This is a genomic window from Streptomyces colonosanans (assembly GCF_001866645.1).
GTDB lineage: Bacteria > Actinomycetota > Actinomycetes > Streptomycetales > Streptomycetaceae > Streptomyces > Streptomyces colonosanans.
The window spans coordinates 1-54,840 of record NZ_MLYP01000096.1; the positions used below are offsets into that span (position 1 = coordinate 1).

48 protein-coding genes and 2 pseudogenes are annotated in these 54,840 nt (G+C 68.1%); 27 read left to right on the top strand and 23 right to left on the bottom strand.

Annotated elements, in window-relative coordinates; genetic code table 11:
- Both BIV24_RS28940 and BIV24_RS28945 read right to left on the bottom strand, forming a co-directional pair.
- A partial coding sequence (locus tag BIV24_RS28940) for a transposase (protein WP_245766989.1) occupies nucleotides 1-310 on the bottom strand: 310 nt, incomplete at its 3' end.
- 53 nt (nucleotides 311-363) lie between these two features.
- On the bottom strand, nucleotides 364-1,395 hold the full coding sequence (locus BIV24_RS28945; RefSeq protein ID WP_071369467.1) for a DUF5937 family protein: 1,032 nt from the start codon (nucleotides 1,393-1,395) through the stop codon (nucleotides 364-366).
- Between the two features lie 61 nt (nucleotides 1,396-1,456).
- Here BIV24_RS28945 and BIV24_RS28950 point away from each other — a divergent pair, with 61 nt between their 5' ends.
- On the top strand, nucleotides 1,457-2,689 hold the full coding sequence (locus tag BIV24_RS28950; RefSeq protein WP_071369468.1) for an MFS transporter: 1,233 nt from the start codon (nucleotides 1,457-1,459) through the stop codon (nucleotides 2,687-2,689).
- A gap of 153 nt (nucleotides 2,690-2,842) precedes the next feature.
- On the opposite strand, the gene BIV24_RS34680 is transcribed toward BIV24_RS28950, so the two are convergent.
- Together BIV24_RS34680 and BIV24_RS28960 are read right to left on the bottom strand one after the other, a co-directional pair.
- Nucleotides 2,843-3,322 (bottom strand): hypothetical protein, encoded by a 480-nt coding sequence (locus BIV24_RS34680; protein ID WP_177198857.1) that lies wholly within the window; start codon nucleotides 3,320-3,322, stop codon nucleotides 2,843-2,845.
- A gap of 418 nt (nucleotides 3,323-3,740) precedes the next feature.
- Entirely contained in the window at nucleotides 3,741-5,390 is a 1,650-nt protein-coding gene (locus tag BIV24_RS28960) for a hypothetical protein (RefSeq protein ID WP_143064690.1), read from the bottom strand.
- A 1,145-nt stretch (nucleotides 5,391-6,535) separates the two neighbouring features.
- On the opposite strand from BIV24_RS28960, the pseudogene BIV24_RS32715 reads away from it, so the two are divergent.
- Nucleotides 6,536-7,027 (top strand): annotated as a pseudogene (locus tag BIV24_RS32715) (dihydrofolate reductase family protein); the annotation flags it as partial.
- Here the strand turns inward: BIV24_RS32715 and BIV24_RS28965 are convergent.
- From BIV24_RS28965 to BIV24_RS28980, 3 genes are all read right to left on the bottom strand, one after another.
- Entirely contained in the window at nucleotides 7,010-8,839 is a 1,830-nt protein-coding gene (locus tag BIV24_RS28965; protein ID WP_107459789.1) for a cholesterol oxidase substrate-binding domain-containing protein, read from the bottom strand. The pseudogene BIV24_RS32715 and the gene BIV24_RS28965 sit on opposite strands and share 18 nt — an antisense overlap.
- A 386-nt stretch (nucleotides 8,840-9,225) precedes the next feature.
- Nucleotides 9,226-10,320: an IS630 family transposase gene (locus BIV24_RS28970; RefSeq protein WP_071369434.1), complete on the bottom strand. Its 1,095-nt coding sequence runs from the start codon at nucleotides 10,318-10,320 to the stop codon at nucleotides 9,226-9,228.
- A 389-nt stretch (nucleotides 10,321-10,709) separates the two neighbouring features.
- Nucleotides 10,710-11,435 carry a HEAT repeat domain-containing protein gene (locus BIV24_RS28980; RefSeq protein WP_071369435.1) on the bottom strand — a complete coding sequence of 242 codons (726 nt, stop codon included), beginning with the start codon at nucleotides 11,433-11,435 and terminating at the stop codon, nucleotides 10,710-10,712.
- Nucleotides 11,436-12,089: 654 nt separating this feature from the next.
- On the opposite strand from BIV24_RS28980, the gene BIV24_RS28985 reads away from it, so the two are divergent.
- Nucleotides 12,090-12,497: a hypothetical protein gene (locus BIV24_RS28985; RefSeq protein ID WP_177198858.1), complete on the top strand. Its 408-nt coding sequence runs from the start codon at nucleotides 12,090-12,092 to the stop codon at nucleotides 12,495-12,497.
- 52 nt (nucleotides 12,498-12,549) lie between these two features.
- Here BIV24_RS28985 and BIV24_RS28990 read toward each other — a convergent pair whose 3' ends face one another.
- Entirely contained in the window at nucleotides 12,550-12,735 is a 186-nt protein-coding gene (locus BIV24_RS28990) for a hypothetical protein (protein WP_071369437.1), read from the bottom strand.
- A gap of 134 nt (nucleotides 12,736-12,869) precedes the next feature.
- Here BIV24_RS28990 and BIV24_RS28995 point away from each other — a divergent pair, with 134 nt between their 5' ends.
- Together BIV24_RS28995 and BIV24_RS29000 are read left to right on the top strand one after the other, a co-directional pair.
- Entirely contained in the window at nucleotides 12,870-13,097 is a 228-nt protein-coding gene (locus BIV24_RS28995; protein ID WP_143064692.1) for a hypothetical protein, read from the top strand.
- 263 nt (nucleotides 13,098-13,360) lie between these two features.
- Nucleotides 13,361-13,891 (top strand): RICIN domain-containing protein, encoded by a 531-nt coding sequence (locus BIV24_RS29000; RefSeq protein WP_071369439.1) that lies wholly within the window; start codon nucleotides 13,361-13,363, stop codon nucleotides 13,889-13,891.
- A 436-nt stretch (nucleotides 13,892-14,327) separates the two neighbouring features.
- Here the strand turns inward: BIV24_RS29000 and BIV24_RS32720 are convergent, their stop codons facing one another.
- On the bottom strand, nucleotides 14,328-14,870 hold the full coding sequence (locus BIV24_RS32720) for an SUKH-4 family immunity protein (protein ID WP_079168621.1): 543 nt from the start codon (nucleotides 14,868-14,870) through the stop codon (nucleotides 14,328-14,330).
- An 85-nt stretch (nucleotides 14,871-14,955) separates the two neighbouring features.
- On the opposite strand from BIV24_RS32720, the gene BIV24_RS29010 reads away from it, so the two are divergent.
- The gene (locus BIV24_RS29010; protein WP_071369440.1) at nucleotides 14,956-16,059 is read left to right on the top strand and encodes a TniQ family protein; all 1,104 of its coding nucleotides are present in this window, start codon (nucleotides 14,956-14,958) and stop codon (nucleotides 16,057-16,059) included.
- 66 nt (nucleotides 16,060-16,125) lie between these two features.
- Here BIV24_RS29010 and BIV24_RS29015 read toward each other — a convergent pair whose 3' ends face one another.
- Genes BIV24_RS29015 through BIV24_RS29025 form a run of 3 tightly spaced genes read right to left on the bottom strand, consistent with a single transcriptional unit; the run spans nucleotide 16,126 to nucleotide 18,052 of the window.
- A complete protein-coding gene (locus BIV24_RS29015; protein ID WP_071369441.1) occupies nucleotides 16,126-16,443 on the bottom strand; it encodes an EthD family reductase in 318 nt (105 codons plus the stop codon).
- Nucleotides 16,440-16,997: a dihydrofolate reductase family protein gene (locus BIV24_RS29020; RefSeq protein WP_079168622.1), complete on the bottom strand. Its 558-nt coding sequence runs from the start codon at nucleotides 16,995-16,997 to the stop codon at nucleotides 16,440-16,442. The genes BIV24_RS29015 and BIV24_RS29020 overlap by 4 nt, the downstream gene beginning before the upstream one ends.
- Nucleotides 16,998-17,053: 56 nt before the next feature.
- On the bottom strand, nucleotides 17,054-18,052 hold the full coding sequence (locus BIV24_RS29025) for an RNA polymerase subunit sigma-70 (protein ID WP_281247781.1): 999 nt from the start codon (nucleotides 18,050-18,052) through the stop codon (nucleotides 17,054-17,056).
- A gap of 475 nt (nucleotides 18,053-18,527) precedes the next feature.
- Here BIV24_RS29025 and BIV24_RS29030 point away from each other — a divergent pair, with 475 nt between their 5' ends.
- The 5 genes from BIV24_RS29030 to BIV24_RS29050 all read left to right on the top strand — a co-directional run bounded on the left by BIV24_RS29030 (nucleotide 18,528) and on the right by BIV24_RS29050 (nucleotide 21,945).
- Entirely contained in the window at nucleotides 18,528-18,854 is a 327-nt protein-coding gene (locus BIV24_RS29030; RefSeq protein WP_071369444.1) for a PadR family transcriptional regulator, read from the top strand.
- Nucleotides 18,851-19,207 (top strand): DUF1048 domain-containing protein, encoded by a 357-nt coding sequence (locus BIV24_RS29035; RefSeq protein WP_071369445.1) that lies wholly within the window; start codon nucleotides 18,851-18,853, stop codon nucleotides 19,205-19,207. Before BIV24_RS29030 ends, BIV24_RS29035 begins: the two co-directional genes overlap by 4 nt.
- 1 nt (nucleotide 19,208) lies before the next feature.
- Nucleotides 19,209-19,535 (top strand): DUF1048 domain-containing protein, encoded by a 327-nt coding sequence (locus tag BIV24_RS29040; RefSeq protein WP_071369446.1) that lies wholly within the window; start codon nucleotides 19,209-19,211, stop codon nucleotides 19,533-19,535.
- 306 nt (nucleotides 19,536-19,841) lie between these two features.
- Nucleotides 19,842-21,017, top strand: coding sequence for a DUF4158 domain-containing protein (locus BIV24_RS29045; RefSeq protein ID WP_071369447.1), 1,176 nt, complete (start codon nucleotides 19,842-19,844; stop codon nucleotides 21,015-21,017).
- 235 nt (nucleotides 21,018-21,252) lie between these two features.
- The gene (locus tag BIV24_RS29050; RefSeq protein ID WP_071369448.1) at nucleotides 21,253-21,945 is read left to right on the top strand and encodes a hypothetical protein; all 693 of its coding nucleotides are present in this window, start codon (nucleotides 21,253-21,255) and stop codon (nucleotides 21,943-21,945) included.
- Between the two features lie 312 nt (nucleotides 21,946-22,257).
- On the opposite strand, the gene BIV24_RS29055 is transcribed toward BIV24_RS29050, so the two are convergent.
- A complete protein-coding gene (locus tag BIV24_RS29055; protein ID WP_071369449.1) occupies nucleotides 22,258-23,892 on the bottom strand; it encodes a hypothetical protein in 1,635 nt (544 codons plus the stop codon).
- 224 nt (nucleotides 23,893-24,116) lie between these two features.
- Here BIV24_RS29055 and BIV24_RS36610 point away from each other — a divergent pair, with 224 nt between their 5' ends.
- The 9 genes from BIV24_RS36610 to BIV24_RS29095 all read left to right on the top strand — a co-directional run bounded on the left by BIV24_RS36610 (nucleotide 24,117) and on the right by BIV24_RS29095 (nucleotide 33,170).
- On the top strand, nucleotides 24,117-24,383 hold the full coding sequence (locus tag BIV24_RS36610; protein ID WP_425442603.1) for a recombinase family protein: 267 nt from the start codon (nucleotides 24,117-24,119) through the stop codon (nucleotides 24,381-24,383).
- Nucleotides 24,384-24,444: 61 nt separating this feature from the next.
- A complete protein-coding gene (locus BIV24_RS29065; protein WP_071369451.1) occupies nucleotides 24,445-25,068 on the top strand; it encodes a histidine phosphatase family protein in 624 nt (207 codons plus the stop codon).
- 117 nt (nucleotides 25,069-25,185) lie between these two features.
- Nucleotides 25,186-26,247 carry a hypothetical protein gene (locus BIV24_RS29070; RefSeq protein WP_245766984.1) on the top strand — a complete coding sequence of 354 codons (1,062 nt, stop codon included), beginning with the start codon at nucleotides 25,186-25,188 and terminating at the stop codon, nucleotides 26,245-26,247.
- Nucleotides 26,248-26,261: 14 nt separating this feature from the next.
- Nucleotides 26,262-26,459, top strand: a complete 198-nt coding sequence (locus BIV24_RS29075) for a hypothetical protein (protein WP_071369452.1) — start codon at nucleotides 26,262-26,264, stop codon at nucleotides 26,457-26,459.
- A 505-nt stretch (nucleotides 26,460-26,964) separates the two neighbouring features.
- Nucleotides 26,965-28,026: a replication-relaxation family protein gene (locus tag BIV24_RS29080; protein ID WP_245766985.1), complete on the top strand. Its 1,062-nt coding sequence runs from the start codon at nucleotides 26,965-26,967 to the stop codon at nucleotides 28,024-28,026.
- A 96-nt stretch (nucleotides 28,027-28,122) separates the two neighbouring features.
- Nucleotides 28,123-28,323: a hypothetical protein gene (locus tag BIV24_RS35815; RefSeq protein ID WP_245766986.1), complete on the top strand. Its 201-nt coding sequence runs from the start codon at nucleotides 28,123-28,125 to the stop codon at nucleotides 28,321-28,323.
- A gap of 91 nt (nucleotides 28,324-28,414) precedes the next feature.
- Nucleotides 28,415-28,711 carry a hypothetical protein gene (locus tag BIV24_RS29085; RefSeq protein ID WP_071369453.1) on the top strand — a complete coding sequence of 99 codons (297 nt, stop codon included), beginning with the start codon at nucleotides 28,415-28,417 and terminating at the stop codon, nucleotides 28,709-28,711.
- A gap of 434 nt (nucleotides 28,712-29,145) precedes the next feature.
- Nucleotides 29,146-32,745: a DNA polymerase III subunit alpha gene (gene dnaE, locus BIV24_RS29090; RefSeq protein ID WP_071369454.1), complete on the top strand. Its 3,600-nt coding sequence runs from the start codon at nucleotides 29,146-29,148 to the stop codon at nucleotides 32,743-32,745.
- The gene (locus tag BIV24_RS29095; protein ID WP_071369455.1) at nucleotides 32,742-33,170 is read left to right on the top strand and encodes a DUF6300 family protein; all 429 of its coding nucleotides are present in this window, start codon (nucleotides 32,742-32,744) and stop codon (nucleotides 33,168-33,170) included. Before dnaE ends, BIV24_RS29095 begins: the two co-directional genes overlap by 4 nt.
- A 152-nt stretch (nucleotides 33,171-33,322) precedes the next feature.
- On the opposite strand, the gene BIV24_RS34685 is transcribed toward BIV24_RS29095, so the two are convergent.
- Nucleotides 33,323-33,496 carry a hypothetical protein gene (locus BIV24_RS34685; RefSeq protein WP_177198859.1) on the bottom strand — a complete coding sequence of 58 codons (174 nt, stop codon included), beginning with the start codon at nucleotides 33,494-33,496 and terminating at the stop codon, nucleotides 33,323-33,325.
- Here BIV24_RS34685 and BIV24_RS34035 point away from each other — a divergent pair.
- Nucleotides 33,489-35,504 (top strand): phosphoketolase family protein, encoded by a 2,016-nt coding sequence (locus BIV24_RS34035; RefSeq protein ID WP_218149346.1) that lies wholly within the window; start codon nucleotides 33,489-33,491, stop codon nucleotides 35,502-35,504. The genes BIV24_RS34685 and BIV24_RS34035 overlap by 8 nt on opposite strands.
- Nucleotides 35,505-36,229: 725 nt before the next feature.
- Here the strand turns inward: BIV24_RS34035 and BIV24_RS33710 are convergent.
- Entirely contained in the window at nucleotides 36,230-37,099 is an 870-nt protein-coding gene (locus tag BIV24_RS33710; RefSeq protein WP_071369456.1) for a helix-turn-helix domain-containing protein, read from the bottom strand.
- A complete protein-coding gene (locus BIV24_RS29110; protein WP_071369457.1) occupies nucleotides 37,096-37,905 on the bottom strand; it encodes a peptidoglycan-binding protein in 810 nt (269 codons plus the stop codon). Before BIV24_RS29110 ends, BIV24_RS33710 begins: the two co-directional genes overlap by 4 nt.
- Nucleotides 37,906-38,191: 286 nt before the next feature.
- Here BIV24_RS29110 and BIV24_RS29115 point away from each other — a divergent pair, with 286 nt between their 5' ends.
- Entirely contained in the window at nucleotides 38,192-38,821 is a 630-nt protein-coding gene (locus tag BIV24_RS29115) for a L,D-transpeptidase (RefSeq protein WP_071369458.1), read from the top strand.
- A 138-nt stretch (nucleotides 38,822-38,959) separates the two neighbouring features.
- Here BIV24_RS29115 and BIV24_RS34040 read toward each other — a convergent pair whose 3' ends face one another.
- Nucleotides 38,960-39,421: a hypothetical protein gene (locus BIV24_RS34040; RefSeq protein ID WP_143064693.1), complete on the bottom strand. Its 462-nt coding sequence runs from the start codon at nucleotides 39,419-39,421 to the stop codon at nucleotides 38,960-38,962.
- A 334-nt stretch (nucleotides 39,422-39,755) separates the two neighbouring features.
- On the opposite strand from BIV24_RS34040, the pseudogene BIV24_RS32745 reads away from it, so the two are divergent.
- Nucleotides 39,756-41,336, top strand: a pseudogene (locus BIV24_RS32745) (ISL3 family transposase).
- A 15-nt stretch (nucleotides 41,337-41,351) separates the two neighbouring features.
- Here the strand turns inward: BIV24_RS32745 and BIV24_RS29130 are convergent.
- Nucleotides 41,352-41,936, bottom strand: a complete 585-nt coding sequence (locus tag BIV24_RS29130; RefSeq protein ID WP_177198860.1) for a GNAT family N-acetyltransferase — start codon at nucleotides 41,934-41,936, stop codon at nucleotides 41,352-41,354.
- 465 nt (nucleotides 41,937-42,401) lie between these two features.
- On the opposite strand from BIV24_RS29130, the gene BIV24_RS29135 reads away from it, so the two are divergent.
- From BIV24_RS29135 to BIV24_RS32750, 3 genes are all read left to right on the top strand, one after another.
- A complete protein-coding gene (locus BIV24_RS29135; RefSeq protein ID WP_071369461.1) occupies nucleotides 42,402-43,154 on the top strand; it encodes an alpha/beta hydrolase in 753 nt (250 codons plus the stop codon).
- A 308-nt stretch (nucleotides 43,155-43,462) separates the two neighbouring features.
- The gene (locus BIV24_RS35825; RefSeq protein WP_245766987.1) at nucleotides 43,463-43,612 is read left to right on the top strand and encodes a hypothetical protein; all 150 of its coding nucleotides are present in this window, start codon (nucleotides 43,463-43,465) and stop codon (nucleotides 43,610-43,612) included.
- A gap of 279 nt (nucleotides 43,613-43,891) precedes the next feature.
- Nucleotides 43,892-45,082: an ISL3 family transposase gene (locus BIV24_RS32750; protein ID WP_281247782.1), complete on the top strand. Its 1,191-nt coding sequence runs from the start codon at nucleotides 43,892-43,894 to the stop codon at nucleotides 45,080-45,082.
- Nucleotides 45,083-45,090: 8 nt separating this feature from the next.
- Here BIV24_RS32750 and BIV24_RS29145 read toward each other — a convergent pair whose 3' ends face one another.
- The 5 genes from BIV24_RS29145 to BIV24_RS35830 form a co-directional block, all read right to left on the bottom strand.
- Nucleotides 45,091-45,366 carry a hypothetical protein gene (locus tag BIV24_RS29145; RefSeq protein WP_079168629.1) on the bottom strand — a complete coding sequence of 92 codons (276 nt, stop codon included), beginning with the start codon at nucleotides 45,364-45,366 and terminating at the stop codon, nucleotides 45,091-45,093.
- Nucleotides 45,367-45,709: 343 nt separating this feature from the next.
- On the bottom strand, nucleotides 45,710-47,881 hold the full coding sequence (locus BIV24_RS29150) for a CHAT domain-containing protein (protein WP_143064694.1): 2,172 nt from the start codon (nucleotides 47,879-47,881) through the stop codon (nucleotides 45,710-45,712).
- Between the two features lie 424 nt (nucleotides 47,882-48,305).
- Nucleotides 48,306-49,712, bottom strand: coding sequence for a hypothetical protein (locus tag BIV24_RS29155; protein ID WP_143064695.1), 1,407 nt, complete (start codon nucleotides 49,710-49,712; stop codon nucleotides 48,306-48,308).
- A 699-nt stretch (nucleotides 49,713-50,411) separates the two neighbouring features.
- The gene (locus BIV24_RS29160) at nucleotides 50,412-52,886 is read right to left on the bottom strand and encodes a preprotein translocase subunit SecA (RefSeq protein ID WP_245766988.1); all 2,475 of its coding nucleotides are present in this window, start codon (nucleotides 52,884-52,886) and stop codon (nucleotides 50,412-50,414) included.
- A gap of 266 nt (nucleotides 52,887-53,152) precedes the next feature.
- Nucleotides 53,153-54,184: a hypothetical protein gene (locus BIV24_RS35830; RefSeq protein ID WP_071369466.1), complete on the bottom strand. Its 1,032-nt coding sequence runs from the start codon at nucleotides 54,182-54,184 to the stop codon at nucleotides 53,153-53,155.
- Between the two features lie 177 nt (nucleotides 54,185-54,361).
- On the opposite strand from BIV24_RS35830, the gene BIV24_RS29170 reads away from it, so the two are divergent.
- Nucleotides 54,362-54,625, top strand: coding sequence for a helix-turn-helix transcriptional regulator (locus tag BIV24_RS29170; protein ID WP_037775690.1), 264 nt, complete (start codon nucleotides 54,362-54,364; stop codon nucleotides 54,623-54,625).
- The last annotated feature ends 215 nt before the right edge of the window (nucleotides 54,626-54,840 follow it).

Below are 54,840 nucleotides of genomic sequence, written 5' to 3' on the forward strand. Positions count from 1 at the left end.
GCCGGCGCTGCCGCTTCTTGACGATCTGCGGTTCGAAGCTGCCCGTCCGGTCCCGGGGGACCTCGATCTCGACCGGCCCGACCTCGGTCACCACGGTCTTCGAACGAGTGCCGTTGCGGGTGTTGCCGTCGGCGGCCCTCTCATGCTTCTCGTGGCTGAGATGATCGGTGATCTCACCCTCGAGAGCGGACTCCAAGAGCCTCTTCGTCAGCTGCTGCAGCAGCCCGCCCTCACCGGTCAACTTGATCCCGCCAGCCTTCGCGCGGTCCACCAGCTGCCCGATCAACTGGTCGTCCAGGGCCTCCGGCATCCCGGCGGGCTGCACTTCCTCGACGGCCTCAGCCGAGACGATCACATCTGTCATCAGGTGTCACTTCCTGTTCGAAGATCCACCGTTGACCGTACAGACCCGTGCAGGGCTTCGCCTCTGGCTGTTCTGGCGTAGAGCACGATTCGTCCTGTTCGGTGGGGTACGACGAGGCCGGCTTGGGTGAGCTTGTGCAGCTGTGCGGATACACCGCCAGGGGCCAGTCCGGTTCGGTTGGCGAGCTCCAGGGTGCTGGCTGGGGTTTCGAGGAGGTTGAGGAGCATGGCTCGGGTGGCGCCGAGCGCTGGGGCCAAGTCGGCGGTGTCGGCGCGTGATTCCCACAGGGTTCCGATGCCACGGACGGGGTAGCGGATCACGGGGACCCAAGGCGCCGATGTCTTGACGTAGAGCCTTGGCCACGCGAACGCCGACGGCACCAGGACCAAGCCGCGTCCCTCTAGTGAGCGATGCGGATCGACAAGACCTGCCTGTCGGTTGGCGATCCGTAGAGTTCCGGTGGCCTGATCGAAGGCGAGGTCGGGGTGGATGTCGGCAAACATCGCCGCAGGTCCGCGCTCAGTCAGGGAGCGGGCCCGGTAGTGGATATCGGACTCGAGCAGGGCTTGGATCTTCGGCCAGGTCGGGGCTAGGGCGCGCTGCCAGTAGCGACGTAGGTCAGCGACGATCGTCTCCATTTCGCGTCGGGGCGCGCGCAGCATCGGTGCCAAGCTGGCCGGTAGATCGCCACCGAAGACTGCGGCCAGGTCGCGGCGGACGACATCGGACGGGGTGCGGCGCACCTCGTCGAGTTCGTCGTCGAGCGCGGTCAGGGGTGAGAGCGGGGTGGGCGCAAGGAACCCGGGAAGGTGGCTCGGGGGGCCTGCGGTGAGGTCGCGGGCTGCAGCCGTTCCAGGTCCGGTGAGGAGCGGGTCGTGGCGGTGATCGGACAGCCATGGCATGTGGATCGCGTGGCTTGCCGACTGGGTCAGTGTCCTGATGGATGCCAGCAGCTCCCAGGCCGGCGAGATGGCCCAGCGCAGATGGCTCAGATCAGCCGTATCCAAGGCCAGGGTAAGCGTGGGCGTCATGAGCATTCACTCTAGCGTGAATCCATTGAGGAGCGTGATGAGTTCCCGGACGCTGCCTGCCATGACTGAGACAATCGCGGCGGGTTCGGCAGCCGCTCCACGGGAGCGCACTCGGTATCTCACGGCGTCCGGGGTTGCGTTGTGGGGTGCCCAGATTGGTCAGGTGGCTGTTCCGTTGACGGCGGTCACCATGCTGCACGCGGGGGCAGAAGGGACGTCGCTGTTGCAGACCGCGCTGACGTTGCCCTTCGTGATCCTTGGATTGCCGGTCGGCGCGTGGTTGGACCGGGTGCGGCGCCGTCCGGTCATGATCGGCGCGGACTTGGTGCGGGCGGCTGCGCTGATCACCGTGCCGGCTGCCGCGCGGTTCGGGCGTTTGACGATGACCCACCTGCTGGCAGTTGTGGTGATTCAGGGCGTGGCAACGGTGTTCTTCGACCTGGGCGCCCAGAGCTTCGTCAAGGATCTAGCCCCCGGTGCCCTGCTCGCGCGCACTAACGCGCGCTTGGCCACGATCACCCAGGCAGCGGTCATCGCAGGTCCACCGTTGGCTGGGTGGGCGGCCGGACTGCTGACCGCGCCCATGGTGCTGCTCGTCATGGCCGCGGGATACCTGTGGTCCGCAGGGTGGTTGTCCACGCTCACCACGCGGGAGCGTCCGGCCGGCGATGCCCCTCGACGGCACCTACTACACGAGATCGGCGAGGGCGTCACGTTCGTCGCCCGCCAGCCTGTCCTACGCACCGTGGTGATCGCCGGCTCCATGGTCAACATCGGCATCGCCGGAGTGATGACGCTGCTGCCAGTGCTCGCGCTGACCGAGCTCGGATGGAGTGAGAGGACTCTGGGGATGTTCCTCGGCGCTGGCGGTGTCGGCGGCCTGATTGGCGCCGTGACAGCCGTCAGGCTGGCCGACAAGCTCGGCGCAGGTCGAGCGGTCCTGCTCGTCGGGATCGCGGTCGCACCACTGGCTATCGCCATCCCTCTGCTCGGCCGACCTGTGCCCGGCCCCCTTGCAGCTGTCGGGTGGGCGCTGGTCATGCTCAAAGTCGGCTTCGACTCCGTCCTGATGATGACTTTCCGGCAGCAAGTCACCCCTGCCAGCCTCATGGCACGTGTCAACGGCACCATGCGCGTGCTCTTCACCGGCGCTGTCGCGCTTGGCGCCGCAACAACTGGTGCTCTGGCCACGGCCAGTGGTATCCGGTGGGCCCTAGGAGCCTCGGCCGCGTTCCTGGCCTGCGTGTGGATCCCGATCGCGCTGTCGCCGGTTCGGCAAATGACCACCCTCTGAACTAGCCCGTGACGCGGCCGCGTCCGGGCGCGATCGCAGGCGTGATGCTCCTCGTCGCCCTCGCCTAGTACTCCAGCAGGAATTCGGTGTCTGACCTGTGGGTTTCACCGGGTGGCGGGAGTGTAGCGGGGCTCCGAACGTGCAGGGGCGGTCTCACGGAGACCGCCCCTCGAACGTGCGACACCGCCGCAGGTAGTGACGGCGGCGGGGCCGCCTCCCAAGGTGATCACCGAGCACGCCACCACGCAGTGGGACCTCGAACTGGACGATCTCTTCCTGGCCATGGGCCACCGCTTCGGCCGTGTGGAGCTTCGCCGCCGCATGCGTGACTGCGGACTGGAAGGCGTGGACGGCGGCGACGTACTCGGCGGCGGTTTTGCCGATCTCCAGTTGCCGGACGTGCGCCCTCTCCTTCTCCTTCTCCTTCTCCTTCCGGTCGAACTCCTCCCGGCGCCGGGCCAGCAGGGTGTTCACCAGGACGGCGACGAGGGCCGCAGCGGCGGCCGAGGTGATCCAGTCGGGAGTCAGGAAACCGGGGGTGCCAGGGCTACCCGGGGCGGCGGGGACCGGACTGGGCGCAGGGGGCTTGGCGAGGGCCCTGACGGCGACCGCGGTGCCCCAGTGGGAAGTCATGAGATCAGGGTCGACGAGGGCCACGCCGGGTCGGGGGATTTGAGGAAGGCCAGAGCCGTGGGCATAGCGACGCTCCGACCCCGTGGAGCAGGTGGGGGCGCGGCCGGGTTGGGTCAGAGCTTGGTGATCTCTGGCCTTGGGGGCCGGGCGGACCCGCTTCACGGACACGTCTTCCCTGGAGTGGACCAGACCGTGACCGCGGCGTCGGCGAACGGCCCGAGTGGAAGCTCTGGCGACAATTGGGCATACCTCACGCGAACCCCCTCCAGCCAGATCGGCAGCCTAGCCGCCCAGACGGACACCCTGGTGCGAAAGCGCCAACCTGCGGTGACGGGCCGACGAGCGTGTTGATTTGCTCATTTCTGCAGCAGCATCACACCTGTGGCGCCGCCCGGCCGCCCTGCAGGAGGCGGCGGGTTCAGTCCAGCCCGTGCATCATGCGGGCGATGTCGTGGACTTCGTAGGCACGCCTTTCCAGACCGGCCGCGTACTGCTGCGCCGGGTCACTGCCTTGGGACAGCAACAGGCCGGATATGCCGAGCAGCCGAGCGCTGCCCAAGCAGGCCACATCCAGGGCAAGAGCGAGCATCTCGGGGGAGATGTCGTGGGCGGACAGAACGCCTTCGCGGTAGCGGGTCATGTGCACGATGCCGACGGGAGTGCTGTGGGTGACCTGGCTCAGCAGCGAGTAGGCCACGGGTAGCCAGCCCGGCTCCGGGTAGGGCGCCCCCATCAGCAGGAGCATCTTGTCGATCGACGGCAGCGGTCGGCGACCCTTGGTGATCGTCTCCGGCCCTTCGACGACATGGTCGGGCATTTTCAGCAACCGGGTGGCTGCGGCGAGGGCAACGCCGTTGCCGGCGAACGTGGCGATCGTGGCCTTCTTCTTCGCCCGGAACTCGTCGAAGTACTGGGTGGATCGCTGTACGAACGCGTCCTCGTCATGCACGTCCTGGGTCAGCCAGGTGAAACGGGCTGCCTCCTCCAGAAGCATCCGCGCGGCGAACACCGTGGCGACAGCGGCATGATCGTCGAAGGTACTCATTACGGTGGAGAACGTGGAATGGGCGCCGCCGTAGGCCAGAACGCTTGCCAGCTTGGGATCACCATGGGCCCACGGATCGACGGTCCAGCTGCCCACGAACTCCTCGTACCGGCGGACCGCGTCGATGACCGGACCGGCATGAAGAATGTCCGGCAGTACCTCGTGATGCGCCACCAGGGCATCGGGCCGCAGACGCCGCATCCGTGCCTTTGCCCTGACCTTCGGATCGGCTCCCGTCAGTGGTTTCGGGTCGCCCAGACCGTGCACTGCGTGCGCCGCGGCGACGACATTCTCCGTCAGTCGCATCAGCGTCCCCAGAAAGCCGGCCTGGTCGATCTCCGGTGGCCAGCACTCCGGCACAGCCGCACACACGCCGAGAAGGGTGACGGTGACTCCGACGGCGGCGACATGCATGAACAGCGCCTCGTGATCGGCCCGCAGATCATGCCCGGCGGCACCGCCGGCGGCCAGGCTGCTCTGCAGCCCCAGCAGGTTGCCGTGACCGGCGTGCGCCAGGACCATGACCGCCCCGCGCATTCCGGACACGGCCAGCAGGCCCCGGGCGGCTTGCAGCAGGTCCTCGACACTTCCGACGAGCAGCGAGGTCGGCGCGGGCCGGGCGGGGGAGGAGGCGAGGAACAGGTCCATAAGTTCTGCCGCACCCGGAAGCGACGGCGCCGCAAGCGCCTCCAGAGACGACCCCGTCAGGTCGGTGACGCCGTCCAATGGGACGAACCACCGGGCCAGGTTGGGGCAGGTCGCCTCATGGTCGGCCAGGAAACCGCAGATCCGGTCGCGTTCCTGAAGCATGCTGCCCAGCAGACCCGGCCGCCTTTCAGCCGGCGACTGGGCGATCCATTGCCACAGCAGACCGTCATCGAACAGGCTGCGGGCCATGGCCCCCACGACGGTGCCGCCGATCCCCGAACCCAGCAGAGAGTCCGCGCAGGCGTACCGCCACCGCGCGTAAGGGAACGCAGCCTCCGCGAGGAACTGGTCGGCCGGTCCGTCGAAGTGGAACACCGCAGGCAGGGTGCCCAGATGAGACCGCAAGGCTCGCGTCGCTGCCCGCATGGATGCCACCGACGGTTCGGCTTCCCGCCCGTCCGGCCAGGTCCCCTCCGCCCCGGACCACTTCTCGCCCAACCCTGCCCCCATCTGTCGCCACTGTCCCCGCATCCTGCCGCGATTGTCCCCGGCTGCGCAGCCGGCTGGGAATCTCGGGCCGTGGGTACGTAGACGCCGACGGCGATCGGGCCCGCACGCGGACCGGCTGACACAGCCTCCCGGGCGGCGGACGAACTCGGCCCGTTCCTCGTCCCGGCCACGGACCGCACCTGCGGGGCAACGCTGATCCCGCGCGCGGCGGCGCCGGTCCCCGGGACGTGTGAGGCCGCCGCCTGAGCTCGGACAGTCGGGTTCAGGCGATGTCGATGTCTGTGAGGATGTCGTCGGTGATGTCTTCGGTGCCTGTCTGGATGGCGGTGACGGCGGCCTGGCAGATGAGCTGGGACAGGAGCTTGAAGTAGCCGCCGGTGCGTTTCTAGAGGAGGTTGGCCCGGCCTACGAGGGCCTTGGGTGTGAGACGGTGGAGCCGCAGGTCGTCCTCGATGGAACATGATCCTTGGTCGGGTGATCTCGGCCGGGTGGATGCATGAGTACAGGGCCTCTTGGTAGCTCGGGTTTGCGACCACTCGCGCATCTCCGCCTCCAGCTGACGATTTCGGGCCGTGGCGGCCTCCAGCCGCCGCAGCAGGGAGGCGTCCGATACGCGTTGCTGGTCCGGAACTTGGGGTGGCCGACGCCGTTGGGCCGTGTCGCTCGCGCAGCGGCTACTGGGCGCGCGCGGCCGTCCCTGGCGGCACTTCAGCGTCCGCGGTGATACTCGTCGGTGTGTCCAGGGCCCTGCTGGCGAGGACTACCGTGGAGAAGGTACACGCCCCAGTACTTGGAGAGGCCGACGTATTGGACGGTCGTCCCCTGGTGGACCATCAGATCTCCACGTAAGTGCCAGCAGTTGCTATGGGCAGGGCCCCGCACGGCGACGTGATGCTGCCGCCCACCCCAGTCTGAGGTCGGCCAGCGCGGCCAACTTGTGCGCAGTCAGGTCGGCCTGGCTGAACGTGCGAAGATCCGTGCCTTTGGGGAGGTACTGCCGCAACAGCCGGTTGGTGTTCTCGTTGGTGTCGGGCGGTCCAGGGGTCGCCGTGCCGGAGGTCTTTCGCCTCTGCGCCGACGAGATTCGAGAGGTCGGCGTCCACCTGTTGGGACGACGGCTGTGCGAGACGATGCTGTACTGGGAGACCGCCGACGAGGACACATCACTTGACGACTCAATGCTCGAGTGGGCCGCGCTCTGGAAGCCGCTCCCGATGGCGGTGTTCTCGACCACGTTGTTGGCGGTGCAGGGCAATGCCCGCCTGGCCTCCGGCGGCCTGGCGGAGGAGATCGAGCGGTTGCGAGCCGAGCCGGGGGAGGGCGACATCGCGATCGGCGGCGCGACTCTCGCCGCCGAGGCGGGAGGGCTGGGTCTGATCGACGAGTACCGGGCCATGGTCTACCCGGTGCTGGTTGGCGGTGGCATTCCATTCTTTCCCCAACGCGAGGGCCGGGTTGCGCCGGAAGTCTGGCTGCCCGCGCGCTCAGCGCAGCAGCGCGTCGAGGAACGGGCTGGAAAGCACGCGGTGGGGGTCGAGCTGGTCGAGAAGCGTGACCGCCTCGTCCCAGCCTGGGCCGCCCCCGGCGCGCTGGCTGGCGGGGATCGCGCGGGTGAGGACGTTCGGGTCGGACCACGCGGCGGTGTCGCTGTAGGCCCAGCCCTTGGACCACTCCACGCGAACCGTCGCCCGGTCCCCGTCCAGGGCCAGGAGGAACTGCTCGATGTCGCGGTAGAAGCGGTTCAGGGCGGGTGTCGTCGGCAGGGAGAGGACGTCGATCCACACGGCGGTGTCGGCGTCCGGCCGGTCGGGACGCGGCCGCAGGGCGGACAGCAGCGGGGACCGCGCGCCAGGGACACCGCACACGAACGGGTCCTCCAGACCGGTCACCCGGATCTCCACCTGGCCGTTGACCGGGTACTCGCCGCGCGCCGCGTACTGCGTGAGCAGCGTGCGATAGAAGCTGGCGAACTGGCTGACCACCCACTGCAGATCGGTGCGGCGGGTGAGGACCGCGTAGCCGTTGGCGGTCTCGCGCAGCGTGGTGGGCCGCACGTACTGCAGCAGATTGCGGGAGGCGCCCCACAGGTCCGAGCGCAGGCCGCCTGCCAGCAGATGGGTGAGCACGTCTCCGGTCAGCACGTCCCGCACTAGGGTCCCCGAGAGCAGGACGTCGGTGATGTCGCCAGTCAACGCGACCTTGGCCAGCAGGTACTGGACCTGCCCGAAGAGCGGCGCACTCGCCCACGCCCCGGAGACCAGGTCGCCGGCCAGCCGGGCCACCGGCTCGGGGAGGGAGTCGGAGAATGGGTAGTTGTACGGCTCGTCGACCATGCGGGCGGTGAGCGGTCGTTTCGGGGCGACACTCCAGACCTTCAGCCAGGGGCAGTCGGTGAAAGCGAACCAGATCGCCTCCACCCGGCCGGTGCGGTCCACGAAGTCGGCCAGGGTCCGCGTTCCGGCCGGAGCACCGGGGGCGGCGAACAGTTCGGTGGCGGGGATGTTCAGAAAGGACTGGCAGCGCAGATTGTGGTCGGTGCCCACCCGCAGAACGGCCTCAGTGACGAGCGAGCGGCCGAGGTGAGTGAGGAGCGCATCACAGTCGGGCTCGGCTCGGCCGACGGTGCGCAGGACGTAGCGGCCGGCGTCGTCGTCCCAGACGACCACGGTCAGCTCGGTAACCAGATTGCTCAGCGAGCCGTAGCCGTGGCCGGATGACGGTCTCTCGCCGACGGCGGGGATGGCCGTGCCATGCGCGCCGATGGCAAGCGCGCCACCAACCGATAGATCGCCGGGTGCCGGCGCGGAGGCGACCCCGTATCCGCCCGCGCCAGCAAACGCGAGCAGGGTCTCCAGCGAGGCACCGGCCTGGACCCGGACTCGCGCCGACCCGTCGGCGGCCTGCTGCTCCAGCGACATCGCGGTGAGGTGTGCGGTGGTGTCCAGCAGGACGACCCGAGCCGCGGCGGGGGTGCCGTCGGCCACCGTGAGGGGGGACCAGCCATGCCGCCGCCCTTGGGCACGTACCGTCCAGCCGACACTGTAGGCCCAGTTGACGACGTCGAGCACCTCCTGAGGATTGCGCGGCGCGCACGTCCACAACTGGTCGGTACGAATCTCACCGGCCCAGTTCTCGTAGGCGCGCTGATAGACGTAGATCCCGGCCGGGAAGCCCGGTGGCGGTGCCGAGGCCGCGTAGGCGCTGCCCGGCCGGACCAGCCCTCGCAGCAACCAGACCGCGCCGCCCGCGGCGGCCGACGACGCGAGCAGCCTGCGCCGCGACAGCCCGCCGCCCTGGTTTGAAGGACTGTCCATCATCCCCGCACCCCCTGACCCGCTCCGAACCGGCCCTGCCGGGCCGGTCGAGCACGCACGTTACCCAGCAAAGGAAGGCCCCGCGGTCGTACATTCAGCCGATTCACGTGAACGAGTGAATGACCCGCGAACCGGCCCCTCCCGGGACTCCTGCCATATAAAAAGCCCGCCCGGCCCATCCGCTGCAGGCGAGGGGCAGCGACGACCCGGCCCCACGGCCCGTAGTGCGCTCTCCACGGCAGTTGTAGTTCTGGTCATGGCTGGTACTGGAGAGCGCGTCGGTGCTGCTGGCAGGCTTGTGTGATGGCTTGGTGGCAGCGGCGCCAGGCCATCCGGTGCAGGACGTGTTCCGCGTCCCGCACTGGTGTCTCGTGATCCTGTTCATGTCAGTTCGAGTTGTTATTGACGATTTTCTTCATGTTGGTCGCGACGAGTCGGGCCTTCGCGAGGACCTCACCAGCGGTCGCGGTCCAGGTGAACGGTTTCGCTGTCGTGTTCCAGGAGTTGATGTAGTCGCGGATCTGCTTGACCAGCACGTGGACGCTGGAGAACGTGCCGCGGCGGATGGACTGCCGGGTCAGGATGCCGAACCAGATCTCGATCTGATTCAGCCATGAGGAGCCGACGGGAGTGAAATGGAAGTGGACGTGCGGGTTCTTCGACAGCCACTCCTTGACCTCCCAAGTGGTGTGCGTCGAGAGGTTGTCCAGGACAACATGGATGTCCTTCCCTGCGTGCGGTTTCACCGCCTTCTTCAAGAAGGTCAGGAAATCCTTGCCGTTCCGGGTCGGCCTGCACTCGCCGAGGACTTCCCCGGTGGTCACGTTCAGGGCGGCGAACAGGTTCGTGGTGCCGTGCCGGACGTAGTCGGCGGTGCGTTTCCCGGTCGCCGCGAAGGCGACCGGGAGCACCGGCTGGGTCCGGTCCAGCGCCTGGATCTGCGTCTTCTCGTCGATCGAGAGGACCACCGCACCGCCCGGCGGGGCCAGATACAGGCCGATCACATCGGCCGCCTTCTCCGCGAACGCGGGGTCTTTGGAAATCTTGAAGGTGCCGGACCGGTGCGGCTTCAAGCTCTCCTCCCGCCAGATCCGGGCGATGTAGTGCCAGGACACGACGATGTTCTCGGTCCGCGCCAGGTACTTCGCCAACTCCCGTGTGGACCAGTGCGAAAGCCCAGTGCCGGCCGGCGGTGTCATACGCGTCAGCGCAATCACCCGGGACCGCACCCGGGCCGGCATCTGTTCCCGTGCACCACCGGGACGCTCCCCTTCCAGCCCGGCCAGGCCCCGCTCGGCATAGCGAGCCTTCCAGCGGTCCACGGTCGGCAGCGACACCCCGAGCAGCTCGGCAATGTCCTTGCGCCGACGCCCCTTGCCCGACCACAGCACGATCCGGCCACGCGTGGCTATATCCGCAGGCACGTCCCTGCTGTTCACCAACTCACGCAACTCGGCGGCCTGTTCCACGGAGAGCTCCATACCAAGAGAGCCTGCCACACAAGATCAAGTAACGCTGACGGAATCACAAGACACTAGGCGGCGGCTGGGCTACGGGTAATGGTCTGATCCCGCTGCCCTAATCCCCACGTCCTCGGCAGGGAGACCTGCCCTGCCCGACCAACAGCGGATCTCCACCAAGTCACACGAGACGGTGGTCAGAGCCTTGCGGGACGCCAACCGCAAACTCAGCGAGGAGAACGAACGGCTCCGCAACGAACTCGCCGTCAACCTCGGCCAGCTCCGCGACCTCCGCCGAGGCATCGGTGCATCCGCTGACTGAGGGCGTCAGCCTCGCGACCGAGCTTCGAGGCGCAATTTCCCTCCCGAGATGAGGAGTTGGAAGCAACTGCCGACTGGGCCACTGACCATCACAGGTCCGAGGCATCGATCCAGCAAATCGTTGCCACCAAATCTGGAGCCTTGTCGGTTGCTTCGGCTGCCGGCAAGGCCCAGTTCCGGCAGTCGACCACAATCCGATCCCAGGGTAACCGGCGGTCAATCTCCCAGTCGATGCTCGGACCATGGCCTCCGAAGGTCCCACCACCGGGCTTGACCTGCCATACCTGGAAATAGAGCACTGCCTGACCGTGAGCGGCAAGCTGCTCAATGACTTCGGCGAGGTGGACTGTCGGCCATGCCGGATCCAAGTTCTCCAGCGAGCGCCGCAACGCGGCGGCCCGGGGCGGGAGCACGACGTCACGGGCACCGAGATCACACAGTGCCCCGCGAAGTGCCACTCCTTCGCTGTCGTCGGGAGCTTCGCCTCGCTGCCGAAAGGCTTCATAGGCTCGCTGAAGTCCCGGCACGGCACGCTGGATCTCCAGGTCCGCCAGGGCTTCGGCCGCCCATTGGTGAACGGTGGAGCTCTCGCTGTCCAGCAGGTCGATCAGCACGTCTCCCGGCCGGGGATCCTGTAGCGCAGTGAAGACCTCAATGGCACACAGCTGTCCAAACCGTCCCAGGCCAGGTACTGCTGCGATCAGCTCGTCCAGTGCGTCTGACCCCATAGCGATCAGCGCATGCTGGGCGTCCTCCGCCACTTCGCTCGAATCCGCATCCAGTTCGCCAACCAGCTGGGCAATCGTGCCGTCCATAACCCTGAGTCTGGCTCGGCGGCACCCACCACGACCACTCGATAAACCACTCGTCCCACGCCCACGACGATGCTGGTGTCCACGGCCCCGGACGACCGGACGCTCACCCACAGCACGTCGGGACGGCGTGTTGCTGACACTGTCAGCAACACAAAACAGCAGCTCCCACCAATCAGTGAGAGTGGAAGATCCAGATAACGGCCTGCTCATCAGTTAAGAACTCAACCGGCACGCGGCGGAGGGTAGCCGGGTTGAAGCCGGATCAGTGAGCCGTGACCCGACCCCCTGCGCGAAGGCCACCACCCGTGGTAGGGCGCCCACCTCATGATCCATCTCACTGATAACCACGGTTCCATTGATCCCCGAGGCCGTAGAGGCCCGCGAGTTCACGGAAACTGAAGGACTTTTCGCGGGAACCCGAGGATGGACGGTCGTGTTCTCGTGGGTTCGGCCCCGGGTTCAAGCGAACACGGTGGGTGCCGAGCGGGCCAGCCCCTGGGTGCCTGCCCTGGAAACGGTGCTGACACCGTAGGAGTCATGAGAGCAGAAGGAACGACACCGGAACCGGAAACCTCTATGCAGAGTGGGCTCACGTCTCTGGGTGAGGTGGCGTGCCGTTATCAGGCGGATGAGATACGCCCGGAGGATCTGCCGATGATCGCTTCTGAGGCGCTCGCAGCCGGACTGGACACCCCGACATTGTGCGAGCTCGCCGGTTGGCCTCGCAACGCGGATGCCCGCGATATTCGAGACGCGTTCGAGCAAGCACTTGCCGAGTCCGAGATCGGGTTGCCGGATCGGGGCCTGGCACGGCGCCACGCACTGCGCCGGATGGCGGCGAGACTCATCAATGGAGAGATAACTCCCGCTGACCTGGCGACGGACGACTGGTGGGAGACGGAGGTCGAGACCGCGGCGGAGCAATCGTTCGTGGCTCTGATCCCGCAATGCGATTGCTGCATCGAGTACACGTTGGGGCTTGACCAGCAGACGTGGGCGGCCCAGCTGCGGAACGCTGCCCTCGCCCTGACATCGTCTCCGCCGATCGGCCCCGGATGCTGACTCTGCCTGGCGTGCTCATCCTCAACAAAGGCGTGAACCGGTCAAGCAGACTTCACTGAAGTGGTTGTTCAGCCGCCTGGTGCAGCAGCGCCCGTGCGGAGTCCGCGTAGCGCATCGCGGTCTTCTCGTCGAGCCCGAACACCTCGGCGAGGTGGAGCGGGTCGGGCCCGTGGGTCAGGGCCTCTTCGAGTTGCCGGTCGACGCGTAGCCGCTCCAGCGTCGCGTCCTGCCCGCGCATCGCGGCGCTGATCCAATGGTTGCTGGCGCGACTGGTCTTCGTGGCGGTCTGGTCTCTGAGGTATCAACCGTCGGGCGGGCTGGGCCGGCTGACCGCATCCCAGTCAAGGACGCGCTGCCCGTACGATGGCCAGCGTGACCGACCGCCGAACCCTTGGCACCGGCCCCCAGGCCCCCGCGCACAGCATCCGCGCCGCCCAGGCCGACCTGCTCGACGCTCTCCCCGGAGTCCGTCTCCCCGACGTTGACGAGTTGCGGGGGCGGGGCGTGCTCGGCCCCCGCCCAGCGACGTCCCCCTCCCCGCGGCGGATCCTCGGAGCCGGCGGTCGTGCGGACAGCGACTCGCCCGCTCGCCTCGCCTGACGCGACCTCACGACGGCCCGCTGAGTGCCCGATAGGGTCGCTTCGGCGTCACAGTTATGCCCATATCTATTGATAGCTGGGGAGGGCTTCCGCTGCCTCAGTCGAGAGGGCGCGCGGTGGCATCAACGGGATTCGGACGGCTCACTCGTTGATGGGTTTGTGCTGCTGCAACAGAGTGACGTCGGGCGGCTCGTGCAACTCCAGGGCCTTGGGGCAGTCGACGCTGGGGCGGAAAGGTAGACCTCCCATGAACGAGGTGCTTTGTGTATTCGCCCTCGAAGGCATGGCGCGTTCTGACCGTCCTGGGCTTGGCGTCCGCCGCGGTGGTGCCGTTCACTGCGGCTCAGGCATCCCCGGCCGTCGACAGGCGGCAGGACAATGAGTCCAGGATTGTGATGTACCCCGTCAACGGCAAGTGCCTCGATGTGAAGGACGTTAGCCAGGCGGACGGCGCCCCGATCATCCAGTACACCTGCGGCAATGGGGCCAACCAGCGGTTCGTGGTGACCGTGCTCGGTGGCAACGAGGTCGAGATCCGGACGTTCGCCGGCAAGTGTCTCGACGTGAAGGACCGTAGCCAGGCGGACGGCACCCCGATCATCCAGTACACCTGCGGCGGTGCGTATAACCAGCGGTTCAAGATCGTCTCGGTCGCCGGCGGCGGCTACGAGATCCAGACGTTCGCCAACAAGTGCCTCGACGTGATGGACCGTAGCTATGCGGACGGCGCCCCGATCATCCAGAACGCCTGCAAACCGGAGGGCAACCAGCAGTTCGCGTTCGAGCCGGTGTAGCCGCTCACCCGCTTCCAACCCGCACCGCCCTTCCGGGCGGTGCGGGTTCGGCCTGCCGGGCTGCCGGGGCTCTTGGCCCGGCAGCCCGGCAGGCGGCGCTGGCCGCGGGCCTTTGCCGAAGCCAGGTCAGGGGCGCGGTGCGGGCGGCTCCACCAGGGGTGCCGTTAACGAGCGGCGAACCAGGTGACAAGTAACCCGCCAGTAGCTTCGGATCGAAGGTGCGCTGTGCGAAAGACGGCCTTGGCGCTGGGGAGTTCGCGGTTAACGCTAAGCCGTTGATCATGGTCCGGTGGTAGTCCCGAGGGTGCTGACGCGGCTCGCGTACTCCGGCCTCGGGACTGGTGGGCTCGCATGTTGAGGTGTCGCGTATTCGCGAGCCGCTCGACGCGCTTGGCACGGTGAGTGATCGCTTGGGGATCGTGGCGGCCGCGGGCAACTACCAGAGCCAGCGGTCGAGGAACTCGGCCCAGATGAACCCGTGGTAGCCATCGAAGGCAGGCGGATCGATCTTCTTGAGTTCGTTAGCGAGCATGCTGAGCTCGGCCAGGGCTTCGTCCTCGCGGTCATCCGGATCGCTGAGGATCTCGGACTCGCTGACGTGCAGGCCGTAGTGGTGCAGGGTCCGTAGCCACAGGTCGATGGAGGAGTTGGCGAACCATGCCTCGCCTTGAGGAAGGACGTAGTAGACCGTCCCTGTGCCGGGTTCGACGCCGAACGACCATTGCAGTCCCGGCACGAGGTCGCCATGGTGATTCCGGGTGAGGAGGTAGAGCGACCTACCAGCTGACGTCTGGAGTGCTGGGGCCGCCTCCACCTGGAACGATACGTACTCGATCAACTGATCAACGATAGGGATCCCGACATCAACAAGTAGTGCCTTCTGGTCCTCGGGGATCTGCCAGCCCGACACGACTGCCGAGTCTGCCCTTGTGACGTTCCCGGTGCCGGCCCAGGCAGTGAGCTCGTCAAACGTTGTCATGTGTCCTCCCGCGGCTGGCTGCGATGCGGACCCTATCGAGCAGGGCTGACAGACAGGTGGCCCCATCGGGGGAGCGCGAGCTGACGTGAACACGGTGCGGCGATGGCCGCTGCACCCGCAGCCTGGCCCCCTGGAGTCGTTGTCGTCGTGGCTGGAGAGGCTGGCCCGCCCGTACGAGATCCGCGTGGAGGACCTGCTGACACGCAACCTCGGCCTGGACGTGCCCGTGCCGGATGACCTCGACTACGACCCGCCGGCGGCGATGCTCGCCGTGCTGGCCGAACGCGCCGGCGTCGAGATCGCCCGGCTGCGGGCGATGACGCTGGCCGGCTGGGAGCCGTGGCTGATCGAAGGGCTCACCGCGCCGATCGAGGACACCCAACCGGTGTTCGACGCCTACGTCCGGGACAACTCGGTACTCCTCGCCCCCGGCAAGGCAGGCGTCAACAAGGTCTCGCCCTTCCGGCGCTGGCCGGGGCCGTGGCTGGGGTACTCGGGGCTGTACCGGGACTGCCCCGTGCGCGCCGCCGATCCCGAGCGAGGGAAGGCCCTGGTGTGGCGGCTGCCCCTGGTGACCGGCTGCTTCGAGCACGGGTGCCGCCTGGAGGACGCCATGCAAGTCCACCGGTCGGTCGCCTACGGCCACGAGGGCCCGGTCTCGACGCCGCTGGCCGAACCTCTGGCCACCGTGGACCGCTACACCTACCGAGGGCTCACCACCGGGCAGGTCGTCCTCCCAGGCCGCACCGTGCACGCCGGGGTGTGGTTCCGGCTGCTGCGGTCCCTGCTGGATGAAGTCAGCCTCTCCTCGACGAGCGGCCGAGGCAGGCACGGCCGGGCCGTCCTGGAAGACATCTGGCAAGCCACCGGCCGCAAATACCGCGCCGGACTGAACATCTGGCGGCCGTACGAGAACCTCAAGCCCGACATCCAGGAAGCGATGCTGCACGCCGCGGGCACCGCGTTGCACCTGGCCGCTGCCGGAACCATCACCGTCCGTGGCCGCCTCGCCTCCGCGCTACAGCCGCCACCCGACCCGCCGAAGCAGCAGGCCGACACATCGGCCGCCCCGTCGCCCACCCCGCCGACAAGATCGAGTACGCACGCCTACTCAAGGACCAGGGCGCCAGCTACGGGGAGATCAGCGCCAAGACCGGCATCCCGAAGACCTCCCTGCACCGCTACCTGAAGGGGTAGCCGCGCCGGAAGTTAGAGACAGCGCTTGGCCTGGCGCCGACGCCGCCGAAGCAGCGGCCTACATCACGCTCGCGTCCACGGTGAAGATCATGCTGCGAACAGCGGTGAGCTCTTGGAGGCGTGCCGCGTCGGCGGCGGTGGCGCGGCCCTCGGGCGAGGCGAACGCGGCACGCAGTTCGTCCATCGTGTCCCATTGCAGTTCGGCGACCAGGTAGCACGGCGCGCCGCCGCGTACGGCTGCAACGTCGCGGCCGACGACGTACCGGCGCAGCCCCGGCAGCCGGCGCCCGAGCGGAAGGTGGACCTCGCGGTAGTGCCGGTCGAACGTTTCGGGGTCGGCCGGCGTCTCGTACAGGGCAAGGAAGCGAACCGTCATAGCGTTGCCCTCCCGTAGTGCGCGAGGACGGCGGCGCCGGTCTGCTCGGCCGACAGGCATTCCAGGTACCGGGGCGGGCCACCGGCGGGAAAGAGCCGCTCGCCGGTGCCGAGGATCGTGGGGAAGGTCAGGAGCCGGTACTCATCGATCAGGTCCTCGGCCATCAGCGCGTGCACAATGCTCAAGCTGCCGGTGATGATCACATCGCGCCGTTCCCGCTTGACAGCGTCGACGAGGTCGCTGTCGACGACCCGCGAGTTCGCCCACGCCGACGCGTCGGTCAGCGTGCGGGAGGCGACCAGCTTCGGCACGGCGTTCATCCGCGCGGAAAATGGGTCGTTGCGTCCGGGCCAGAGCCGCGAGAACAGATGCCAGGTGGTGCGCCCCAGCAGCAGGACCCCGTCGTCCAGCGTGCTCCCGAGGCGGAACTTGTCGCCGGCGACCGTTTCGGGGCCATGCCGGAAAGCCCAGCCGCCGGTCGGCGTGCCGCCGGACCCGTCCGGGTCGGACACGATCCCGTCGAGGGTGATGAATTCAATGACGATGACGCTCACGATGAGTGTCCCTTCGATCGATGCTCACCGGTACGTACCGGCGGCATCGGCCAAACTCATCGCCCCTCGCGAAACTTGTCGCAGGAAAGCTGTGTGGGCAGGTCGAACGCCTCGAATACGCGGGGATCGGCGAACACGACGTTGTGCGAGACCCGGCCGCCAGTGACGGTGAAGACTTGAAGCGTGTGCAGCCGATGCCCGCCGCCCGGCTCCGGCGCGTACGCGGCAAGCGCGGGCTGGCCGTTGGCGGTGAGGCACCTCATGCTCCAGCCCGTCCCGCGCATCTCGAACACGCGGCGCATGAACAGGCCGTAGTCGCGACTGCCCTGGTACCACAGTGGCACCGGCGGCATCTCCAGGACCGCGTCGTCCGTCAGGAGCCGCACGAGCGCGGGGACGTCGGCCGCCTCGAACGCCCGCAGATACCGCTGGATCACCGCGCGCACTTCGGGATCGTCCGGCTCGGCGATCTCGCCTGCGTCGCCCACCTCCGCGAGGGCGGCGCGGGCCCGCTGCAGAGCGCTGTTGACGGCCGGAACCGTAGTCCCCAACTGCGCGGCGACCTCCGCGGCACCGAACTCCAGCACCTCGCGAAGGACCAGCACGGCCCGCTGCCGCGGCGGCAAGATCTGCATCGCCGCCACCAGGGCGAGCCGCATATCGGCCCGCACTGCGGTGTCGCACCGCGCGTCGGGAAACGGCTGCAGCCAGGGAATGTCCAACGCCGGCGTGAGCGGTGCCCCCGGATCGTCGCTCGGCGCGCCCAGCCCGGACGGCAACGGCCGCCGCGCACGCCCCTCCAGCGCGGTCAGGCACGCGTTGGTCGCGATCCGGTACAGCCACGTCCGCACGGACGCCCGGGCGGGGTCGTACTGGTCGCGAGCCTTCCACGCGCGCAGCATCGTCTCCTGCACCAGGTCCTCGGCCTCATGGAACACGCCCAGCATCCGGTAGCAGTACGCCAACAGCTCACCCCAGTACGAGTCGATCTCCACCGGCCCATCATGGCTTACGCGGCGCTCGCTCCGGCCGACCCGCGATGAGACTCCGCGCACCGCTACCTGCAGAGATAGGCGTGCCGGATCCGGCGGTCCGACGTCACCGCGTGCAGCCGACTCCGGTTATCCGTGCAGCCGACTTCGGAGACTGACAGGGCGGTCGACTGCTGGTCGGTCGACACCCGCTTGTAGACCAGGTTCGCCACCACGGGCCCCTTCCGTACGGAGGATCGGACCCTATCTGTCGTCAAACCCGGTCAGCAATCACCATCGGATCTGATTGGATTCGCGCCGTCGCGAACCCCCGGATTACACGGGTTCATTGGACGCGCCGACCCCCTGTCGTCACATGCCCCGCCGACTATGGAGCCAGGCCGCTGGGGTAGCCGCAGCCGCGGAGCCTGCGTCCTCGCAAGATCGGTCCCGGGTCCGTCCGCGCCAATCGGAGGCGCTGTCGCCCTCCGCTACTCGGTGATACTGTATAGCGGTACTCGGTACTACGTAGTACCGCTAGGGCCGAGGAGGACTCGCGATGGACGACCTGACGGAGATGCTGAAGGGCACGCTCGAAGGGTGCGTGCTCGAAATCATCGGCAGCGAGGAAACCTACGGGTACGCCATCACTCGTCAGCTGAACGAGCTCGGCTTCGCCGACGTCGTCGAGGGGACGGTGTACACGATCCTGCTGCGGCTGGAGCGCAACAAACTCGTCCAGGTGACGAAACGACCGTCCGGGGTCGGTCCGCCGCGCAAGTTCTACGCGCTCAATGAAGCCGGACGCGAGGAACTCGCGAAGTTCTGGGCGAAATGGCAGTACGTCTCATCACGCATCGACAGGCTCAAGGAGGGCGGGAGATGAACTTCTGGGAGAAGATCACGGGCAGCGATCTCACCAGGGATTGGAAGGCGTTCGAAGTCCGGGCCGAGGCCCTGCCGGATGACTACCGGGCGGTGTGGGGACAGATCATCGCCCACCTCTTTCCCTATGGGGACTTCACCGGCCGCAATCTGATGCCGATCCTCGACTCGGCCCTGGGGCTGCTCGAAGTGGCAGCGGCGGACGGGCAGAGCGTCCACGAGGTGCTCGGCGACGACATCGGAGGCTTTTGCACGGCGCTGGCCGGTGGAGAAGGGGCTCGAACCTTCCGCGACCGGTGGCGCGAGCAGTTGAACAGGAACGTCGCAAGGAAACTGAGCAGGCTGGGAGGCTGACATGGGCATCCAGGACATCATCGAGGGCAAGAAGCAGTGGCGGGCGCACATGGCTCGGGTCAAGGCGCTCCCGCCGGATTACCAGATCGTCTACAAGGAGATGCAGAAGTACCTGTTCAAGGTCGGACCGATCGACCTGCCTGACGGGCCCTTGCTCCCCGGGATCGTCGATTTCTTCGAGGAGGGCGTCGCCGCGGGCAAGGGGGTCTTGGAGCTCATCGGCACGGACGTCGCCGCGTTCTGCGACGACCTGGTCAAGGACTCTCCCACCTTTGCGGACGTCTATCAGGAGTCCATCAGCGGGGAACCCGGCACGGCCGAGAAGTAACATCCGTCGCCTCATGCGAGTGGGCGTAGCCCGCCCGCGCGGTTTGTTCACCTCGGCGCAGCGCGAACAGGCGCGAGCCGACCGGCCGCCGGAAGCCGCCGCAAATCCTGTCCGCCGAGGTGGTCGAGCAGGCCGGCGCTGCCTGGCTCAGTCCTGCCATGCCCCCGGCGGGCAGGTCTCCGGCGGCGGGCCGCTCGACACCGTTCCCCGAGACGACGCGACTGACGTGTAGTACGGGCAGTCGCTCGATCCGGGTTCCGAAAGCTTCCACTCCCCTGCGTCTCCAGCCTCCGAAAGGAAGCCATCATGCCTTCAACCAGGCTGGGCTTCGCCGCCCAGCTCAAGTTTTTGACCCGGCGCGGCCGGTTTCCCAAGCTGCGTCTGGAGCTGCCGCCCGACGCCGTCGAGCTCGTCGCCAAGCAGGTCGGCGTCGCCGCGGCCGAGCTGGGGTTCTACGACTTCACCTCCCGCGCCGCGAAGCGACACCGCAGCGAACTGCGAGACCTGACCGGCTGGCACGAGTGCACCACGACCGACCAGGTCAAGCTCGCCTCGCAACTGGTGGACGTGATCCGGCACGACGAACGCCGCGAAGAGCAGGTGCGGGCCGAGCTGATGCGGCAGATGCGCGAGGACCTGATCGAGCCGCCGACCGCGGCCCAGATCAACACGGTCATCCGCTCCGCGCTGCACCAGGCCGACGAGCGTGCCATCGCCGAGGTCGCCGCACGGCTCACGCGGGAAGAGGACTGTCCCCGCCGGCTGGACGCGCTGGTCTTCACCGACCCGACCGGCGACAACACCGCCAAGGACGACGAAGACGACGCCTTGGACCCCGCGACGGAACTCGCCGACACTCTGGCCGGCGCCGCCCGGCGCCTGGCCGGCGCCCTGAACGCCGGGCTGCCCGCCGACGGCTTCGACCTCGGCGTCGTGGCGCGGATCCCGGTCGTCCTGGCGGCCCGCGCGCGGCAGGCCGCCCCGGCCGCGCAGGCCCTGCACGGCATCCCGGACCACCGCTCCAAGGTCCCGGCCGTCGCCGTCGTCGACCTGGCCACCGATCCAACCCCGTCGCGCGCCAAGGTGCAGGCTCCGCCCCCAGAACCGTCACGTGACGATTCGGTGCCGTCCTCCCCGCAGCCTGCCGGCACACCGGCGATGACGGCACCGGCCCGGCGCAAGCGGTTGTCGCAGAAGGCGGCCCGCGCTGTCGCGGACAGCGCCCGCCTGTTCAAGGACGCGGACCACCGCGACACCCACCGATGGAACCTGATCGCCGAGGACGGCACGGTACTGGGGCACGTGGAACCGTCGTACGGCGGTACCGGCCGGACCGGGCGCAACGGCTGGAACTATCACCTCGCCGATTCCCCCGCGGTCAGCGGCCCGTACAAGACGCGCGAGGATGCCACCCTGCAGTGCGCACTGGCCTGGATCCGCGTCGCCACCGCCCCGCTACGCCGCACCCTCACCGTCGACTGAGCCACGACCTCAGGACCGGGCGGCTACCGTGTTCGCTGGCCCCGTGGCCAGGGGGTTCCTTCCCCTTCGGGTGTTCTGGAGCCCTGTGACGTAACTTTGGGATTCTGGGGGTCGATACTGGTGGGCTCGCGTATTCAACCGTCGCGAGTTGACGCACCTGACTCCGGCACTGCTACTGAGCGTGACAGTCTTGGGGGAGATTCTGGGTGTCGGGGGCATCCGGTTGGATGAGCACGTGACTGTCTATGACGTAGCTCGCCGGTTCCCTTCCATCGCCGACCTGCGGAAGCTGTGCCGCTCACTGGCGATGCTCGATGCGATCTTGAGCCCGGACTGGGAAGGCCGGTACTACTCCTTCAATGCCGACTGGGCCGACGGCGAGGAGATGGCATCGATGCGCAACGGGTCGGGGGACGAGTACTCCATCGTGTTTTCGGCGGCCGGTGCCTATGTCCGCGGCTTCGACCACGAAGCACCGATGAGCCCGTATGGCAACGATGGCGAGCCCTGGCCGGGAGTGATCGACGAGGTTCCGGAGGCATTCAAGCCCTTCGTCGAAGAGCCGGCGTTCACCGACGAGGACGACGTTCCTGTCGTGACGGCCTGCCTGTGGCGGGAGGCGACGGGTGATCGGTGGCGGCACGGCGTGATCGACTTCCCCGCCGGGTGTTCCGACCCCGACGGGGCAACGGGTCTGTTCGAGCTCCTGGTCGACCGTTCGCCAGAAGCGTTTCAGCGCTTCGCCGAGGACTACTACGAGGTTCCCGTGGACCTGGAAGCGGTGCGCGACGTGTATGCCTTGCGACCGCTGAGCCAGAAGCTCGTGTCATCGCTGAACTCGGAGGTCACCCTCGCAGACCTGGCCGAGGACATCGCCGAGACCGGCTACCCGCAGCCGACCCGGGACACGATCTTCAACCGTCGGTGACTCGTTGGGAAGTCCAGCCGGATGGTGACCATAGGTGGTCGCCTGCGGCGTACCGACTCCACGTCCCGCCGGTCTCCCTGAGGAGACGGTTGGTGGTCTTGTCGTGGTAGCCGAGGGCGTCCGAGACGACGGGGGCAGGCACCCGGCCGCCGGCGCCGGGCCTGCGGCAGCTGCGCGACCCGCACAACGCTGATGAGACCGAAGGGGAGGACGTATAGCCACAAGCCCGCGAGAAGACCAGCCGCTGGGCAGGATGCGTAGGCACGGGCCTCGCCCAGGAACCAGCGGAATCGGCTCAGTCGAGGTCGCGGCTCAGTCCGGTACTCGACTGCGGAAGTCCGTCAGGCGGGCCGCCACCTCCACGGCGTTCTGGTCGAGCCAGGCGGCCAGACGAGGGTTGGCGGCCGACCGTGCCTTACCGCCCCGCGGCGGCTTGGCCATATGCCGTTCGATGTGGAGGCTGATCAAGGCCAGGACGTCCGAGTCGTCGAAGTAAGCCGTGTGCAGTAGCGCGCGGTCGAGCGGAAGCTTGTTCCAGCCCCACTTCTGTAGCCGGGCCAGTACCAAGCCCTCCAGGGCAGCGTAGGCCACAACGTTGCGGATCTCAGGACCGAGACGAGCAACCTGCTCGTCTGCGCGACGGGCGAGACGCTCGGCAAGGTCATCCGGCAGGCCAGGCGGGGGATCGGTGAGCGGGAGCGGCCAAGGTGAGGCGTAGACCAAGGCGGTATTGAACACGTCGTTTCCCTGGACGGTTTCGTGCAGTGTCTTTGATGCGCTGCGTGAAACCCACGGGCCGATCACCGCATTGAATGCAAAACGCCAAATGGCGGACATGAAGGAGAATGAGGCGTCCTTTGCGTAAGTGGCCGGTACGAAGCCGCTTACATCCGACATTCGCGCTTTCTTCTCGATGGGCAGATTCAGGTCATAGTCGGTCCTGCGGGCAATGCGCAAGGGCTCGCGTTCCGTGTGGGGCGTACAGAGCAACACGTAGTCAGGGGCCGGGCGTTCGGCAACCGCGGTCTGCAACACCGCGATCGCCTCGTCAGTGGGCGCCCACAGCCCCAGCCACCGGTCCGAGAACCGGTCGAAGACCTGGCGCCAGGCGCGCTCTCGAACCACGAGCGAGTCCGCCAAGTTCATCCGTTCTGCCATCTCAAGCAGGATTCCGGAGGCCATGAGGAAGACCGGATATGCCAGGAAGGCCAAAACGGTCTGGAAATGTACCAACATCCAGCCAATAAGAAGAACTCCGCCGAATACAGTGATGACAGCGCCCACACGCAATAACAAGCGCACCATCCGATGCCTGCGCAAGGTGCCGCCGCCTGCGAGCGAGAACCTATGGCTACGCCAACCCTGGTAGCGGAGGAAGGAAGACTCGGGGAGGAAACGCAGGAAGGGCGTGCCGACCGTAGTAACACTGCGCAGGCCGCGCAACTGAGCCCATTCCAGGAAATCCGGTGACAACCGCTCGCGCTTTCTCCTCTCTGCTCCCGCCAAAGCTCCTGCTGCATCCATGCCCCTGGCATCAGGGTCGATGGGAAAATCGGCCGGCAGCTCCGCGCGATCAGTAAGCTGTTCCCAAATAGGGTCCGCGATCTTTTGCTGCGTGGTCATGATCTGCGCGGAGACCAGCGCCTCCCAGATCACCGAGCCACCGTGGCTATGCCCGACCAGGTGGTACCGGATGCCCTGTCGCTCCAGGTCGATCAAGCGCACCAGCAGATCCATGCTCGCGGACAGCCGCTGCGACTGCGTGTTAGCCCCGGTCCAGTGGAACAACCGCCCAGACGGCAGACTCGTACCCTTGGGTAACGTCTTGGTCAGAGCGCGCCAGGTGGAGCTGCCGCGCTGCCACCAACGGTCGCCCTCGTCACTCTCGTCGCCAGCGAAGGTCCCGTGGACCAGCATTACGAGTTCGTCCGGCTGTTCGTTCGCCATGGCCGCATCATGGCCAAATCCCCGCTGGTCCGCCCGGGGTTCCGGGATTTCGGCTCGAAGGCAACAGTTGGCCGGGCCCGCGGTCGGCGGGGGTGGGCACGCGCAGGAGCTTGGCGAGGCGGGGCACCTTGGTGAAGCGGCCGGTGTGGTAGGCGCCGGCGACCGGCCCTGGCGCCCCGGTCCCGCTCGCCCTCGCGCCGGACACCCAGACCGCCGACATCCGCATCGGGTACGCCCGGTGCTCGACGCTCACCCAGGAACTCCAGTCGCAGCTCGACGCCCTGGCCAAGCATGGCATCCCGCGCGACAAGGTGTTCTCCGAGAAGATCAGCACCCGCGTCCGGGTCCGGGTCCTCCCGCAGTTCGAGGCCGTGCTCGGATCCGCGATTACTATCGACGTCCACGGCGCCGACTCGCTGCCGTACCCGTCGTCTAGACCTGGCGACGCGCTGATCCGGCATGATGCCCAGCTCCACCGCTCGCGGAACTAGTCCGCGCGGGTCGGCGTCTCTCCATGAGCCCGCAAGATCGTCTGCACTGGAGGACTCGCCCATGACCGGTACTGCCGCTCGCTACCTCTATCTCACCCGTCACGGCGAGGCATCCCCGGACGAGAGCGAACTGACGGAGGCGGGCCGCCGCCAGGCCGCCCTGCTGGGGGAGCGGCTCCGTGGGGTTCCACTGACGGCGGTCCACCACGGGCCACTCGCCCGTGCCGAACAGACCGCCCGGCTGGTCGGCGAACGGCTCGACGGCGTCCGCGTGCAGCTCTCCGCAGCGGCCGGCGACTACATCCCGTACCTGCCAGCACGTGAGGAGCTGCCGCCCCAGACGGCTGACGCCATGCTCGGGTTCCTGGACCAGTTCCCGGCCCAGGAGCGCGAGGACGGGCCCCGGCTCGCGGCGGCGGCGCTCGCGGAGTTCACAGGGCCTGTCCTCGGCGACGAGCCGCGCCACGAACTCGTCGTCACCCACAACTTCCTCGTCGGTTGGCTCGTCCGAGCCGCCCTCGACGCGCCGAAGTGGCGCTGGATGGGTATCAACCATGCCAACGCGGCACTGACCGTCATCCGCTACGCACCCGGCCGCCCTCCGGCGGTTCTCCTCTTCAACGACACCGGCCACCTCCCTGCCGAGCTCCGCTGGACCGGCTTCCCGCAGGAGCTCCACGTCTGAGGCTCGTAGGTGCGATCGGCAGAACCTCGTCCTGGACGAGGCCGGGATTGAGGACCCGGTCGTCTTCGAGGAGTACCTGCGGCTGCCCGGCGAGCGCGCCCGCCAGGGCCTGGCCTGGTGGGCGGCGCAGGAGACCCGCCCCGGCTCGTATGGTGGCGGGCGTCCGCGATCCTGAAGTTCGGCAAGCAGATGGTCTACGGGCTCCCTCAGCGCTGCCGCACAGCGAGGGCGGCGATCCGGGCCCGGGTGGATCCGCACGTCGACGCCGTACTCGCCGCCCTCGACGTCGCCGCAGTCGTCTCCACCGTGCGCGGTACCTTCGCCCGCCGCCACGTCCTGGCCGAAGCCCGCCGGCACCTGCTGGAGACCCTGCGCGGCCAGGAGTTCACACGCGGCCTGGACGACTACATCGCCAGCCGCGCCCTGTCCGACCACAGCCGTCAGCTCACCGTTCCCCAGCCTGGCCGCCGGACCCCGGCCGCCGACCAGCTCACCTACACCGCCGACTTCGACGGGCCCGGCCGCTGGTGGATCGCCGGCGCCGACGGTAAGCCGCCGCGGGCCGCCACCCGCTACGAGCGGGCCCGGGTCGCCAGCCTCGCCGTGCAGAACGCGATACGCGCCGCCCGCACCGCGCCCGCCGCCGGGCAGGACGACGCCCCGGCCGCGTCCGCGTCGGCCGCCGCGCACGCCGAAGACCACCAACACGATCAGACGTCAGATGCGCCGCACGCCGTCGACCACCCGGGCCGGGACGCCGCGCTCACCCCGGCGCAGCGGGCCGCCGCCGTCCACGCCCACCAGCAGGCCGCGAAAGCCGCAGGAGTACCTGGAGGGCCGCACGACCGACCCGGCGACGTGGATGCGTACACCGGAGAACCTGGAGCGGCTCGCCGCCTTCACCCGCGCGGCCAACGCCCGCCGCCGCGCCATCGAGGACCGGGAGGTCCCGGCCCCGGCCGCCGACCCGGCCGCCCCGGTCGACAAGCGCCGCCAGGAGCACGAGCAGCAGCACCAGCAGCCCGGCCCCGGCCAAGGCCAGGGCATCCAGCCGTGACGGCCGGAGACCGTCCGGCGGGACGGACGACGAAGTCACCGTGCCAGGCGCCGGGACGCGACTGGCCGCCCGGCCCGGGGACACCCGGGAGCGGGGAGGGTGCGGGGGACTGTTCCCCTTGAGCGCGGAGGACCCGATGGTTGCCCCGATCCCGCCGTACCTGTCGCCGGCGCGCCTGGAGTACCTCCAGCAGCTCACGGACGCGTCCCGGCTGCGCGCGGTGCTGTATCCGTCACCGAAGCTGCCGCCCGTCCGGCGCCGCTCCAGCTCACGGCAGTACCCCGGTGGCCGGCCGAACCCGTGGCGCACCGCGCGGGGCCGCCGTCGGGGATGAGTGGGCACGGTGGACTTCACCGCGCGCCCGGTGCGCGGACCGCCGGCCGGGATGAGAGTGGTGTCCACCCGGAGAGTGGACACCACGGTGGCGCGCATCGGGTGCGCACCATCCGGTTGGGGAGTGCAGGACATCCCGGCATCCGGTGCGCGCGGTGCTGTTTATCGCGTGCACCAGTGCGCGCACCGACGATGTAGTGCACTCCCGCCCACCGCACCGGTGCACCGCACGATGCGCACCTGAGTGGCCGCCACTCCCGCCCGCTCCATCCGGTGCGCACACAGAGGGTGACGACGTGCGCACCCCTCGACCAGGTGTGCCGCCGAATTCCGCCCCGCCCATCGGGTGGAAAGCAACCCTTGTCCAGCCACGAGTTTCCCGCGATCTTTCGACGTTTCCCCTTGACCACGTCTGCTGCCACTCGGAGACGACCTGTACCGAGCCCCTGATGCGCGGCAGCGGAAGGGAGATCTCTCCCTCTTGGCGCACCGCGCACCGTCACTGTGTGAACGACCTGCGCGCGGATGTGCTGCGCGTCCTCGGAGTGTTCAAGGTCGCCACGGCCGACCAGATCCAGCGGCTGTCCTCGCCGCACCTGACCTACCGGCACACCCTCAAGGAAACCGCGGCCAAGCGGAAGGAAGCGCGCACCGCCTCCCACCGCGGCGCGGCAAACGACCTGCGCAGGCATGGCCTGTCCGTCGACGGCGGCCGTACTCGAGGCGGTGAAGAGGTCCGGCTGCTCACCAAGGACGGACTGGCCACCGCCGCGAACGACCTGGGCCGCGAGCCGGAGGAGATGGGCGGCATGCCCAAGAGCGCGGGCCGCTCCGGCGCCTCGCACCCCATGACGGTGAACGAGACGGTCATCGCGCTGATCCGCCCGAAGCCCGACCTGGACCTGGTCGCGAGGGAGCCGGCCGAAGTGGTTGCCGCCGCGCAGGCCGCCGTCGACGCCCCCAAAGGGATCGGAACCATCACCTCCTACGCCACCGAGGTCGCGCTCCCGGTGAAGGGCACCTGGAAGAACCCCGCGATCGGCAGCGCCCGCGCCGATGTCGTCGTGATCGCCCCGGAGGCCGGGGTGCCGCTGCTGTTCATCGAGGTCGACAACTGCACCGAGGAAGCCGTCCTGATCGGCAGGAAGTTCGACAAGTACGCCCGGTTCTTCAAGCGGTGGGAGAAGGACACCGACGGCATCGAGAAGCCGCCGTGGCGCACCCGCTGGGCCGCACCCGAGTGGGACGGATACGAGCGGGTGCACCCGCCGGTCCTGCTCGTCTTCCACCAGGCCGGCAAGCGCTCCGCCAAGAGCCAGATGACGAAGGTCGCCGACCTCACCCGCCACCACTGGCAGGGCCGGTCGCATCGCGAGGACGCCTACCACTCCTACGACGGCTGCATCCCGATCGTGGCCACCACACTGGATCTGCTGCGCGAGCACGGACCGGCCGGGCCCGCGTTCTGGCGCTTCGGCCGCGACCACCGCGAGCCGCTGCTGGACGCGATCGGCAACCCCCGCCGGGACGCTTCCCTCGCCCGCCGCCAAGCCGCCCGGGAAGAGTAACGGCGCCGCGCGGCGCAGGAGGCCGCGGCGCGGGAAGCGCGGCGGCCCGTGTGCGCCGACTGCAGACAGAAGTTCACCGACGGCCGGTGGAAGGCCGTGGATCGCTCCGACTGGAGCCAGCGGCTCCAGTCGCACCCGGACCGGTGCGAGGACTGCCAGAGTCGGGCCGTCGCAGCCGAGCAGCAGGCCGAAGCCGACGAACACGAGCGCCAGGAGCAGGAGCGTCTCCGCCTGGAGGCGGAGGAAGAGGCCGCCGCGCAGAAGGCTGGCGGCTGGCTGTCCCGCTTCCGCACCTGACCCGGCAAGCCGCGGCGACTGACGACGCGGGCAGGCCCAAGATGGCCCTGGGCAGGCCCGCGTTGTCGGTGGTGGCTGGAAGGCTGGTCGGATGAACGGCGATGAGCAGTTACTGCGCGGCTGGGTCTACGGCCGCGACCACGACGACCCCAACCCGAGCCCGTTGCCGCACCGGACGTACACCGCGCTCATAGGCGGCCCGCTGGACGGCCTGCTGCTGGACATCCACGGGTGGCGGACCGAGGAGGTCGACGACGGCGTGGCCCTGTCCACTGAGCTGTCGCGGTGGCCCGGCGGTCGTGCCCTGTACGACCCGCGCCCCGGCGAACCCCGCGCACAGGGGCCCGGCGTCGTATGCCGCTTCTACTACTCCGGCGATACGCCCTGAGCTGCGCGATCGGCGGAAAGGTGACCCAGAGGGCAGAACCTCCTCCGTTCTGCCCCGCTCTGGCCTGGCCCGAACCTCGCCAAGCTCATCAGCATGTGTTCTCCCGCAAGGGACGCGAAGGGCTGCGCGGCCCGCTGCCGGGGAACGGGTCGCGCTCGACCCGTTTTCGCGTCGGCCAGAGCCGCCGCACTGCCGGCAGAGCACCGGACGGTGGCGGGGGAGGGAACCGCGCGCTGTGCGGCTGGGGTTGGCGCATATTCACACGAGATGGAAGTCGCGAGTCGCGACTTCGCGGTATCGCTGCGTGATACCGCGAGGCCACTGGCCCTCGCTCCCAAGCAGGGTTGGAGGGGGCGCGTGTGACCGCCGATTCGATCTTGGTTGGAGGGGTAGGGTGGCGGCTTCCCACGACCGCCTTCGGAGGTGCCCGCCCGGTGGCTGACAGCTTTGTTCACCTGCACAATCACACCGAATACTCGATGCTCGACGGCGCGCAGAAGCTGAAGCCGATGTTCGCCGAAGTCGATCGCCAAGGCATGCCGGCCGTCGCCATGAGCGATCACGGCAACATGTTCGGTGCGTACGAGTTCCACCAGGTGTCCACAGGTTTCGAGAACGTCAAGCCGATCATCGGTATCGAGGCATACGTTGCCCCGTCCTCGCGCCGCAACCGGAAGCAGGAGTTCTGGGGGCCCGGCGGGCAGCGGGCGATGTCGGACGACGGCGAGGGCTCGAAGGACGTCTCCGGCGGTGGCCGGTTCACGCACATGACGATGTGGGCCGAGAACGTCCAGGGCCTCAAGAACCTCTTCTACCTTTCCACTGAAGCCAGCTACACGGGCCAGTTCCCGGCGGGCAAGCCCCGCATGGACATGGAGCTGATCAGCGAGCACGCCGAGGGCATCATCGCCACGACCGGTTGCCCCTCTGGTGCGATCCAGACACGGCTTCGCCTCAACCAGTACGAGGAGGCCCGCGAGGTTGCCGCCGCCTACCAGGACATCTTCGGCAAGGAGAACTATTTCCTGGAGCTGATGGACCACGGGCTGTCCATCGAGCGGGACGTACGTGACGGGCTGCTGCGTCTGGCCAAGGAGTTGAACATCCCGCTCCTGGCCACCAACGACGCGCACTACGTCCATGAGGACCAGGCGGATGCGCACGACAACCTGCTGTGTATCGGGGTCGGTAAGAACAAGGACGACCCGAAGCGGTTCCGTTTCCAGGGCTCGGGCTACTACCTCAAGACCGCGGCCGAGATGCGGGAGCTGTTCTCGGAGATGCCGGAGGCGTGCGACAACACGCTCCTGATCGCCGAGCGCATCCAGTCGTACGACAGCGTCTTCGAGAACGTCGACGAGATGCCGCAGTACCCCGACGTCCCCGATGGGGAGACTCAGGAGTCGTGGCTGCGCAAGGAGTGCCTCAAGGGCCTGGCCATGCGCTACGGCGACCCGATCCCGGCCGAGGTCACGGAGCGCTTCGAGACCGAGATGTCGGTCATCGGCCCCATGGGCTTCTCCTCCTACTTCCTCGTCGTCGCCGACATCTGCCGCCACGCCCGCGACAACGGCATTCCCGTCGGCCCCGGCCGCGGCTCGGCCACCGGATCGATCGTCGCCTACGCGACCCGCATCACCGAGCTGTGCCCGCTCGAGCACGGCCTGCTGTTCGAGCGCTTCCTGAACCCCGAGCGCATCAACCCGCCGGACGTCGACCTCGACTTCGACGACCGCCAGCGCGACGCCATGGTCCGCTACGTCACCGACAAGTACGGCGACGAGTACACCGCCATGGTGAACACGTTCGGCAAGATCAAGGCCAAGAACGCGATCAAGGACAGCTCGCGCATCCTCGGCTACCCGTTCTCCCACGGTGAGCGCATCACCAAGGCGCTCCCGCCGGACATCATGGGCAAGAGCATCCCGCTCGACGGCATCTTCGACCCGGAGCACCCGCGCTACGGCGAGGCCGGCGAGATCCGGCAGATGTACGAGAACGAGCCGGACGTGAAGAAGGTCGTCGATACCGCCAAGGGTGTCGAGGGACTGACCCGCGGCACCGGTGTCCACGCCGCCGCGGTCATCCTGTCCAAGACCAAGCTGACCGAGCGCATCCCGCTGCACATGCGTGCCAAGGACGGCGTCAAGATCACCGGCTTCGACTACCCCAGTTGCGAGAACATGGGGCTGGTCAAGATGGACTTCCTGGGCCTGCGCAACCTGGGCGTCATCGACCACGCACTGAAGAACATCCGCGAGAACCGTGGCGTCAACCTGGCCACGGTCGACCCAGGCAATGGCGACACCAGCGTCAAGGTCATCCCGCTCGACGACAAGAAGACGTTTGAGCTGCTGGGCCGCGGAGACACTTTCGGCGTGTTCCAGCTCGACGGCGGCGGCATGCGCGCGCTCCTGAAGCTCATGGAACCGACCCGATTCGAGGACATCGCGGCAGCCTTGGCCCTGTACCGGCCAGGCCCGATGGCCGCCAACGCGCACACCAACTACGCACTGCGGCAGAACGGCAAGCAGGACCCCGACCCGATCCACCCCGAGCTCAAGGAAGTCCTCGACCCGATCCTGGGCTCGACCCACCATCTGCTCATCTTCCAGGAGCAGATCATGGCCATCGCCCGGACACTGGCCGGGTACACGCTCGGCGGCGCCGACATGCTGCGCCGCGCGATGGGCAAGAAGAAGCCCGAGGTGCTGGCCGCCGAGTGGAAGAACTTCCACGCCGGCATGACCGGCAACGACTACTCGGAAGAAGCCACCAAGGCGATCTGGGACGTCATGCTCCCGTTCTCAGGCTATGCCTTCAACAAGTCGCACACCGCCGGATACGGCCTGGTCAGCTACTGGACCGCCTACCTCAAGGCGAACTATCCGGCCGAGTACATGGCCGCCCTGCTGACCTCCGTCGGTGACGACAAGGACAAGGCTGGCATCTACCTCGCTGATGCCCGCAAGCTGGGCGTCACCGTGCTACCACCTGACGTGAACGAGTCGGTCGCCGAGTTCACGGCCGTCGGCGACAACGTCCGCTTCGGTCTGCTGTCGGTGCGCAACGTCGGCGAGAACGTCATCGAGGCGATCATCGCCGGGCGCAAGTCCAAGGGGAAGTACACATCCTTCGCGGATTTCCTCGACAAGGTCGATCTGCCCGCGCTGAACAAGCGCGCCATCGAGTCCCTGGTCAAGGCAGGCTCGTTCGACTCCTTCGGACACACCCGCCGCGGCCTGGTGGCCGCGCACGAAATGGCCATCGACGCTGTCGTGCCGCTCAAGAAGGCCGCCGCGTACGGCCAGGACGACCTGTTCGCGGGGCTCGGCGGTGACGACGGCAGCGATGGTGCCGGCATGGGCATCGAGGTCAAGATCGGCGAAGAGGAATGGCCGCGCAAGCAACTCCTCGCCACCGAACGAGAGATGCTGGGCATGTACGTGTCCGCACACCCGCTGGACGGCGCCGACCACATCCTTGCCGTGAACCGCGACACCACGATCGTCGACCTGGTCTCCTCCGGGCGCACCGAGGGAACAGTTCGCCTGTCGGGCTTGATCACCAGCGTCCAGCCGAAGGTGACCAAGCAAGGCAACGCCTGGGCAATCGTCAACCTGGCCGACCGCGACGGCACGATCGAGGTGCTGTTCTTCCCAGCCGTCCATCAACTCGTGATCGGCGCCCTGGTAGAGGACGCCGTGGTAACCGTGCAGGGCCGCATCAACGACCGAGACGGCGTGATCTCCGTCTTCGGGCAGGAGTTGCAGGCGTTGGACGTGTCCTCGGCCGAGCGGGCGGGCGCAGCCCCGGTACAGCTCACACTCCCGTACCACCGCATCAACGAGCAGTCCGTGAAAGAACTGGGCCGGATCATCGGCGCGCACCCAGGTGAGAACCCGGTGCGACTGGCGGTACGCGGGCCCAGCAAGACCACCGTGTACCAACTTGGTTCGACAGTGGACGCCACATCGGTAGCCTCCGACATCAAGGGCAGTTTCGGGCAAGAGGCCTGGCAGGGCGTCGCATGAGCATCGAGGAGCCAGGCGAGGACGAGGCTTTACTCAAGCTGGAGGACACCCCATCGTGTCCCCATTGCGGTGGCCCCACCCTGCTCCTCGCGCGGTATCCCCAGGCATGGAAGAGCGCGCGTGGCGAGGACGTCTCCGGGATCAAAGAGGCGGTGCTGTGCGCGGCATGCGATCACGTTGATGCTGCTGCTGCCGAGCTGATTGCCCTGTTTAACCTGGACGAGCAGGTATCGCCGGAGATGGAGACCTTCGGCGGGCTGGCCGCGGCCTGGGTGGAGTCGGTGCGGCAGCGCACGGTGGACGAGACGCTGCTCCAAGAACAACACGAGCTGTGGCGGTGCGGGGAGCTTGACGGTCAAGGTTGTCCTCCTCGTCTGTGGCAGGAGAGTGTCGACGCTCTGGCTTTGGCCAACGAACAGGAGTAGTGACGCCGCGGCGAGTTATGACCCGGGGACGTGCGCGCGCCCGTAGAGGCTGAACTGTTCTTGCAGAAAGAGAAGGAGGCACAGTCATCGACGGGATGCGGGAATGCTCCGGTTCGCCCTCCGGGACGCGTCGGCTTCCGACGAACCGCGGATCAGTCTGCCCGTCGGCGATCGGTGCCCGCCTCGGTGAACATCTGACCGAACCCGAGAAGCGCGACACCTGGGCAGCTGTGGTGGAGCTGCCGCTGCGTGAAGGCCTGGAGCGCCGCGAGGTTGCCCGTCACGAGTCTCGTGTCGCGGTCCTGCTGAGCCGTCCTGGTGGACACCGCCGCCGCCTGGCTCGCCGCCCGCGCCCTGGCAGGCACCGCCCGCCACGGCACCGTCCTGCCCGTCGTCCTCCTCAACGGCCAGAAGATGGGCTGCCCGAGCCTGCTGTCCACGCTCACCCGCGCCGAACTGGACGCCTACTTCACGGGCCTGGGCCACCGGCCCTTCTACAGCGACGGCCACAGCATCGCCCACCTGCGCCGTGCCCTCGCCGACGCCCTCGATGCCGCCTGCCCACTCGGCGCTGCCAGCCCGGGCAGCGTCCTTGTCCTGACGCTCGACAAGGGGCACGGCGCCCCCGGCCGCGTCGCGGGCCGCCCGATCGCCGGGACCCCGGCCGTCCACAAGACGCCGCTGCCGCGACCGACGCAATGCCCAGAAGAATTCACCGCTCTGCAGCGGTGGCTCACCTCCTACCGCCCCGGGCGCCTGCTGACCCCCGACGGCCGCCCGCATCCCACACTGCTTCCCGCCCTGCCCACCGCCCTCCGCCAGCAGACGCCGCTCGAACCACCGCGCGGCTGCATCGCAGCCAGCACTCACGTCGCCGACGCGACGACGGACGGCACCCTCCCACAGGCCATCCCAGCGGTGCTCCGTGCCCGCGCCGACCAGGACCCGTTCCGCGTGTTCAGCCCCGACGAACTCGCCTCCAACCGGATCGACCTGACCGACGAACACGGCCGACCCCTGCCCTGGGTGGTCGAGATCCTCAGCGAGGAGATCTGCCACGCCTGGGCCCAGGGCTACACCGAGACCGGCCGCCACGCCCTCATCGTCGGCTACGAGGCGTTCGCCCCCATCACGGCGAGCCTCATCCAGCAGCAGCTCAAGCACCGGGCCCTGCGCCGCCATGCCCAGCTCGGCCCGCTGCCCAGCATCGTGCCCCTGCTCACCAGCCTCGGCTGGCACAACACCTACACCCACCAAAACCCCTCCCTCACCTCCGCCCTGCTGGCAAGCGGCGACCCCACCGTCCACGTCCTCACCCCCGCCGACCCCGCCCGCACGGCCGCAGCCCTCACCTTCGCCCTGCGCAAGCTCGACCGCAGCGGGTTCACCGCCCTGGACGCGGCGACCGGCGAGGTGCGGTGGACCCGCCGCAAGAGCGGGCTGCACCGGGTGGCTGCTGCCGGTTCGACCGTGCTGCTGTGGAACGACAACCGCGAGGACGGGGGGAAGATCGCCGGCGTCGACGCGCTGACCGGGGAGCCTTTGTGGGAGGACGAATTCGAGCGGATCTGGGGCCTGCTGGTGCGCGGGGACAGGGTGATCCTGGACGCCGGGGGTAACCGCGCTCTGGAGGCCCGCACCGGTGAGGAGCTCTGGCACAAGGGGTACGGCACCCTGCTCGAACAGGGCGAGACAGGCGACGCGGCGGTCTTCCACAACTGGAACGGCCGCGCCTACCCCGAACTGTCGGTACGCGCCTCGGACTCGGGAAAGCAACTGGCCGCGATCCGCTTCCCGCAGCGGGCACTGAAACAAATCTCTGATCATCCCACCCCCACCTTGGTCGACGGCGGCCGGGTGCTGTTCGCCGAGACCTTCGGGCGTCGCGTCCGGCTCTTCGCCCACTCCGGCCTGGAACGGGCCGAACCACTGGCCAGCGTGCGGCTCGGCCGGTGGCGCCTCACCTCCTTCTCCGAGCGGCCGGTTTGCGTCGGCGACTGGGTGTACGCCGTCACATGGCGCCACGGGCTGTACGCCGCCGAGGCCGGCGGGCGCCGCGGTCTGCGGCGGCTGAAGGTGACCTTCGCACCGTACGGCCGGGTCGTACGGCCGACGAGAATCACTGCCGGGCCGGAGCACCTGTTCGTCACCGACGGCAAGGACGTTGCTGGGGTCCGCGACGACCGGGTGCTCTGGGTGACGGCCACGGGCGAGTACGACAGCAAGCCGTTGCCGCTCGGCGCCGACCGCGTACTGTTCGGCTCCCGAAGCAGGGATGGAAAGCAGGCCCGGCTGCACTGCGCGGACGCGGAAACCGGCCGCCGCCTTCCCTGACAGGGTTCCGAGATCGGGTTACAGGACGATGTGCGGCCCGTCGCCCGCCAGACGTACCGATACCCCCGGTTCCAGCAGGTGCAGGCGGTTCGTCAGTGGTCACCAGACAGGGAAGGGCGCAACACGCATTTCCTGCGGATGCTGCGCGAGCACGAGAATGCGAGTGACCCAGACCACTCAAACTTCGATGGCACACGATCAGACATCGATGACACGGAACAATCGGGCAGGAGGGATGTGGCCGGCCTGCAGTGATTCCATCTCGCTCTGGCCGCGGGTGACGGTGGCCTGGTGGACGGCTGGTGGCCGGGCCGAGCTACCGCGGGATGGAGTTTCGGGATGGGATCGGTGAGTTCGGTGTTCTCCCTATGTCGCGGCTGGCTCTGGTCGACACCGTTGTGGGCGCCCGGGTGGCGAGCTGGCCGGGCAGTCCATAGTCATCTGCCGGCTTGGTGGTGGGCTGAAGAGGCTGCGTGCCGTGCCGCCTGTAGCAGCGCGGGTGAGAAGGCCCACCGACGCCTGCTTTGCACTGTGGTGTCTTCGCCGGGTTGTTCCGGCCCACGCCGCCGGGTTGTTTTGGCTTTGCCAGGTGTTCGACCGGCGGGCCGCCGGTGGTTCGTGAGGAGACCGTGAAGTGATCCATCACCGTCAGCCGTTTCTGAACGCTTGTGTGGGCTGTCCGGTTCTCCGGGCATCCCAGGTCGTGTGGCGTGAGGGCGACTTGCTCAAGGTGTGGCGGGGCCCCACGTGGTGCAGTGGGGGCCGGCCGAGCGGGGTTCCCAGCAGGCGCGTATCCGGGTGAGTGAGGGGGCGGGGAGCATAGGGGTGACGACATATGTGTCGGTTGACCCTTGGTCGACGACGGTGGCTGTCTCGACGGGCCCGGCACGGTCCTGCACCTTGACCCGGTCGCCGACGGAGGAGTAAGAAATCCGTGCCCAGGCGGCGGCGCAGTTGCGGCTCACCACGAGTTCCACGTGAGTCAGGCCGATCTTCAGGTCGGTGTACGAAGCCGCGTCCACGTCACACGCCATCGCGCCCGCCTCCCGGCCCTTGCAGGAAACACCCCGGCAACCGACAGTCAAAGGCGCCGGCTCGAACGGGCCGGTCCGGCCGGACGGTGCGGTCTGCACTCGCGGGCCGAAGGCCTGAACGTAGGTCCAGGCCACGGCGCACACGATCGCCGCCACGACCACCCCGAGACGGAACCAGCGGGCGGCCACGAAACGGACCACCGGGCCAGAGGCGGAAGACGGCTCGGTGCCGGCCTGCCGCCCGGTGCTCTTTGGCGTTCCGGTGCAGGCCACGGCTTCGGCGTTGCGCCCGCTCGTCTGTTCCTCGGCCTGCTCCCACAGCGCCACGAGTCTCTCGACCGGCTCTTTGGCGAGTCGCCCGAGCATTTCGACCGCCTCCCGCGGGGGGAGCTTGCGCCCGTTCAGGAAGCGGTCCCATGACGACCTGCTGTACGGGGTCCGGGCGGCCAGAGAGGTCAGACTGAGCCCGGATCGGTCCTTCAACTGCCGCAACACCCCGACCAGATAGGCGGTCTGTGGATCGAGGGACGGCGGGAGCGGACGCTGGCTGGATCCGCTCACGCCCGCAGCAGGGCCCAGGTCTGCGGACCCACCTTGCCGTCGACGGCGGCGCCGCCGTCACGCTGGAGCTTCTTGACGGCCGACTCCGTGTGTTCACCGAAGAGGCCGTCGATCCGGCCCGGGGAATGCCCGTGAGCGGCCAGCAGGCACTGCACCTCGGTCACCTGCTCGCCGCCGGCATGGAGTAACACGAGCGGCTCGGACACGCTGTGGCCCGCGAAGAGATGGCCGCTGCGCCGGGTGTAGTGGCAGGCGAAGCCGGACGGCTGCACGGCAACGCGGGTCTGCTGATCCTGCTCGGACAGCGCGGGTGCCGAGGTGTCGCGCACCGCCATCCAGACCGCCAGGGACAGTACGGCGAGCGTCGTAGCGACGACGGTGACCACGGCTGGGTGCCAGTGACGCGGACGGCGTCGGCCTTCTTCGGGGTCGGCGACCTGGTGCTGCGATTCGGCCTCCTGCGCGGCCTCCTGCGCGGCCTCCTGCGCGGCCTCCTGCGCGGCCTCCTGCGCGGCCTCCGGCCTCGCCCCCCGCCGTTCCTGCAGGCGAGCGTGCTCGGCTAGTTCCCACAGGGCGAGCAGCTGTGCCCGGTCGGCGCCGGACACCCTGCTCATAGCCTCGACGGCCTGCCTCGGCGGCAGCGTTCTGCCATTGAGATACCGCTCCCACGACGACCTGCTGTACGCGGTCTTGGCCGCCAGAGCCGCTGTACTCAAGTCCATCTGGTCCTTGAGCTCCCGCAGGCGGACGACTAACCGGCGCACCGGTGGTTCGACTCCGTCGGGTAACGGCTTCCACTGTCCCATGCTGTCCCCCTCGTGTCCGGTGGCGTCTGTCAACCTTCGCGTACCTGAACCGATTCGGTGCGGGCTTTTTGGGCCCGTTTTCGGTCGTCAGGGTCTGGCCGGCGTCCCAGAAACGCGTCAGCAGTCGTCAGAGACCTGCTGGTCACAGCCCTGACAACCCGTGTTTGCCCGTCCTGCCCCGACGTTCTGTCTCCGGCCCCGTCCCCCCGCCATCATCGGATCACCGCCCCGCGGCCGACCCGATTGACGGCCGCCTCCGGGGCTTTCACCACGAGGGGGAGATCCCATGAGCACAGGAAAGAGCCGCCTTCTGATGTGCGCGGCAGCCGCGGCGCTGAGCGGCGGTCTGATGGCCGCATCCACCGCACAGGCCCAGCCGACGGCGCTTCCCGCGGTCGAGCAGAGCAGCGGTCACACAACCGCCCAGGCCGCAAGCGGCAACTACACCTATCTGGAGTTCAAGAAGGGCTCCAATCCGCAGAACTCGCGCCTGTACTTCGTCTACGTGCAGGGTGCGAACCCGGACCACCCTCACATCCACACTCTCGGCAGCTGGCGAGCGGGCTCGGGCAACGGCAGTAAGAACACCTGTGCGAGCAACGTCGGCTGGCTGCCCAACGGCAACTACGCCATCAAGAAGTACTACCCGCACCACAACGGCGGGCCCCACGGGGTCAACGGCATCGCCTGGTACATCGGCGACCACCGGTGCCACAGCGGCCACTGGCGAACCGACCTGTTCATCCACAGCGAGATGCTTCCCAGCGGCAAGGCCGGCAACTCCGAGCCGTACCGGTGGGACGGCAACAGCGACTACAAGTCCAACGGGTGCATCAAGCTCAAGCCCTCCGACATCCGCGCACTGCGGAACCTCCAGGCGAGCTACCCCAACCCCCACAAGCTCGTCGTGCACTGACCCCGGTGTCCTCAAGGAGCCAATGAAGATCCGCATCATGGACAGCCCCAGCTGCTGACAGCCGGGACTGACAGCGGAAAGAGGCGAAACAGGCAGGAGTCAGGGGCCGGCTGTCGTGAGACGACCGGCCCCGCTCGTTCAGCTCCGCCAGGGACTCCCCCCCGGCGGCGGGATCAGGTGCCGACGCCGGAACCGGCCGCTCTCAGACGGAAAGGTCGGCGGATTCTCGGGCCGGGAGCTGCCGTGACGCCGCAGAGGGCGTCGTAGCGAAGTAGCCGGCGTCGAACCGCGGTGTCGCCCAGCGCTCTTGACCAGCAGCTCAAGGCGCACGCCGAAGCCCCCGCTCGGGAGGCGCCGAGGCGAGCGCGTGACACCGGGCCCGGTTCGTCGTAGCTGTCCCACCAGACGGGCACCCTTCTTGCGCAGCTCGCGGGCGCCGAGGTTGAGGACCTCGACGTCCGCGTTGCGGGCGGCAAGCACGACCAGGTTCTCGATCTGGTCGTGGACGTTGCTCTCCAGGCGGTCGACGGGTGTCCTTCCACGCGCCGAGCATCGCCGTGTACGCGACATCGGGTGTGCGGACGGCGTGAACGCGTCCATGCTCGGCGAGCATGGACAGCACGGTGCGCCTCCCGCCGTCCAGCCACGCCTCCAGCGCGGCCCGCTCGACGGCGTCCTTCTGGCGCCGGTTCTCGCCGGGGAGCGTTGTCCCCGCGGAGGCCGTCCGGCGGATGCTGGCCAACCGGTGGCACAGCAGCGTTGCTTGGCCGGGGTGGCTTTGTTCACGAGAACCGGTTCTGGCTCATCTTCCGTGCAGCGGCCACTGTGAGTGACGACTGAGCACCTCTGGGCGGTGCTCGAAGTCGCCCGAAAATGAGCCGTGGTCAAAGTGGTTGGGCTGACAGTTCGGCTCGTGGAAGAGGTCGTGCTCTGGCTGAAGGATCTGTTGTTCCCGTCGATCGCGGACGTCGCGGTGCTGTTGGTGGACGTGAATATCGAGATAGTGCGCGTTGACGCGCAATGCACCACAGCTGGGGCCGCCTGCCCCGGATGCGGGGCCTGGTCGGCCCGGGTTCACAGCTCCTACCTGCGGTTTCCCGCCGACGTACCGAGTGCCGGACGAAGGGTGGTACTCCGGCTGCGAGTTCGGCGGTTTCGGTGCTGGAACACCAGGTGCCCACGCCGAACCTTCGTGGAGCAGATACATGGCCTGACCCGCAGGTACGGCCAGCGCACCGAGCGGCTGCGCACGACCCTGGCCGCCGTCGGCCTTGCCCTGGCCGGCCGGGCTGGCGCCCGGCTGGCCACCGTCCTTGGCGTGTCCGTCAGCCGGAGTACGGTCCTGCGCCTGGTCGAATCGCTGCCCGAGCCGGAGGTGCCTGCGCCGCGGGTGGTCGGCGTCGACGAGTACGCCGCCCGCAAGGGCCGCCGCTACGGCGCCGTCCTGGTGGACATCGAAACCCGCCGCCCGATCGACCTCCTCCCCGACCGGAAGGCATCGAGCCTGGCTGCGTGGCTCGCCCAGCGACCCGGTGTCGAGGTCGTCTGCCGGGACCGCGCGCCGTTCTTCGCAGAAGGCGCCACGGCCGGAGCGCCGCGGGCGATCCAGGTCGCGGACCGGTGGCACCTGTGGCACAACCTGAGTGAGGCCGTTGAGCGGTGTGTCGCCCAGCGTCGCGGCTGCCTGCGCGTCCTGACACCTACAGCACCTCAGCCTGAAGCCGAGCCGGTCGCGGCCGTGGACCCGGCCGCGTCGCCCTGGCCGCGAGGACACCGGTTCGCCGAACGGACCCGGTCCCGGCACGCAGCCGTCCACGTCCTGTTGAAGGTGGGACACAGCCGGCGCTCCGTCCAGCGGCAGCTCGGCATGACCTGGCGCACCGTCAAGCAGTTCGCCGACGCCGTGACGCCGGAGGAACTGTTCACCGGTCAGTGGCAGAACAGGCCATCGGTGCTCGATGAGTACAAGCCCTACCTGGACGACCAGTGGAACGAGGGCTGCACCAACGCGTGGAAGCTGTGGGAGGAGATCGTCCCGCTCGGCTACAAGGGCAGCTACCAGCGTGTCCGCGCTTATCTGCATGAGAAGCGCACCTCCCCACGGCCGGTGACCGCCCGGCCGCCCTCTTCTCGGGTCGTCGCCGGATGGATCCTCCGATAGCCGGACACCCTCACCGAATCCGAGCAGCTCCAGCTCAAGTCCGTCCGGACGCACTGCCCCGAACTCGACGCACTCACCCGCCACGTCCGGTCCTTCGCGACCATGCTCACCGGCCGCCAGGGCGAGCGTCTGCCGGACTGGCTCGACGCCGTTCGGCAGGACGACCTGCCCAGCCTGCACACCCTTGCCGCCGGCATCGACCGCGACCGCGACGCCGTCATCGCCGGTCTCACCCTGCCCTGGAGCTCCGGCGTCGTCGAAGGACACGTCAACCGGATCAAGATGCTCAAGCGCCAAATGTTCGGCCGTGCCGGCTTTGCTCTCTTGCGGAAGCGGGTCCTCCTCGCTCCGTGACGGGCAGCTGCATGATCAGACAGTGGCTTTGGCCGTGACCCGGGTGAGCAGCTTGTCGCGCAGAGATGGCCACTCATCCGCGAGCACGCTGTAGTACAGCGAATCACGGCGTGTGCCGTCCTGGCGCACCATGTGGCTGCGCAGCGTCCCTTCATAGACCAGGCCCAGGCGTGTCAGGGCCTGCTGGGACCGCACGTTGAGGTTGTCGGTGCGCAAGGCGACTCGGGCTAGGTCCAGATCGTCGAAGGCGTGCCCGAAAAGCAGAAGCTTGGACTCAGCGTTATACGGGCCGCCCCAACAAGAACGATCGAACCAGGTCGCACCAATCTCAGCGCGGCGCTCAGCCAGGTCAAGCTCATACAGACTGGTCGAACCGATCACCGCCTCGTCCGTCAGGCGCTGGACCGCGAAGCACCGCCGGGCTCGGTCCGCCAGCATCTGGCTGATCATCGCCCGCATCTCTTTCAGGGAGCCGGGGCGAGGTCGGGGCATCCATCGCCAGACCTCGGGATCCGACGCAGAGGGGAAGAGCGCTTCTGCATGATCGACGGACAGCGGGATGAGACGGACGGCGCGGCCGAGGAGGGAATCGTTGCTCACCACTGCACCGTAACTTCGGGTCCACTGCCTCACAGCCGAGATGGAGATCATATTGCCTCCGTCACACACGGCGACCGCGTCACAGAAGATGAGCCAGAACCCGAGAACCGGCAGCATCTGTACACGAGTTTGGGAGGCGTCGGTGGTGCGTCGTGTTCGATGTTCATGAGAAACGACAGCGTCGGTGCACCCCGCCGTCGCAGATCCGCCACTCGGGAAGTCGCGACGACACCCCAAGCAGCTCTGCGTAGTGTCTCCGTGGTATCTGGCCACGCAGGCTCCGCAAAAACCCGTTTGGCGGACGAGGGGCGACCACTGCTACATTTCCGGAGGCCGTGCGAGAGATCGAGGAGGTGGTACCCGTGAACGCAGTATCGACATGGGTGCTCCCCTCCGGGGTCACGGTCGGGCGATAGGCAGGTCGTCCGGGAGCGCCGTTCCAGTGCACTCCCGAAAGGCACGACCATGCATTTCACTTCCGAGCAGCGCCTCGACGACGGCGTCCTCGAACGCGAATTCACCCTCGGTGAGATCCCCGGCATCCTGTGGACACCCGCATCCGCATCCGCATCCGCATCCGCGTCCGCGCCGGTGCCGCTGATCCTGCTCGGCCACCCTCCCCTCGGGCTGCGCAAGATGTACCCCCGACTGGTGGCCCGGGCCCGGCATTCCGCGGCGGAGGGCTTCGCCACGGCCACCATCGAGCTCCCCGGAAGCGGCGACCGGCCCCGCCTGCCCGCCGCCGAGCAGGCCCGCGCCGACCTGCGCCGGGCGATGGAGGCCGGCGAGCCGGTCAGCGACGAGATGGTCGACGCCCTCATCCTCCCGCTGGTCGAAAAGGCAGTCCCGGAATGGCAGGCCGCCCTGGACGCCCTCCTTTCGCTGCCCGAGATCGGCGGCCCGGTCGGGTACTCGGGGGGAGTGATCTCCATCGGCATCCGGCTTGCGGTGGTCGAGCCGCGCATCGTGGCCGCCGGTTTCTTCGCCGGGAGCTTCGTGCCTCGCGCCATGTTCGAGGAGGCGCGGCAGGTCACTATTCCACTGCACGTCCTGCTGCAGTGGGACGACGAAGGCAACGACCGGCAGGCGGCCCTGGACCTGTTCGACGCCTTCGGCTCCAAGGAGAAGTCCCTGCACGCCAACATGGGCGGGCACACCGGTGTCCCGCAGTTCGCAGGGGAGGACGCGGCCCAGTTCTTCACCCGGCATCTGAAGTGAGGCCGGGCCGTCAGACCGGCAGCAGACGGTAGCTGATGTCGGCCGGCATGCCGCTCATCGAGGACAGGTCCCGGCCCTCCGCAGCTCTCCGCACCGTGGGCCCCTGCTGAACTCTCGGCAGGGGCCCGTACTGCCTGAAGTCATGAACTGTTCGATTTCTGCAGAGCTTCGAGTGCTGCCCAAACTCGGGTTCTGGCTTACTTTCCGTGGAGCATGCACGGTGAGTGACGGTTGTCGGGCGAGTGGGCTCTGGGGAAGTTGCCCGGAATTGGCCCGTACCGGGTGCGGTGCGGCTGACAGTTCAGGCCGTGGAAGAAGTCCTGCTCCGGCTGGAGGAGTTGTTGTTCCCGTCGATCGCCGACGTGGCGGTGCTGTCGGTCGACGTGGACGACGAGGCGGTACGCATAGAGGCTCGAAGTACGGTGGCTGGGGCCAACTGTCCCGGATGCGGGAACTAATCACGGATGCGGGAACTAATCACGGCGGATTCATGGCTCCTACCTGCGACTTCCCGCTGATGTGCCCAGCGGAGGCAGACGGGTCGCTCTCTGTGTGCAAGTCCGCAGGTTCCTCTGCCCGGTCACCTCGTGCGGGCGGCGGACCTTCGCCGAACAGGGGCCAGGGTTGACCCGTCGGTACGGCCGACGGACCGAGCGTCTGCGGTCGACGCTGGCTGCGGTCGGCCTCGCGCTCGCCGGTCGGGCCGGTGCCCGTATGGCGGCGTCTTCGGCGTGTCCGTGAGCCGCAGCACGGTGCTGAGACTGGCCGAAGCGTTGCCCGACCCCGAAGTTCCGGCCCCGCGGGTGGTAGGCGTCGATGAGTACGCGACCCGCAAAGGGCGTCACTACGGGACTGTCCTGGCCGACGTCGAAAGCCGACGTCCGGTAGACCTGCTGCCAGACCGAGAAGCATCCACTCTGGCCGCTTGGCTCGCGAAACGGCCCGGGGTGGAGGTGGTCTGCCGCGATCGGGCACCGTTCTTCGCCGAAGGTGCCACGGTCGGGGCACCACAGGCGGTGCAGGTGGCGGACAGGTGGCATCTTTGGCACAACCTGAGCGAGGCCGCAGAGCGGTGCGTCGCAGACCACCGCGGATGCCTGCAGGTCCTGGTGCCAGTTCCAGCCCAGCCTGCCCCCGAGCCGGAGAGGTTCGAAGACCCTTCCGGTTCGCCCTGGCCAAGGGGACACCGCTTCGCTGACCGCACCCGCGCCAAGCACGCTACCGTCCACGAATTACTGGCAGCCGGGCTCAGCCGTCGGGCGATCGGCCGCCAACTCCGCATGACCTCCCGCACCGTCAGACTCCTCGCCGACGCGGCCGCCCCGGAGGAACTGTTCCACGGGCAGCGGCAGGGCCGGCCATCCAAACTCGATCCCTTCAAGCCCTACCTGGATGACCGCTGGAACCAAGGCTGCACGAACGCCTGGGCGGTGTGGGAAGAAATCGTGCCGCTCTGTTATCGGGGCAGCTACCAGCGGGTTCGCGCCTATTTCCGGGAGAAGCGGCTCTCGCCGGGCCCCGTCACCGCTCGGCCACCGTCACCCCGCGTCGTCGCCGGTTGGATCCTCCGTCGGCCGGAGACCCTCACCGAGACGGAGCACCTCCGCCTCAAGGCCGTTCTGGTCCACTGCCCTGAGCCGGACGCCCTCACCGGCCACGTCCGCTCCTTCGGCCAGATGCTCACCGAGCGCCAGGGCGAACGGCTGCCGCAGTGGCTCGATGCCGTCCGGCAAGACGACCTCCCCGGCCTCCACACCCTCGCCGCAGGCATCGACCGTGACCGCGATGCCGTTATCGCCGGCCTCACCCTGCCCTGGAGCTCAGGCGTCGTCGAAGGCCACGTCAACCGAATCAAGATGCTCAAACGCCAGATGTTCGGCCGGGCTGGCTTCGCCCTCCTCCGCAAACGCGTCCTGCTCTACTCCTGAGGCACAGGTCAGACCACATCATCAAGGAGCCCGAAGCTCTCCGGGAACCCTTCCAGGAACTCACGCCGCGCAGGGTCGGACTCCGCTTCGGCCATCGTCCCGAGCAGGTCGATCAATTCGCTCCGCTGGTCGCTCGACAACTTGCTGACCAGGTAGGCGACACCCTCCAGGACCTTGACGGCGTCGTCCGGATCCATCTGCTCGTCTTCACTGCCCTCGATGAACCACAGGACATCGACCAAGGCCTCAGCCAGGGCGTGGGTCAGAGACGAGTACACGGGCATCAAGGCGGACTCCCAGCAGGTCACGGCAGCAGAGTCCGGCCATCCCACCACACACCACTGACATCACACTCAGTCAGCCCTCCACGGAAAGTGAGCCAGAACCCAAACCCGTGAAAAAAAGCCATGCGCGGACGCCGTTCTCGGCAGGTTGGTCTCCGCCTGATGGTCTGCGGGAGAGTGCCAGTTGGGCATCGTCATTTAGGTGTCAGTGGCGCAAGTCCGGTGACCTGGCGGTTGGCGCTGACGCGTGGTGCTCATCTGGTACTGACGTGACTGACGAAGGGGCATGTCGTTCTCGTGCAGACCGCTATAGCGGGTGCTGGGTTTGCGCTGGTCAGATGCGTTACATGCCCGGAGTGTCGGAGTGCGGCCAGAGCGCCGCGACGCGTTCCTCCATTGAGGAGATGAGGATCCGCTCGGGACGGCCTGCAAAGAGGTAGAAGAGTGATTCCGGGACGTAGCCGGGGCGGCGGAACCAGTTGCGGACCTGTTCGCCGCGTCCCTGATCATCTGCGATCTCACCGAGGACTTGTTCGGTGTCCTGGTAGATGTGGGCACCGCGCAGCCGCCCGGCCGATCTGCTGATCATGAATTCCTGCAGCGGGGCCGGCCCGCCGCCTGGGCCGGGGGTCCGTCCCCAACTGCCGAGCGATGGTGTGGACATGAGGATGTCGTTGACGGTGTTGGTGGTCTGGGTGTGATGCCACACCTCCAGCAGTGTGGCGTGACGTCCTTGGTTGATGAGATGGTCGGCGAGGTTGGTCAGCAGGCGGCCGGTCAGCATCATGTTGCGGCGCACATCCACTGGCACTTGGGTGCCGAGTACGGCCAGTGCGCCCTCGCGCAGCAGGAGATCGGTGATGGAGACGGCGCTGGCTCCCCGGGGAGCGACGTGACATGCGCTGAGCACGATGACGGGCGGGGTGTGCTGCAGGCCGAGCTCGATGTGCGGTTCGTCGCCGATGACGATGGCTGCCGTGTTGGCAACGAGGGTGCCGTGCGCGCTGATGATCAGCAGGTCAGGTGTGTGCTCGCTGACGGCCTCGCGCAAGGCATCCAGGGAGAGCGTCTGCACCGCGTGGATACTCAGCCCCTCGACGTCCTTCAGGGTGTCCTGAGTGATCCGCCAGCCGTCTCGTGAGATCTGACCCACCGGGTCGCTGGCGGGGATGCATTCCGCCACCAGGACACGGATTCGGTTCTTCCACTCGACGCCGAGGGCGACCGCACCGGCCTTCTGCACGGTGCGGGTCAGCGGCAGCAATGGCTCGTACGTCAGGGGCAGGCGCGCAGCCAGCGGGGCGGTGTCGCCGGGCATGGTGGCAAGGCCCAGCGGGAAGTTGGAGAACACCGTGAGCATCGACGCCCGGTTGATGGCCTCCATCACCGGTTCCGTGAACAAGGGCCTGACGACGGCATTGAGGCGGCTGAGCAGTTTCTCCACCGAGCGAGGGCGGTCCGCAGCAGAGTCCCGAAAGTGCTTTTCCAAGTCGGCCAGCAGCGTGAACGCGCTGGGGGGAACGGAAGGCATCATCAGTCCCAGGCTGTCGTTGGCGACGGCCCGGTGGGTCAGTGTGTACTCGATGGCCGCCCGTTCGACGTGGGCATCATCGCGTTCACCGATCTCGGTCGACCAAGTGTCGTCGGCGTCCATGGCGGCGAGCGGGCGGACTCGGGCTTTGCGCAGCTGAGGGGGGTAGGCGCCGCGCACGTATGCGGGTGCGACCCCGGGCAGCGCCAGAGAAACCGGCAGCCGCAGTCGTGCCTTCTCCTCAACGACCGTCTGTCCAAAGACCGGTTCGGCTTCTTCGACAGTCAGTCCCTGACGCTCCAGTCGGGCGGTGGCCGCGACGAGCGTGTGCCCCTGCAGGGTGCGATGAAGCAGCGTAGGGGTCTCCTCGTCGGCGGGCGCATCGATGTCCCAGCCCATCCGGCGAGCCATGAGACGCCAGGGCAGGTCCAACGCGGCCAGGTCCAGGCGGCGGCTGAGATTGACCTTCCCCACCAGCGGAGGGACGTCGGGGTATACGCGCTCCTGGATGGCCTGCCAGTGTTCTTGGAGACTCGCGTCGCCCAGAGTTGAGAAGGAGGCGACGGGGAGTTCGACCCCCAGCGCGACCGCTCCCCGTGCGGTCCGTTCGACGAGCTCGTCCGGGCACAACGCCAGCATCGGCCGCCACCACGGGGCCAGAGCCAGGCTGTCGAGCGCGGTGACGGGAACGGGCATCACGTGATGTCCCATCGCCAGCTGCTGCAGGCCCTTCAACCTCCATGCCTCAAGGTCGACCAAGTCTCCTCGTGATTGCGGCAGGTGAAGGCAGTACCACAGCCCGGGCAGCGCCCGGGCCACGTCGCGTGCCAGTCCGTGAGGGATGGCGAATTGATCGGAGTCCTCAAGCGGTGCGTCGATGACCGGAGAGATCTCCGTGGGAGCAGTGCCGTCCTCCGGATCGAACACCACGAGGTAGAGCAGATGTCTGCCGACATTCGGGGGTTGAGGGGCTGGTGTCGTCACTCCTAGAGCCTAGTGCTGTGCAAGGGCTCCCGGGGTTCACCTATCCGCCTGCGGCATCCTGCAAGGAGGGCAACTCCGGCCGGAGGTCCTCCGTCGATGGCGAGGTAGGTGCATCGGTCGCCCGCGAGCACGGTGACACTGCGGCCCTCAGGTCGTCCAGCGCCCACGCGGACCCGGCGGCGCGAGCATAAGGGTGCCGAGCCCGGGTGTACGACGCGTCCTGTCTCAGGGAGGCGTCGTACACATCCCGCAGCCGGGTGTCAGCGCGGTCCCGAGTGGGGCTCGGCTGTCGCATCTGCGGCCGGCGCGCCCGGAGCGAGACCAGTTCGCTGCCTGAAGCGCCGCCTGACGCTGCGCGCTGCGACCAGCGTGAGTGCTGCCGCAAGGCTCGCTAGATATTCGGCTGCGGCTGCGCCGAGAATGTTCACTGGCCGGCCGCCGGCACCGGGGTGGACGGGCTTGCCGCAGCACGGTGGCGCAGCCCCAGTCGTCTCAGCTTGCGGCGCACCCGGTTGCCGAACGCATCCGGATCGTCGGCGCCGCCCAGAGCCGCGGCCTGGGCCCATGTCACGCGCTGCGCACCGTAGGTCATGGCTACGGCTCTCTCCATGGGTGGCAGATCCGCGAGCACGGCAAGGACGCGGCAATCGTCCACCTCGCCGTGCAACAGGCCGTTCTCCGGGCGCCGGTCATCGCTGACCACATCTCTCAAGGACACTCCCGACGCGACCGGGGCCTCCAGCAGCCGCACCGTGCGGCCGCCGGCTTTTCGCTCCCAGAGCGGCTGCAGACAGCGATGTTCCCGTTCGGTATGACGGTGGAGCAGCTCCATGATCTCGGCATCGCCACTCAGGTGCCGGCCAAGAGCCTCAACCCAGTCACCCAGCAGGGCCATCTCCACGGCCGCGCGCCACGCGTGCGGTCGGCCAAGATGGAGCCGCGTCCGAGAGAACTCGTCCACGGCTGCGGTGTCACCCTCGATGCAGGCGTTACGTGCCACCAGCGCGGCCATGACGGCTTCGCGGGTGGTGAATGCTTCTGGTCCACTGAGCTGTTGGGCGAGCGTGTGCAGGACGGCAGCAATGAAGTTCACGGGGGAGTGCCTCGCGTCGGTGTCCCTTCTCCGCCGTCCCCTCTCCAACAAGGCGATCCAGACGTCCTGGGCGAAGGCCCCGTCCTGTTCCTGGTCGACGTTCACGGCGTCATCGGGCAGACCCCGTGCCCTCCACATGCGCGCCATCTCATACAGGTGGCGCACGACAGCCCTGCGGGCTTCCTCACCGGCGCCGGGCACGGGTGTGGTCACTTGCCTGGCCATCCGGCGCAGCCGCTCGAGCACCCGGGAGGCCGCAGGCCGAGCCTGCGCCAGCCAGGTCCCGTGCTGCACGGGCACCGGTTCGATTCGCACCGCATACACCGCCTCATGCACGGTCTTTCCCCTCGGGCTCGGCCGGTTGAGAGCCGGACAGCCCGCCTGCCCATCGCGGGGGCAGTCCGGACAGAGGTAGCGAAGGCGGGCGTTCCGGTCCATCAGCTGTTCCTGCGCGTAGCGCAGGAACCGGATGGTCCGCAACGCCAGTGCCTCGTCCTCGGGCGTGCAGTCCTCGATCGGTGAGGCGAAGCGGGCAGGCAGGCGCGTGGCCCGGTCCTGGGTGTCGACCAGCAGGCGAAGCACCCAGCTCTCCAACGCGGCATGAAGCGCCGGGACGCCGACGCGGTCATCGTCCTCGAGATCCGAGTAACACAGCAGGACCATGTGAAGCTCCTTACCTGTAGCGCATGATGAGGCTGCTATCCCTAAGGGCCGGCCTGAAGGCGAACCGGCAATCACCCCGCACTTTTTTCAAGTGATCTACGTCACGCTGCGGTTCTGGGAGGGCCCCAGCCCTTGGAGCCCGGGACGAGCCACGCCGCTGCATCGGGCGGCCGGGCCGGCAGGTCCGCCCGATGGGTCGCGACACACCGGGACTAGGCTGCAGCTGACCGCACCCTCCATCCACCACAGGGCGCTCCCCGCCCGCCGACAGTAGACCGCTGCCCCACGCCCGGTGCAGCGGGTCGCAGAGCACAGCCTTCAACTCTCCGGTCTCCGTGGCGTCTTGCCCGGTACACGGGTTGGCGGCAGAGCGGCCACAGCAGCGTGGCGGAGTTTCGGGCGCGTCGCGCAGCTGGGGTGTGGATGTTGGTGTATGCAGACTCGAAGGGCGGTGGCTGCAGGTGCCGAGCGGGGAAGCAGAGGATTGGGGTGGCTTGTGGCGAGCGGGGCTTTCGAGGAGCTGCAGACCGGCCAGTTCGGGCCGGCCACGTTTGATCTGTTGCGGCGGCTGGTTCACCAGGTGCGCCGCGCCTGACTTACGCTCGCCGCGCCGCGCGGGGGCGTCCAGGCCGAGCCGCGCAAACACCGGCCGGAGCACCGCCTCCTTGCGCGAGACAGAGCCTCTCCTCGCACGGGCGCTGGCCGCGTGCCACTTGGCTTGGCGGCCTGCCGAGATGACTTTCCTGTGATGTTCGGCAGCCCTGGCGAGAGGGGCTACTGCTTTCGTTTCTGCTTCTGTTTGGGAGTGTCCTTCGTGCCGCGTGGTGGCCGCTTGGCGTTCGGGTGGATCGAGCGTTGAAGTTCTGACGCAGGCCGCAACGACTGCAGGGTGGCGGTCAGCGCGGCGTCGAGCGGCCCGATGTGTCCGTCGTAGAGGGCCCCGACGAGATCGCGAGTCGGTTCGTCGTAGAGGAAGACGACGCCACGCGGCAGGCCGAGCTGATGCTTCTTGGCTCGCAGGTAGCCACGGAGGCTCTTCTCGGCGTCGTCGGGGTCCTGTCCAGCTGGGCGTGTCGCCCACACGAACAACCATCCTTCGGCCGGATCGACGCTGGCCGTGACGGGCACCGTCATGCTGCGGCCCTGGCCGTTCGGGCGCGGGTTGTTGAGGAGGATGTCACCATGGCGCGCGAACTTGTGCTGGGCGGGCGTTGCCAGGGATAGCAGCGTCGCGCCGATGCTGAGCCATCCGGTGACGTTCCATGACTGCAGTTGGTCGAGGAGAGGTGCGAGTGGTGAGGGCACCATCGCCGGCTTGGGTGCGGATCCGGAACCTGTGTCATCACGTCCCTTGGTGTGAAACCACTTGTCGAGCACGTCGGTTCGGCTGGTCAGGAAGGTCGGCTTCTGTGCCCTGTAGCGGCGCAGCTCGGCCGTGGTCGGCTCAGGGAGGAACGGGAACGCGGCACACACCTGTGCCGGGTCGGGTTCGACCCAAAGGCCCGCCTCGAAGAAATACAGGAACAGGTCCAGTTCGTCCGGTGCATGGAACATGACGGTGACATCAGGGTTGCGGCGCCGACGCAGGTAGAGGAGAAACTCGGCCGGGCGTGCGACGAGTTCGGTGATCAGCTCGAGGTCGTGCAGGGACACCGTCCAGGGGATGTTGTCGGGGGTGAGCAGGCCCGCCCGCACCAGCTCTGCGGTGGCGGTCAGGACGGTCGAGAGGTCGTCGAGGCTGACGGCGATGGTGTGGATCTCACGGATGTGGCTGAGGTTGACCCAGCCTTTGTCTTCGATACGTAGGCCACCGTCCCGCTCGATTGCATCCCGCATGCGGCCGGACTGCTCGGCTGCTTTCGTGATGATGCCGGTCAGATCAGTACGGATCCGTGTCGTCTTCCCTCCGCGGGACAGGGCGCTCAACGCGACGGCCTTGTCCTCCACGATGAGGGCGACGTCGTCGAGGACGATGAAGTGGTCGCCCTCGACGCGCTTGGTGTACTTCGCCGGATCAGCAGTTTTGGCTTCGTTGTCATTCGCGGGCACGTAGTACTCGAACGCGTCCCGGAAGTGAGCCCCGGGGAGTACGCGGTCGAGCGCGTCGCGCGTGCGGGACTCGAGAAGGTCTCCGCGATGCTTCGCGTACTGGCTCCATACGGGCGACGTCTTCAGATGCTCTTCGAGGTTCTCCCGGACGGCGAACACGCTCAACGCCGGGTGCGGCAGCATGAAGCGCCCGTTGTCGGCGACGACGAGCGGCCGGCTATGCAGCGGGTTCCTGCCGGTGGTGAACGCATCGATGACGTCCGCAGAGTTGGCCGTCCCGAGGTCGAGGCGGAACCGTTCGACAACGGCCCCCACACGTTCAACAGCAATGCCCGTGCGCGCGACGACGTCGTCGATCGCGACCGTGGCCTGGTCGCCGTCGGGCTCGAACATCGACATGACACTGGACCTGGCGAGTTCTGCCAGCCCGTCGTCCGCCCGGCCTGCCTCCACCTTGGCCATCGCGTCCAGCACTGCGTCCCCCATCGCTTTGAGGCGGTCATTCAGACCAGCCTCCTGCAGGTGGTGGCATGCGTCGAGGACAGCCAGGGCGTCGGTCGCGTCGAAGCCGAGTTCGGCATTCAGCGCCGCGCGAACGCTCGGGTTACCGTCGAGAAGCGCCAGGTTGGTCGTTGCGACCATCTCCGGGTAGGACGAGTTGCGCATCCATACCTCGGCGCCACGAATGAGCATGGATACGAGGGCAAGCTTGTCGGTCGGGTCAACGGCGGCGAAGGACCGTATCTGTGCAAGGCGGAGGATCCCGTCGAGTTCGTCCTTCGCCTCGGAGACGAAGTGGCTCATCTCCTGGTCCTCGACTGCGGGGGCACCAGCCGTCGCCGAATCTTGCCGGGCGGCGAGAGTGACCAGCGTCAGCAGTTCCAGGTACGCGGCGCCCGCCTGTGCAGTGACGGGCGTCTCGCCTTCGCGCGCCATCGGCAGGAACCGCTGACGAGCCACCTCGATGAGCCGGATCGCGTCGAACCGCCCCAGCTTCGCGACGAACTCATCGACAGCCTTGTCGAATGCTGCGTCGACTGCAGCCGCAGGATCATCGCCAGCGAACGTGGCCATGAGCGCCATCAAGGCAGTCAAGGAGTCCACCATCACTTGCGCGTGCGGGTCGAACGCCGGCGACTTCGGACCGGAACGGCGCTGCCTCCTGTTGCGCGCTTCACGGCGCTTCGATCGGGAACCCATGAGCCAACCTCACCACATATTGGGACCGATCAGCGAACGGTTCGGATCCGCTTCGATCAGCCGGTGCATCCACGCCCGCTCTCCCCGTTCGCCTCGTGGATTCGACCGGCGGCCGGACTGGGGGGGCACAACTGAGAGAGGCTGTATCGACTGTCGATGAAGCATCATCTTGGATGAAAGACCGCCATGTCATGGGTCCTGCGTTCGCCGAGCTGGAAGGCTCGATCGCCTTCTACTCCAAGCTCTTTGACCGAATCTGGCGGCGGTCAGTGCGCAGACGAGTCCGCGGAGCCGGAGACGGGCCGGTTAAAGGGAGCCAGCTGCCAGTGCACCTCGTCGGTGTCCCGCTGATGGTGCCAGGCCGCCAGGGTACGGCCGGCGACCAGCCGGTCGAGCAGTACTCCGGTCTGCTGGGGGGAGTGCCCGCACAGACGGGCAACAACGGCCATGTCGGCTGTGGGGCCGGCCGCGGTGGTGTGGGCGGCCAGGACCAGGGCAGTCAGCCGTTCTGCGGGCTTTGTCGTCGCCGGAACGATGAGTGAGGTGGGCTGCAGGGCCCAATGGGCGGCGCGCCGACGGGCGCTGCGGCTCGGGGCCTGGTCCAGCGCCGTGTCGTCGAGCAGCCGCACCTGCAAAGGCGCTGCCCGGGGATCGGGCAGGTCGAGCCAGCCGTCCTGCACCAGCTCCTGCCACGCCTCGGTGTGCCGGTGCAGGCGCATGCCGCGCAGCAGGCCGGCTGGCAGCCGGGCGCAGCCGTGTGTGTCGGCGCGCAGGGCGCATTGCAGGGCCAGCAGCCGGGCGGCGGGGGAGGTGACGCAGCCGAGTGCGGAGGCGAGGTGGGTGAGCATCTCCCGTACCCGTTGCGGCTCGTCTCCGTGCACCCGCGGCCGGACGGGGGCTGATGCGGCCGGTCGGTGAGGGCTGAGCAGAGTGTCCGGTACGACGGCGGTGTGGCTGGTCGCCGCCGCGCAGGCCGCGCATGCGTCGGCCAGCCGCCAGGTGCGGCCGCTGAGGTCGCGGGTCAGGGCCAGCAGCACCCGCCCGGCACAGCCGCGATGACGCGGATGCCAGACGCAGCCCCGCAGCCGGCACTGGCAGCTGCGCAGGTGCGGCGGCAACGCGTCCACACGGGCGTGGCAGGCCAGATGGGACAGGGCGGCCGACCGTGCGGAGGACGCCTGCAGGGGGAAGGTGCGGGCGGTACACGAGGGGCAGACGAGTGTAGGGCCGTCCGCCTGCGGGCGCAGTTCCACTGTCCAGATGCGCCGCACTGCGGCATGTGCGCCACCGAGCCTCATGGGCTGGTCGTCCTCCCGTCCGTCTGTCCTTCTCGTGGCGGGGTTCACCATGACGGCCCCCGGGACGGACGCACTGTAGTGCAGATTCCCGCACCGTGGATTTCACCTCCCTCCGCCCTGGCGAAAGTGCAGAAACCCGCACTGACGGGGCAGGGGTCTGCACCGTCGGATGGTCAGGTGACGATCTTGCCGCCCGACCCCGACCTCACTGCGCTGCGCGTCGTGCTCGCGCGCCTGCGGGCCGAACGCGGTTGGACCTTCGACGAACTCGCCGACCGCAGCGGTCTGGCCCGGCGCACCCTCATCGACCTCGAACACGGCCGCACCACCGGCAGTGTTACCACCTGGCACACCCTCGCCCACACCTTCGACGTGCCCATCGAGCGCTTCCTGGGCGCCCTGTGCGACGACCACACCCCGCCCGGCACGGCCACTTCCTGAACCCCTGCTCCGTCCCGCCGCGCACCACGCTGGGAATCACCCGATCGGGCAAGCAGGCATAGAACAGCCATCCGCAGTAACGCTCATGCGTGCGGGCTCGTTGGGCCGACCGTGGGACATATCCCCGACACGTTGCTCATGCCTGCGTGTCGCCTGGCACGGTCCGGGCCATGTGCCCCACGCCCGCCCCCGACGGCCGTCACTGGGACGGCAGC

Excerpts from the sequence above, each read along its gene's own strand:
- BIV24_RS29110 (WP_071369457.1), bottom strand. The coding sequence starts at position 37,905 with ATGGGACAGTGGAAGCCGTTACCCGACGGAGTCGAACCACCGGTGCGC.
- BIV24_RS29145 (WP_079168629.1), bottom strand. The coding sequence starts at position 45,366 with ATGCCCGTGTACTCGTCTCTGACCCACGCCCTGGCTGAGGCCTTGGTC.
- BIV24_RS29055 (WP_071369449.1), bottom strand. The coding sequence starts at position 23,892 with ATGGCGAACGAACAGCCGGACGAACTCGTAATGCTGGTCCACGGGACC.
- BIV24_RS29015 (WP_071369441.1), bottom strand. The coding sequence starts at position 16,443 with ATGACGGTTCGCTTCCTTGCCCTGTACGAGACGCCGGCCGACCCCGAA.
- BIV24_RS29030 (WP_071369444.1), top strand. The coding sequence starts at position 18,528 with ATGGACGACCTGACGGAGATGCTGAAGGGCACGCTCGAAGGGTGCGTG.
- BIV24_RS28950 (WP_071369468.1), top strand. The coding sequence starts at position 1,457 with ATGACTGAGACAATCGCGGCGGGTTCGGCAGCCGCTCCACGGGAGCGC.
- BIV24_RS28965 (WP_107459789.1), bottom strand. The coding sequence starts at position 8,839 with ATGGACAGTCCTTCAAACCAGGGCGGCGGGCTGTCGCGGCGCAGGCTG.
- BIV24_RS29040 (WP_071369446.1), top strand. The coding sequence starts at position 19,209 with ATGGGCATCCAGGACATCATCGAGGGCAAGAAGCAGTGGCGGGCGCAC.
- BIV24_RS28990 (WP_071369437.1), bottom strand. The coding sequence starts at position 12,735 with ATGCGCGGGCAGGACGCGACGCTGGAGCGGCTACGCGTCGACCGGCAA.
- BIV24_RS29085 (WP_071369453.1), top strand. The coding sequence starts at position 28,415 with ATGAACGGCGATGAGCAGTTACTGCGCGGCTGGGTCTACGGCCGCGAC.
- BIV24_RS29035 (WP_071369445.1), top strand. The coding sequence starts at position 18,851 with ATGAACTTCTGGGAGAAGATCACGGGCAGCGATCTCACCAGGGATTGG.
- BIV24_RS29045 (WP_071369447.1), top strand. The coding sequence starts at position 19,842 with ATGCCTTCAACCAGGCTGGGCTTCGCCGCCCAGCTCAAGTTTTTGACC.
- BIV24_RS35830 (WP_071369466.1), bottom strand. The coding sequence starts at position 54,184 with ATGAGGCTCGGTGGCGCACATGCCGCAGTGCGGCGCATCTGGACAGTG.
- BIV24_RS29135 (WP_071369461.1), top strand. The coding sequence starts at position 42,402 with ATGCATTTCACTTCCGAGCAGCGCCTCGACGACGGCGTCCTCGAACGC.
- BIV24_RS34680 (WP_177198857.1), bottom strand. The coding sequence starts at position 3,322 with ATGACTTCCCACTGGGGCACCGCGGTCGCCGTCAGGGCCCTCGCCAAG.
- BIV24_RS32720 (WP_079168621.1), bottom strand. The coding sequence starts at position 14,870 with ATGACAACGTTTGACGAGCTCACTGCCTGGGCCGGCACCGGGAACGTC.
- BIV24_RS28970 (WP_071369434.1), bottom strand. The coding sequence starts at position 10,320 with ATGGAGCTCTCCGTGGAACAGGCCGCCGAGTTGCGTGAGTTGGTGAAC.
- BIV24_RS29095 (WP_071369455.1), top strand. The coding sequence starts at position 32,742 with ATGAGCATCGAGGAGCCAGGCGAGGACGAGGCTTTACTCAAGCTGGAG.
- BIV24_RS28945 (WP_071369467.1), bottom strand. The coding sequence starts at position 1,395 with ATGACGCCCACGCTTACCCTGGCCTTGGATACGGCTGATCTGAGCCAT.
- BIV24_RS29065 (WP_071369451.1), top strand. The coding sequence starts at position 24,445 with ATGACCGGTACTGCCGCTCGCTACCTCTATCTCACCCGTCACGGCGAG.
- BIV24_RS28985 (WP_177198858.1), top strand. The coding sequence starts at position 12,090 with ATGATCGCTTCTGAGGCGCTCGCAGCCGGACTGGACACCCCGACATTG.
- BIV24_RS29115 (WP_071369458.1), top strand. The coding sequence starts at position 38,192 with ATGAGCACAGGAAAGAGCCGCCTTCTGATGTGCGCGGCAGCCGCGGCG.
- BIV24_RS28980 (WP_071369435.1), bottom strand. The coding sequence starts at position 11,435 with ATGGACGGCACGATTGCCCAGCTGGTTGGCGAACTGGATGCGGATTCG.
- BIV24_RS29075 (WP_071369452.1), top strand. The coding sequence starts at position 26,262 with ATGGTTGCCCCGATCCCGCCGTACCTGTCGCCGGCGCGCCTGGAGTAC.
- BIV24_RS29160 (WP_245766988.1), bottom strand. The coding sequence starts at position 52,886 with ATGGGTTCCCGATCGAAGCGCCGTGAAGCGCGCAACAGGAGGCAGCGC.
- BIV24_RS34040 (WP_143064693.1), bottom strand. The coding sequence starts at position 39,421 with ATGGACGCGTTCACGCCGTCCGCACACCCGATGTCGCGTACACGGCGA.